The following is a 57,671-nucleotide window of genomic DNA, read 5'->3' as shown; positions in this document are numbered from 1 at the left end:
CGACATATAGGGGACCAAGGCAAAAGATTGAAAAATCAGTCCAATCTGCTTTCGCCTTATCTCATTGCGTTTGGTTTCCGATAAACTGCTGATCTCTATGCCTTCCAAATAAACGGCTCCCTCCGAAGGGTGATCCAAGGCACCTAGAATATTGAGCAGCGTTGTCTTTCCCGACCCGGAACGCCCGCGCAGCGCAACCAATCTACCTCTCGGGATTGATAAATCAGCTCCGCGCAAAGCATGAACCGCTCCCGAGCCTTTCCCAAATACGCGTGTGACCCCAATGGCTTGCACCATCGGCACTTGGATTTCATTCCTCTGAAACGAGAGCATCTCATCTTTCCTCCTAATTATGGAAATGCAACTATATCTAAATGTAAAACTTTATCCCATAAAAAAATAGACCGCCTTTGTTGGAAAAGGTGTCTATTTGTTCGATCTTTTAGAAGCACTACACAAACTCTTTGGGCGAACAGCCAATCATACGTTTAAACGTTTTGGCGAACGTTTTGGCATCGGGGAACCCGACAGCATCGGCCACTTCGTAAACCTTCATATTGCCATCTCGCAATCGTCGCTTGGCTTCTTCCATTCGAATCCGTGTCAGTGTCTCAATCAGGGATTCTCCCATTTCTTTACTGTACAAATCACTTAAATAACTGCGGCTTAGCTTGACATGCGCTGCCATATCGAGCGTACTGATCGGAGAAGCATACTGCTCCATCATATAAGCCAAAACTTTGCGGATGAACACGTTTTGGGAGCGAAGCATATGCTCATTGCCTAGGGAAAATCGATTCTCACAAAGCATGTTCAAGGCTTGCAGAAGCAGCTCCCTCACCTGATCCAAACGACTACAGCCATAGATAGCCCGGCTATGAACGAAGCGTTCTTCGTACTGTTCGATCGCGGGATAGCCGCGTTCGCGAGCATAACCAGCGGCCAGCGCCAGCAATTCCTGCATGAAGGAAAGTACCTTTTCCTTCTCTGGGCGCTGCTCTTTCAATATGCGGCATAGCGCCTCCGCCTGATGCAAGTACCCTTCGCTGTTATCGTGCGCGATACAGCGAAGCAGATCGCTGCGAACTTCGTACGGCAGCGATGGACTTTGCATGCTGGCTGCCTCCGGCGCATGCAGCACAAGGCGATTCCGGCTTTCGCCGTAGAATCGCTCCTGAAGCTGCCGCGCGTGCATCGCCGCGGCAGGTTTCACGTGCGCGAGCCGGCTCAGTACCCTGCCGGCTCCGACGAACCAGTCCGGCGCGTGCGCGAGCCGGACCTCCGCGGCGCGCTGAAGCGCCGCGGCTGCGGCATAGACGCCGCTCGCTTCGGCGGCGTCTTCCGCTGCTGCCGGAACGAGCAGCAGCACGCTGTCGGCGGCGAGCGGCAGCGCCGCCAAGCAGCCGGTCCAGCGCCAGTCACTGGCGCTGCCGGCGTGCAGCAGCAGGCTGATTAAGCTGCTGCCTTCACCCAAGTCGCTGCGCACTTCCGCGTAGCTGCCGAATAAATCTGCCTCCAGCTCTTGCGCGCCAAGCCCCGTCTGCAAATAGGCCTGCAGCCGATTAGAAAGCTGAGTCTGTTTGGTAGAGGCTAGCTCGCGCTGCCAATTCTGCTGAGCCGATTGCTCATGTCGCAGCAGCTCTAATTCCTGTTTCACACCCTGCAGTGTATCAAGCAAAGTTTCGGGCTCCATCGTGGGCTTGAGAATATAATCTTTGGCTCCAAGCTTCATCGCTTCCTTCACATAAGTAAAATCGTCCATACAACTGAGCACGATGATACTCATTGGCTTCACTCGATCTTTTAGCTTACGAATGAGAGATAAACCATCCATGCGCGGCATGATCAGGTCGGTTATGACAATATCAATGTCCAATGTCTCAACAAGCTTGCAAGCCTCTATGCCATCTTCCGCATCCCCCATATAGGTGAAGCCATGCTCTTCCCACTCTACCAACGTACGTAATCCTAAACGAATAATGGGTTCGTCATCCACGACAAGCACATTCATTTGCCCCACTCCTCACCATGATGAATCGGGAGCGACATCCGAATGGTCGTTCCTTCTCCCGGCTTACTTCCAATATGCATTTTGTATTCAGGTCCATAGTACAGCTTGATCTTCTCGCGAATATGAGTTATTCCGATCCCACTCATTCGTTCCCTAAGTATGGGCCCAGATGAGGTCCCCCCACCTATCGATATTGCCGTCCAACCCGAACTGCCTTCCTCTACTTGCATCCCTACACCATTGTCATCCACTTGGCAAAATAAGAGGTCTCTATCCAGCCACGTGCGTATCGTGATGATTCCCTCTCCTTTGCTAGGTTCGATACCATGAATAATGGCATTCTCCACTAATGGCTGCAAAAGCATTCTGGGAACCAAACAACCAAGCGTTAGCTCATCTAGCTCTGTGACAATTTGAATACGATCTCCATAGCGAAACTTTTGAATCTCCATATAATCCCGGGTTAAGCCTATTTCCTCGCGCAGTGTAATAAACTCTCCCTTTTTCCCTAGGCTTGCTTGCAATAAACGAACTAATGCACTTACAACTTCAGAAATTTGAGGGGTTTTATGTATTTTGGCAACCCACTTAATCGTGTTGAGTGTATTATAAAGAAAATGAGGATTCAGTTGATAATGGAGCGCTTCCATCTCTGCTTCTTTCTTCAAGGATTCTTCTCTCTTGACCTGTTTGATCAAATCCTCCACACGATTCAGCATCTGATTGTAGCTATCCCCAAGCTGCATCCACGCCACGGAGCTCTTGGCTGTCCAATATGCCCTGAGATCTCCTCTCTCCGCTCGATTCATAAGCGCTTTCAGCATGTTCAAAGGCTTCGAAACATAATGACTGAAAAGATATGAGCTTCCCAAAGAAAGCACGATAACAAAAATAAACAGAGCAGCCACCCATGTTCGATAACGTGGAAAAATGGAGTCTGACTTTGATATTGAAGCTTCGAAATAAGAAGTCCATGTATGGCCTCCTGGGATATCTATATATTTTAAAGAATGAAACGCCTTGCCTTCCGTATTCATGCGGACATCTGCACGCTCAAAGCCTTGAATTTCTGTACTGTTATAGGCTCCAGATCGAAAAATGACCGTTTTGTTCGAAGCTGTCAACACATAGGACAACGATGGATGCATGATCGATAAGGATTTCCATAGCTTGCTCATGTTCAACCACATGGTTAAAGTCCCTAGTTCTTGATTGTTCGTGATATCTATAATCGGTTCCGTATAAGTGAGCATATAACTGCCGTTAAATGTACGATTCTCAGTTCCCACCGGCTCGAAGCTTCGATAAGGGCCTTTGACGCTCGTTTCCATGGCCGCCATCCCATCTCCGCTTTGGGAACATAGCGTTCGACTCGTCCCGGTCAACATCAAACAAACTTGCTCTACGTAGCGATTTTGAATCGTCTGTTCATACAGCAGTTGATTGGCATACGCTTTCAGTTCTTGATATTCTTTGGATTCCGCTGTTGCTCTCCATTTAGCGTAACTGTTAATGGCACGATCAACCACATTCCGATGTGTCACTTCTGAAGCATGACGGAGCTCTTGATTGATTTCAAAAAGCAGTTGATCATGCCTTTGATCTACGGAGAGCAAGAGTTCCTTTTCCTTATATGCCGTGCTCATCTGATCCCCTACATAAAAGGTAATAAGCAGAGGGATCGATATCACAAGCAGCAAGTAAAGGAAAACACGAAATTGAAAGCGGTTTAAAAAATGAATGAGCAGCGATGGCATAAGTCACCTACGAGTTATATGTCTTAGTTATCTTCATTATAAAGCTAGCATGGAAAAAAGATACAAAAAAGAGAGCATCGGCCTGCGATCCCCTCTACTTTTATGGTTAAAATCTAGTGTGTATTAAAGTACTTTAGATAAAAAGGCTTTTGTCCGCTCTTGTTTGGCCTGCTCAAAAATATGCTCAGGCGTGCCTTGCTCCACAATAACACCTTGCTCCATAAACATCACCCGATCTCCCACCTCGCGTGCAAAGCCCATTTCATGAGTAACGACGACCATCGTCATTCCCTCTTTGGCCAACTGTTTCATCACAGCCAGCACTTCGCCAACCATTTCGGGATCAAGTGCAGAAGTAGGCTCATCGAACAGCATAATCTTAGGCTCCATCGCCAGTGCTCTTGCGATAGCCACCCGTTGGGATTGCCCGCCTGATAGGGAGTCCGGCATCGCTTCCGCTTTATCTGCAAGCCCTACCTTTTCCAGAAGCTCCAGCGCTTTTTTACGCGCTTTATCCACCGGCCATTTCCTCACTTGAATGGGAGCTAAAGTGATGTTATCAATGACCTTCATGTGAGGGAACAAATGGAACCGCTGAAATACCATACCGAGCTCCATGCGGATCTCATTAATTTTATTCGACGGATCCATAATAGACTTCCCTTCAATCAGGATAGTCCCGCTGTCCGGCTGCTCCAACAGGTTCAGACAACGAAGAAAAGTCGATTTCCCTGAGCCTGAAGGTCCGATTACCACCAAAACCTCTTGATTCTGTATATCGGTACTAATATCGCGCAGGACGATGTTGTCTCCAAACGATTTTTTTAAATTTCTAACTTCGATCATAGCGGTCATAGCTCTACACTTTCCTTTCCAGATAAGCAAGCAGCTTGCTTAGAGAGTAAGTGAGAATGAAATAAATAAGGGCTGCTGTCAAATAAGGCTCCCATACTTTAAAATACTGGCTTCTCATTGCATTGGACCAATACATCAGTTCTGGTGCAGCAATGATAGCGAATAAGGAGGAATCCTTAATTAGAACGATGAACTCGTTGCCGAATGAGGGAATCATCCGTTTAATGGCTTGCGGCAGGATAACAAATCTCATCGTTTGAAATTGAGTCATGCCAAGCGAGTGCGATGCCTCTGTTTGTCCATTATCGATGGACTGAATGCCGGCTCTGAAAATTTCAGCCATATAAGCGGCCGAATTCAAGGATAGCGCAATAATAGATGCCAGAATAGCATTTGTTGTTCCTAGTAATAAGGGGACGACACCGAAGTGCACGAGTAAAATTTGTACCAGCAAGGGCGTGCCACGCAAAAAATTGACGTACATACTTGTTGGCCATCTGAAGTAAGCACGATGAGACATTTTCCCCAATCCTACAATCAGACCAAGGATAGAACCAAATAAGATGGAAAGAATCGAAATGCCAATGGTCCATAGCGTGCCTTTTAATAGCAAAGGCAAATACTCAATAATGATATCAAAACGAAAATCCATCCCACACTTCCTTTCTTTTTTTGTTTCCATTTACAGAACAAAAGCATGCGTATGGTTATATTCCCGCATGCTAGCATCCTATTATTTTTGTTCGAGTAATTTTTTCGTATCTGGCTCTTGTCCAAACCATTTTTTGTACACGTTGCTATACGTTCCGTTCTCTATCACTTTCTTAATGGATGCATCTAGCTTCGTTTTCAACTCACTGCCTTTTGGCAATAAAATGCCATAATATTCAGATTCGAAGTTTTGCGGGTCAGCAATCGCGACGATTTTTTTCTTCGGATTATTTTTTACATATTCACGAATGATGGCAATATCTGCAACAACCGCATCTACGCCGTTATTATCTAGTTCCATAAAAGCAAGTGTGTTATTATCTAATCTTTTCAAGGATTTGTTGTCCGCACCCATGATTTTACTCATCAGGATATCTGCTGTCGTCGAAATTTGCACAGCGACTTTTTTGTCTTTCAAATCCGTGGCGTTCTTAATTGTGCTGCCTTCTTTGACCAAAATCATGTTAACGGATTCGAAATAAGGCATCGAGAAATCATAAGATTGTTTACGTTCATCGGTGATCGAGATGCTGGCAATACCGCCTTTATATTCACTGCCTTGTTTTACGCTGGTTAACATCGTTTCCCAACCCGTATGTGCAACTTCAAATGGCAGTCCTGCCTCTTTCATGACTTCACCCAAGAAATCAATATCAAAGCCTGTCAGCTTGTCTTTATCCATGTACTCCATAGGCGCATAAGCTGCATCTGTGGCAAATTTGTACTTCGTACCAGCGCTTTCCTTCGCGCCACAACCCGTTAATGCAATAATTAAAACAAGAGCAAATGCCAATACCATCGTTTTTTTCAATGTATGTTCCCCCTAGCTGTGTGATAACGAATCATATTTTAACACTTGGTCAATTAAATAACAACGCTAGAAAGCTTATATGCATACAGGAAAATAAAGGAATTCGTTAGAAAAAATAAAAACGCTGAGATCCTAAGATCCCAAGCGTTCTGATTCCGTTCGTTAACATGCGGCTACATCATTTTCAGAATAGCTTCCCTACCCGTCATTCCCGCTACAATACCCAAATCTTCCGCCGTATGCGTCACCGACTCAACGGAGCCTCGAGAAGCTCTTCAATGGTTCGCACCCCCGTTGCTCTGGCGGCAACGATATTCCGATCCCTCAGTCGCTCATTCAGCAGCGCCACATCCAAGGCTCCGCACATGATATATCCTTTATCCGTCGTTACAACCAGCAGCGTTGTCTTGGGCAGCTTCACTTCGATGGCAATTGCTGTATGTCCTTCAAGGAGAATGGGTTCTACGCGCATCATGCTCTGCACAGCTCCTCTTCGCAGTCTTAGGGTAGTATATGCGCCCTCTGCTAGTACGGTGTGACAATGTTAAAAAGTTTCACATCTCGCTAAATGTTTGCGTTGTGCAGTGTTCCCCCGTGCATGCGTTAATGTATTGGGGTGTGATGCCTGATTGGGTAGCCAACGTCTTATATTCTCTATCCGTAGGACTTTTTGCTAGCCCCATTCTGGTGTTCTCTTTGCAATTCAAGAACGAAGAAATGTGAATTGGCAATTATCATAGTATCTACTTATATGAAAGTAACACACATTTGTTCCAAAAATTAAAAGGGAGAAAACAATGAAAATTTTATTAAATGAACAAGACCTCATTGATGCTGCTTGTGTGTTTATTGCTAACTGTCGGAACAGGATATTGTAGACGCTACGGCTATTTATTTGGATAAATATCATAATTTTGATACTAGTAAACTTACAATTGAATTAATATTTGAGGAAGATAAAGGATTTTCTGCGGAAATTGAAAGCTTTATCTTTGCTCTTTGAATATAAAAATCTAGTTGACCTTCAACCTGGAGGGTAAATTACGCAAGCGTTAAGATACATCGTATATGTAGGCTTATCTTGCTAAAATCATTCACAGAAAAAAAACCTCCATGTGAGGGAAGGTTTAATAAAATCCTATATTTAATTTCCAATACTATCTTGAGGAGGATATTCGCTTTTCAGTAATTCAACTGATTCATATTTCACTGTTTCAAACACAAGTTTTGCAACTGATTTTTCTGTCTTGTTCTTTACTATATGTCCATAAAACTTGCCATTCTTCTCAAAAACAAACATAGTTTTATCAGGTTCTTTTTGCAACGGGTATTTTTCGATCACTCCAAACACCTCCGATGTATACCTTTATTCTAAACAAAAAAGCCTCTCCAGTACAAGAGAAGTTAGGTTAATATAATGTTAATCAAATATATTCCCATTAGAAACAGAGATAACTCCCCATTAAAACTTACAATTCTTCAAGACTGGTAACTACGAACATCTTTTAATTTCACATCTTCAGAAATTTCGAGTTCCTTCTTCTTTAAATTAAAATCTCCTTCATCCATTGGGCCGATTACTCTAGAATCTGAATCTATTATCCAGTAGCTAACTTTAGATTCATCTGGAATTTCATATCCATTAGTGCTTTTTGGATCAGCTTTTAGACTTAACTGCTTGACAAGGATATATTTTTCGTCCCATGCTACTTGAACAACCTTCGCAGGAATCAACGGAGCTCCCCAGCTTGATTCGCTTGTCTGAGGAGATATCGTAACTTGATGAGCAGAGGTTCTAACTACACTTAGGCTATTCGGTAGTTTTACGTCAAAGTCCCCTAAACCAGCACATCCAGATAAGAAAAAGAACATAACAACTAAGAAAAATGATAAGCGATGCTTGATTTTTAAACACCTCTCAATTTGCTATATTCTGTCTAACTTTCAATGAAACATGCCTTTCAATAGTTGTATTCAAAACATCTGCAACTCTCTTTATGTAAATATTCCCAGCGGCCTCTACACTCACTAACACCAACAAGCACTTCGTCCCCATCCATCTTGGGCATTTTTATATCAAGGAGTACAATATGAGGCAAATATTTAGAATATGATTCAAAGCCTCTTGACCATTTTTTGCTTCATATACAATAAATCCTTCAGCTAAAGAATCAAATGAACAATTTCATATCACATTCCTCATAAAATATTGTTCTAATCACTAATTTCCTTTAAATCACTTATCTCAACCAATGATTGTCTATTTGTATCATGATATACAACACTAACTTTCACTTGATCAGATAGCTTATCAAACTCAAAAGATAGAATAGTACATCTTCTCCCACGATTTTTAGTTTTTCTTAAATTATCTGGCGCAAAAACGTAGGAACCACCAATTGAAAGTTTAACCGATTCATCCATTATCATCTGCAACCCTCTCGTGTTGTATATAATTAAAATCTATTATTGCTTTAGTCAAAATTGTTTAAGTGATTTGTCGCGGCTGCTCATTCTATCTCCACTAAGAGATATGAAACGACTCTCTTAGGTGATTGAGTTAATTCCTTTCCATTTTAACCCTTTTTCTTAATAAGGAGCAAAAATGCGGAGTAAAGTAACATAAACATTAGCGTAAACAGTAGTACAAGAATAGAGAATCCATATTTAAAATAATATAAACCTAAAAAGAAAGGATTTAAAACAATCCCCATTATTAACGTTTCCCTCATCCTGTAACCAAAAAATACTGAACGAATAATAATCCCAAAATTGATTACCAAAAAAGCAAGAAAGATGAGTTTCATTGCTGCTCCTTCCGTGCTTAAGAAAATGAGATTGTGTTAAGTTTAATACTTGAAGATATGGCAAGAAAATTTTCATTTCTTCACTGAACTCTTCTCTTTAAGGTGCTCACGAGCTCTACTAGAAGCCCTTTTTCCCAACGGTTAAAACTAGTTACCAATTCCCAACCTTCAGAACCAAATTCATTGAGCCTGTCCTCATACAGGTAAATATCTACTTCTAACTCAGACATACTTAGCCTCATAGCATGTATTTTATACTCCCATTTGTCCATTAATAAATCTCCTCCTTATGAAAGTCAGTCATTATTGACAATAATTTTTCTAATACCTTTTTAGAAGACTCTCTTAATGTTGTAATAATAAAAACACTTCAAGTTAGGAAATGGTCGAATTATCCTCTATATATCAAGAAGATTTTGTTTTTCGATTCATTTCATCGAGTAACCTTATTATCTCGGAAATCCTACAAATAACATACCAGCAACAAAACCAGAACACCACCAAGTGATAGCCACGACCCACGAGAAATTAGTGGCTTGGTTGCCTAAGATAAATCCGATTAGCAAACCTGCTAAAATCTCAATATATCCAATGTATTTTATTATTTTTGATATTTGATTTTCATTTGTGCCATAATTGCTAGAACTATTAGATCTATGGCTTGTTTTTTGTTGTGAGTAACTAGATGACGATTTATAGAATTCATTTCTTGCTTCTTCTTGTTTTCTCTTTAACTCTTCACTTGATGACAATGAACCCACCTCTTTTTTGAATTTGTTCTTCAAAATGTATTTCGTTTAGGAGTTCTTTTCCTTGCTGATCCTCGCCTAGATCATGATCTAATGTTAGAATATTAACTTCCACATAGAGATTGATTTGATTCATTCCTTAGCCCCCATTTCCTAATGCATGAATTTACCCCTTATTTACCTTGCGGTTTACTCTTTAAGTTAACCCAGCAACTAAACTACCTATGTAGTTCATAAGGAATATTTTACATGTGTCGAACGATGGAAGTAAATACAAACATCCCCAGAATAAATTCAAACGAGCGCCAATTGAGGAAATACAAAAAAATGAAGCCGCGATGTTAATAATTATATTATTGAAGGGACAGTTCCAAGAGTAAACCTGATCACGTTGTTCTGATGAATCGCCACAAAAACTTTTTTGTTCTAATTTGTGAGATCGTATGGATTATGCCTGACTCCGTATGTGCTATGTACAAGCTGTTATAAAGACTCTGCTTGGTTTCCTTATAAGCCAAAATAAAAAGCACCCCGAAAAGAAGGTGCTTGGAAAGATCAATTATTAATAAGCAAAAGTTACTGTAATGATAACTAATAAAATAAAGAGAACTAAAATCGCTGCTGAGTTACCATAGCCTGCTCCGCCTTCATATCCCATATCCCCACACCTACCTTCTTTCAAGCATTGTTATTACCTTGCTATCGTATGTATGCCTCTAAATTATGCTTGGACGGGACGGGTTCTATGTTTGATATGAGCAGAATTTCGGGAAATCATAAAGGTTCATTTTTCATCATACCTACAGTGTCGGTCTTAGAGAAATAATTTTATTGTATCTGAGGTATTACCATCCTAGATTTAATCATCGAAATGCTCTCTTTATGCTCATCTATTGTTTTTCTATAGGCAACTAATTGTTTTAAGAATATGTCATATTCCTCTTCAGCAGCTTTTAATTCTAGTTCTGCTTCGTGTAGCCTTAGTGACAGTTCCTCTTTTGCTTCTGAATTATCCATAGGATTTCTGCTCCTATCCGTCTTTTATTTTTGAAAAAATTCAGATAATCCTGATCTATTTTAATTAATTTTCACTCCGTAAATTCAAAGGTAAGGTACATTTTTTCTAAGTGTATGACTGTCGCAATTTTATTATCATATGTAATCGAACAATCTTGAATCATGAACGACAATACCCTTTGACCGTTATCTATGATGACATCCAATGTCTCAAATGGTGCGATCTCCAGGCTGAATAACTCGCAAGGAAGCTGGGTAACAACGATACCATTCGCATAGCTGGTGATCTTTAATTGTTTGGAACTTTCTTTGTTGTTTTCACAAAATAAATACAAGTTTGCAAGCTTCTTAGACATGTTAAATAATCTCCTTGTCTTTCCCTAGTTGTTTATTTGATCTCATTTATTCTGTATGTATAGCTTCATTATCACGACTGGCTTCTTGTTTAACTTTTGTTATCATTCCTATATTTCTTAGGTTTTTTTCACGGTATGTATGTGATGATTATTCTACGCGCTTCTGATGTAGGTGTCCATTAACCTGACCCTTACTGAATAAATTTATTCCAAACATGAGCATTTCCGAAAATCATGCGAGGTTCGCTATGTTTGAACAGGATATCATGATATAGTTAGTGATGAGGGCAATTTATGGGCTGCAAGGAGGCCGTATGAGTCAGAATAAAACAAACACAAGTGCAGGCGGACATTTATTTACGGTTGAGATTCTGATTGAGGAAGCTACGAATGGCCTTGCCATGGAGAAGCTCCTTCACCTTTTAAATGTGGATATCGTGAAAGATTATCGAATTAATAAAGGGATTGATCTTGGCAAATTGATTGAAGTCAACACGACAAAAGAGAGAGATTCCTCAATAGATTTTAACAAAAAAAACACCACAGCTTTACCCGCTTCTGCAGCTTCTGTGACAAAGCAGAATGATGCAGCTTCGACGAAAATTATTGAGCAGTTGGAAAGCTACAAATTGCATAATACACTCATTCGATTAACTGTCATAAAAGCAAAAGGAATTAAGCTGAGTCTCCCATGCCGTATTCTAAATTATGATAACAGCAGTCAGCATGTGACCGTTTATCATGTGGATGAGAAGAAGGTATACTTATTTAAATTAAATGAGATTGACGATTATGTAGCATTCTAAATAACAATAAGAGGGTATCCCGAGTCAAACGGGATACCCTCTTATTGTCATTCTTTTGAGACAGCCGTACGAATCCCCGTGAGAAGCATGCTTTCTAATTGAACAGCATCCACCGGCGGACTAAACCAAAATCCCTGCACCTCGTAACAACGGTTCTCATGTAGGAAATGAAGCTGATCCTCAGTCTCTACTCCCTCGGCAATCACTTTCAAGTTTAGATGATGAGTCATCGCGATAATCGTAGCAACAATGGCTGCGTCATTCGGGTCCACCATAATATCACGAACGAAGGAACGGTCTATTTTCAGCTTATCAATGGGAAATTTTTTCAAATAATATAAGGAACTATAGCCTGTCCCAAAATCATCAATGCTGACGTGCACGCCTAGCTTCTTAAGCTCCAAAAGAGACTGAATGGCATGGTCTACATCCATCGTCATGCTTTCGGTAATTTCCAATTCCAGATACTGAGGCTCCAGTCCTGTCTGCTCCAGCACACGACTAATTTTCCCTTTGAGGTTATACTGGAAAAACTGTCGCATAGATAAATTCACAGAAATAGGCATCTTAGGGAAGCCTGAATTTTGCCACGCCTTGTTCTGCTTGCAAGCGGCGCGCAACACCCATTCGCCGATCGGTACGATTAATCCGGTTTCTTCAGCGAACGGAATGAAATGATTGGGGGAAATCAGTCCTTTTTCCGGATGATTCCAACGGATCAAAGCCTCAACACCGACGATTTGTCCCGTCTCAATCTCTACTTGCGGTTGATAATACAGTGTAAATTCTTCACTGGCAATTGCTCTTCGAAGTTCGTTCTCCAATTTGAGCCGATTAATCGAAACCAGTTTCATATCTGTATTAAATATTTGAAAATCGTTGCGCCCCTTCTCTTTGGCTCTAGCTAGTGCAATATCCGCATATTTCATTAGCATTTCTGCATCTTCTATACCCTCTTCATCATCTGAGGATATTGCAACCCCGATACTTGCGGTAACATGCAGCTCGTACTGCTCCAATATAAAAGGCTTTTCTAGAACACGGTTAATCGATGCTATGATGGTAATGACATCATTAGAATCTGCTGCATTTGTATAGAAAAAGGCGAATTCGTCTCCTTCGGTACGAGCAAGAAAATCGTTTTCGGTGATGCAGCGTGTAAATCTTTCTGCTAATTGCAGCAAAAGCATATTTCCGTAATCATGACCAAAACTATCATTAACGAGCTTGAATCTATCAATATCCAAATAAAAGACAGCTAATTTTTGACCGATTGCTTTGGATGCTGTTAAGGTTTCATTCAAGTGGTCTTTGAACATACGACGATTTGGAAGACCAGTCATATCATCATAATAAGCCATGTAACGAACCTGCTCATCCCCGCGCTTACGTTCTGTGATGTCTTGGCAAATCAAAATGCTTCCTTTTGAAGTCGGCTGTAAATCAACAGGAACGGCAGTAATATTCAAGTCTACCCGATATCCGGTCTTATGAAGAATGGCCGTTTCAAAAGTAATCGGAGTCCCGCCCCTGACTTGTTCCATGCCACCTAAAGTCGTCTTCACATATTCGGGTGTAACAAAGCTGATAAAAGGTTGATGCATAAGCTCTGATGCCGTATAACCAAGAATGGTTTCCGCCGCTAAGTTGATTCGAATAAATGTGCCTTCTTGATCAAATATGCCGATGGCATTCGGGTTATGCTCAAACAAGGAATCCAGCACACTAAGATGAGCTTGATCCTGCGCCGTTTCCACCGTTAGCGGTTCCTTATGTTCACCCTTCCAGCTCAGGAAAAAAAGCAGCATGAGTGAGGCAAGTATACAAAGCCACACGGCATACGGCTGAAAGTATAGGCTTCCGAATATGACAATCAACAAATATCCGCCTATAGATAGCCGATTTTTCACAAATTAGCCTCCCCTTACTGCTCACTCATAGGCACTAGGAAGCGTCACACTAACAACTGTTCCTTCTCCCACTTTACTTTCAACTACTAAGTGACCACGATGATCTTCTATGATCTTATATGTAATCATGATACCCAGTCCAGTGCCTTTTTCCTTCGTTGTGTAGAAGGGCTCCCCTAACCTAGCAAGTACATCATTTTCGATGCCCTGCCCTCTATCTTTGAATACAATGCGCACGGAGTCAGCTCCTTCAGAGCGCAGATCAATATCAATCTGTCCGCCATCAGGCATCGCTTCTATCGCATTCTTAATCAGATTAATGAAAGCTTGTTTTAGTTGATTTTCTTCACAACTTACATGAGGAAGATTATTCTCCGCGTTGACAACAAACTGAATATTGCTTAACATCGCTTGTGTCTCCAGCAGTGTGAGGATACTCCTAATCATAGCTTCCATGCATTTCAACTGAATGTTTCATTGATCAAGAGAATATCCATCCAGACTTACGAGAGCCACACCTATTGTTGTATGGCCAAAGGAATGATGAATCAGGACATCGCTTGTATGTCTTGCATGCAGCCCTTGTTTCGATACCGTGATTTTCTCTGACTCCGATTGGCTCCCAGTGAACTCAGCCATGCTCCCCATCCTTTCGAGTAAGGAAGAATGATTGCATCAGTCCTTGTATACGTTCTACATAACTCTTCCATTTTCCTGCTCTCAGGGCACAAATTAAAGAAAAGAGTCGGATGATCCCGACTCTTTTCCGCCTTCCTATTTCAGTGCAGCAATAGCAAGAAGTACCCAGCCAACCAGAAAACTAACTCCACCAAGTGGAGTAATCGGGCCAAAAAACTTAAGTCCCGTTAAGCTCAAAGCATATAAACTGCCTGAGAACAAGATAATACCAATGAAGATAGCCCAGCCTGAAGCGTTAACCAAAGAGCTGTTGCCCAGCTTCTCCGCTAGAAGAGCAATCACAATAAGTCCAATCGCATGGATCATGTGGTATTGGACGCCCGTATGGAATACTTCCAACTTGTCCGCTGTTAGCTTTTGTTTCAAATAATGCGCGCCAAATGCTCCCAATGCAACAGAGAGAAAGGCGTTTAAGCTGCCCAGCAGTATAAATAATTTCATCATGCTATCTTTTTTCCCTTCCACCCTTACAGTCTGTTTTATTCCACTTCGCCAATGTCATGCTGACCAACAATAAGCCTAACAGGCTCTAGGAAAACCCGTGTTACCGTAGGCTGAGTAATGAGGTCAATCTCAATATCATTAATCTTGTAACGAACGGTCTTGCCTTCTCTTTTATCATAGACAACATCGAACTGTCTCAAACCAAGCTGATAAATAAGAACAGATGAACCGACTGACAACGCATTCGCCTCAAATTCTCCGTGCTCAAAAAGAACTTCAGATAAAATTTCTTCATTCATGTCGACAATTGTAACATATTGACAAAATTGATAACGCATGAAGGAATTCCCCCTTTATTTTTAATTACTCCCTGTAACATTTCGCTTGGAAATCTTAAAATTCCTGCTAATCAAATCCAATTACATCTTTGTTCACATAAAATCCAACAAAAATATGACAACAGGAATCGTAAACATACTGAAAAGTGTCGATGTGAATACAGCTTGAGAGGAGAATTCCGGCTCGTTCTCATACTCAATGGCAAGCAGCACACTACTTAGTGAGGTTGGAACTGCACAAGAGAGTACTAACGCCTTGGCTGTCAGTCCCTCGATTCCGAGCAGCCAAACAAGCAGAAAGCCAAGCAAAGGTCCAACGGCCAATCTAAGCAGGTTGGATACCAGGACATTGGAGAAATGAAACTCCCATTTCATCCCCCCTAGTTGTACACCTAATGTCAATAACGCAGTTGCCATGAAAGCATTCGAAATATACTGCAGCGGCAAATCAATCGATTGCGGAACTGGCAAATGGAAATAACGAAGCAATAAAGCAGCTGGAATCGCATAGATGACGGGCAAGGATAAAATGGTTCTGAGCGTTGCTTTCCATGATGATTTATGGGCATTTAATGTGTAAATACCGTACGTATTTGGAATCAATGTCTGCATGATCATAATGACAATTTGAATGGACAAGGTATATGCATTTCCTCCGAAAACGGTTTGATTAAGAGGAATGGCATAATTCGCGCTGTTATAGAAAATAACACTGTTGCGCATGGCAATGCGCATGCTGCGCTGCATCTTTTTTATCCGGATGACCAGTTCAATAAAAGCAAAAAGCAAGCTGAAAAATAACACAAAAAATAAGAGAACCTGCATCAGAACGTGCAAGTTCATTTCAGATTCATAAAGTTTAACGAATACCAGTGCAGGTGAAAACACATAAAAGTTAAGTTTAGATAGGGTTTTTATATCTATTTTGAACGCACGATACATCGCCGCGCCAATCGCAAGCATGATACTGATCGGAACAATATTATTAACTAAAATATAAACAAAGTAATTCATCTCAATCCTCACTTATACGAAATCCCATTGCTGTAGTAAGCATCCTTGGCATAGGTAATGAAAGCAACTTCCATCTCGACAATGCCCAAATTAAGCACATGGTTCGTTATGGCAGCAGCCATTTGATTGCGAATGTCCTCGCCTCTCTCGAACCAAGCTACTTCAATAAAGGGAAATGCTTGTACGATTTTCCCGCCAAATACAGCTGTATGCTGCACACATTCCATCGTAAAATCATCGGCTTCACAGCCGCAAATGTCGGATAATTGTTCAATCAGACTTTCACTGATTAGACAGATCTGCTCTACGCTTAAGCCTCTTATCGTTAATCTAGGCACGTTGTCTCCTCTCCTTTGTTTCGCTCCATGTAGGCAAGAAATGCTGCCGCCATACGCGGATCGAATTGTCCGCCGCTTCCCTTTGCAATTTCTTGCAGCGCTTCCTCTGGTGTCAGAGCCTTCTTATACACCTGATCATGGATCATAATATCATAGCTGTCCACAACGGCAAATAAGCGAGATATTTTGGGGATTTGCTTTTCTCGAAGACCATAAGGATAGCCGCCGCCGTCCCATCGTTCGTGCATAGCAAGTATAGCCTCAGCCAGCGCAGGTTCACCTAACGAAATAGCCATCCGATAACCGATCTCGCTATGTGTGCGCATGACTTCCCACTCTTCTTCGGACAACGGGCCGGCTTGGAATAAAATATGAAGAGGAATCACCACTTTACCGACATCGTGCAAATCAATGAGCAGCTTCAGCGTATTCATCTGCGCCGAATACGGTGCAATTCCGATAAAATGAGCCAGCTCGAGTGCCAGTCGTCCAACCCTCTCAATATGCCTACGATCTTCAATTTGTCGTTCATACATAGCTTGATTTATATTCGCCATCAAGCTTCGCCTAACATGCTTGCCTTCAATCAGTTTATGTTTGTACATTTCCTTCTCCGCCAAGTTAAAGAAAAGGTGAAAGGGATCTCCGACGTGTTGTACCGTCGCACTGCCGATCGCCATATTCACTTGAATTGGATACGATTCTTGCTGCAGACACATGGCTTGAAGTTCACTTATTAAAGCAGCACACTCTGTGGCCGTTGTCTTTGGCAATAAGGCAATGAATTCGTCGCCGCCCCAGCGAGCCGCAATCGCCTTCTCACCATAAGATGCTTGAATAAGTGAAGCTGCTTGTGTTAATAGACGGTCACCAAGTTGATGGCCGAAAACATCATTAGCCAATTTAAGTCCATTCATATCCATTAAAACAATACTGACAGGGAGCTGTTCCTCAATAAAAAGCTCTGCCAAAATTGACTCTACATAAGCTCGGTTGTATAAGCCTGTCAAACTATCGTGAAAGCTGAGATAGTCAGCTTTAGCTTTTGAGAGCAGTTGATCCGTCACATCCGTCATGACGAGCATAACGACCTCGCTGTCCGTCTCCGCATCCTCTTGCTTAATCCATTTGTAGGAAAGCTCGAGATGCCTTTCGTGGACCTCGACATGCTGAGGAAGCTCAGCTAGGATAGATCCTTTAAGCGTTTCATCCTCTTCCTTAAAGAGACGCTCCAAGATCTGTCTCACTTGCGTCTCAGTCTTAGCCGAATCTCCCCACAACAGTTCAGCCACATGCATACCATTAGGTTTGCGCTTCAAAAGCATCTGACATGCATGACTGAACTGTTTGTGTATAAGGCCGCTTCTCCCAAAGGTCATAAAGCCCTGGTTTGCATTATTCAATAACGCCTTGATGTCATCTTCGCATCTTTTGAGCGCCATTCCTTGCATATCACTGATATACAGTATCTTTTTAGTTGCTCGCAAAAGCTTCTCGTAACTAGCCATGAGCTTCTGATAATCCGTTAGCAATTCATTGGTTTGATGCTTGTCCAGAAGCGACTGCTGCTTGGCTTGTTGTAAGATACCTATTTCGCTCTCAAAGCCTTTTTCCTGATCACTGCGGTAGCTTAGCATACTATCAGGCTCCTTATTTATGTTCTTCCGTCAGCCTTTACGGGTTGAAAAGCAAGCAGCAGCATATCATCTCGTTGGGATTCATTCCCTTGAAATTCAGCTAACTGCTTTCTAAACAAAACCTCTTGCTCGATTAATGGGGTATTTGCATGAGCAATAATGAAATGCTTCAATCTGCTTTTTCCGAACGACAATCCTTTATCCCCGCCATTCTGATCAAAGATGCCATCGGTTGCCATATAAACGCGTGTATGTTCATCTATTTGTATGTGTTGATTCTTGTACAAATAATCAGTTGGCGTACGACGGTAACCTAAGCTGCGTCGATCCCCATTATAGATTTGCAAATCCTTATTCACATCAGTCACAAAGATTGAACTCCTGCCGCCTGCAAAGACCAACTCGCTGCCTTCCACGTAACACAAAGCGAGATCCAGTCCATCATCAGCCCATTCATCTTGATGCTGTTGGCGCAAGGTTTCCTTAATTTGCCGATTGAGTCTACTCAATATTTCAGCAGGATTTCCCTCCAGGCTGCCGGAATCTACAATCTGATTAAGGTGCGATATACAGAGCATGGTCATGAAAGCGCCAGGCACTCCATGGCCCGTACAATCTCCAACAGCAAGAAAGTAGCCGCGCTCCGCCTTTTTCAGCCAGTAGAAATCACCGCCCACTTCATCACGGGGTCTCCAAATAACGAAATGATTCGGCAAAAGCTGCGCGAGCTCTTCAGAATCAGGCATGACCGATTTCTGAATTCGCTGTGCATAACCGATGCTATCCAATAGCTCGCTATTGATCGTCGCCAGTTCTTTCGTTCTTTCTCCTACTTGGAACTCCAGCTCCTGATTTAAGCGCAGAGCCCTCTGATAAGGGTTAGCAAGCTTACGTGAGACATAAAAGAAGAAAAAGATAATGGAAAGAATCGATATAACAATCGCCACTGCTGTATTCAGCTTAATATTGCGCAAATAATATACCGTATCATTCCGTGGGATTTGGAAAAGTAGTCTCATATTCATCGATTGGATCGGATAACTAATCACATCCACTTTATCGCCCGATGGTGTGTGCGACTCCATAACTTGCAAACCCTGCTTGAAATTATCCATGACTTGATGCTGTAACTCACCAGAGACAATTTCTTTCAGATTGTGCCCGGTATGGGTATAATCATCGGACAAATGGACAATGCCGGCGGAGTCAACCATCCACATCTGACTATTGGAAGAATACTTGTACGCGGCCATATCGTCTGAAAGGCCCTTTAAGCTAAGACCAACACCAGCAACGCCAACAGGATGGTTCAGGTCTCCCATCAGCACATTCACGAAAACGAAGGATTGTTGGCGCGCCCCGTTATAATCAACGACGACAACCACTTTCTCCGAGTTCGCCAACCTTTGGAAAAACCAGTCATTATCCTTCTTGTCCTTAGACATCGTCTCCAGAATCGTCCCTTTTTCCCCCCAGTAGTGATTAGTTAAGGAACTGACAACGAAGGAATTGTCATAGCCGGATGGATTGACAATCATCCTGAGCTTATCTTTGGCATTTTGCGTTAACTTGTCGTTTTGTTCTCTACCCTGTACCCATTCCATCATGCTTGGGTCATCAGCTAACAAGGTGGATGTTTCAATGGCGCGATCGATCTGCTCTTCCACTTTAGAAGAAATCGATTGGGCGATAAAAAGAAGCTCTTTTTCTTTCAGCTTTTTGATGACTTCCTTCTCCGTAAAATAATAAGAAAGGAAACCAATGAGCAGCATCGAGAATACAATCAATGAACTCGCTAATATCATGACTTGGATCACGTTACGGTCATAAAATAAAGGATTGTAGTCTGATGAATTTTTTTTGCTCTGGTCGGCTGTTAATTTTTTCATGGATTAGCTAGTGACCTTAGGCAGGATATGAAAAGGCAGCGTCAAGTCTTCCTGGAACTCTTGCGCACATTCCAATTCCGTTTCATTCTCTTGATCGTAGTACCAATAAATGGAGATGTTTTTACCTTGATCATAGGCCTCATCCAACTTCTCAAGCAAGGTCATAAAGCATTTGGTACTACTCGTATTGATATATGGCAGCATCAGTTCGATTTTCATAATGGTCGCTTCATTTAATTGATCTAAATAATCATCCATCCATTTCAAAATTGGCTCATAGAACTTGAAGGCGTTCTCCGGATAAGATTGACCTTGAATTGACAATACATGGGCTTGCGGGTCAAAGTGAATTGCGGGTGTGCTTTTCGAACTTTCAATAATAATCTTCTGCATCATGGACACCTTTAAACTACCGCCTTTAGTGTGAAGAAAGATAAATGCTCATCAATCCGAGTAACCGAATACTCAAGCGGCAAACTCGCTTTACGCGCCATATCAATGAGTCCTACTCCGGCACTTGTTTGATTTTCAACCAGTTCTTTCCGCAGCATTTCTTTATATTTTCTCTTCAATTCGTCCTTATTCATATGAGCCAGAGATTCAATCCGAGCAACGAGACGCCCTAAATCTCCATTCTCAACCAAATTGCCACAGCAAACAAAATTACCTTTTTCCACTTTACCGATTGTTACAATGGATGATTGATTAATCGTCTCGGAATTGGAGCTGGACTCTTTGGTCGTGCAGTAGTTTTTAATATTTTGCGTTTGTTCAATAAAAATAGAAAAAATGTGCGACACTTCACTTTTGGGACGGTTATCTTGCTCCAAATATCTTTTGACAGCTTCGCCGTACTCCTCAATCATTCCCTGAGAAAGCTTTCCCGAAAAGCTTATTAGTATTCCCCTGCTTTGGAGCATATTATGAACTTCATATAATTGACTATCAATCAACAGATACCCTCCTAGTTGTCAACTAACAATACGAAATGTGACTTTCTTCTAGTTTAACAGAGTCTAAAGGGTCTAAAAAGCTATAATTAAAAAAAGTTCGCAAACAGTTCGTTTGCAAACTTAAAGAGCATGTTCATCCATTATTTAAATGCATTTACAGAGCTTATGATATGTTTCAATTGTTCATTAAACTTCAACATTTCTTCGGGGTCTAAACCACTGGAAGCTAAGAGCATTTGCGGGATGCAGAGCGCTTTTTCATATAGAGCAAGACCCTCTTCAGTGATCTGTATGTTGACAACGCGCTCATCTTCATGCGATCGTTTTCTTCGAACCAACGTCTGCGCTTCCATTCTCTTGAGCATCGGCGTCAAGGTTCCCGAATCTAGGTCCAACTTCTCGCTAAGCTCCTTGACGTGCTTTCTTTCTGATCCCAAAGCACCAAAAGAACCAAGTATTGTGGATAAGTTAGTCCTAAATCTTCAAGAAAAGGTCGATACATCCTTGTGATGGCTCTGGAACTTGCATACAAGCTGAAACAAAGCTGGTTTTCCAGTTTCAAAAATTCGCTACTGCTCATAGGAGGATTCCCTTTCCACATCAGTCATATTGCAAACAATCGTTTTGTTTCAAATGTATATAAAAATTACGCCTCTGTCAATCTCAAGCGACATGTAAAAACAGGAATTTCGAGGGGAAAATATTATTTGTGCCGTGACTAATTTCGTGCTAGTCTAATTTCAAGAATATTCCAAAAGAGGGGGACGTGGCCGATGAACTGGTTTCAAGATCATGAACAAGAACTTGCTGAAGTATTTGCAGAAGCGGAACAGCTAGTTAGCACATTTCCAGCGCCATTAGACCGCCTCGGGCATGCGTATCTGGCTAAATTTGATGGCAGCAAAGAGGCAAGCACCAAAAATTATATTTGTTACTTGCTTCCCTTTTGGATGAAGGATATCGCTCCCTTACAGCTTGATTCGCTGAAAAAGCTATCTTTGGCGAATGTGTTCGTCATGCTGTATTATTTCATCCAAGATGATATCATGGATTCTACAAAAAATGAGCATGCCAATAAGCTTCCGCTAGCTAATTTATTTCATATGCAGTTTCTTTCCATTTATCGTGAAATGTTCCCTTCCGACTCTCCATTCTGGTCTCATTATAATGCCTACCTCATCGAATGGTCAGAAGCCGTAACGAACGAACCATACTCAGACTACTTCAACAACGACATCAGCAAAGTTGCCAAGAAAGCAAGTCCCGTGAAAAATGCGAGTGCTGCCGCACTACTGCTCACCCATCAGTCTCATCTGATTCCTACCGCAACGAGGGCGATCGAACTAGTTCTTATTACCTTACAAATGTTGGATGACTGGGCTGATTGGGAAGTAGATATGGCGGAAGGTTCCTATAATTGCCTGCTAGCCTCACTACGTGCTCATTTGGAGCTTCCTTTACAGCCCCCCCTATCTGTTGAAACGGTGAAACAACACATCTATGTGCATGATTTTCTTGAGACTTACGGGAAAATGGCCACCTCTCATCATTTACAGCTAGTGCGTTTATCCCTACCTATGAGCCAGTTAATCGGCTTTCATGAAGCGCTTGTGCAAAATCTAAGCTTAGGTGTGCGTGAAATCAAACAAGGACGAGAGTCCTTAGCCCTAGGTGGTTTTAACTATTTTTTGTCGAAACTTAGTTGAATTTTAATGGATTATTCTGAATATTCGTGATATAATTTTTTTTGTAGGAAAAATTACCCATTCGAGTAGGAGTGATTAGGCATGTCATCTAATGAAGTTTTAAAAGCGAAAATTATTCAAAAAGCTTGGGAAGATGATTCATTTAAAGAGCAACTTCTTGTCGATCCGAAAGCAGCTCTGAAACAAGCCTTTAACATCACGATTCCTGCTGACATCACAATTAAGACTGTAGAAGAAACGTCAACTGAGTTTGTGCTCGTCATCCCTACGAATCCGGCAAAAGTATTGGTTACTTCATCTTCGGAAGATTATATTTGGTAATAACAACATGATAAAGTCCTACATAAATGAAAGGTACTTCACGGTTAAAGTGAAGTACCTTTTTGATTTCTAGTACTTTGACTGGCTGCAGGGAATTCAATAACAGCCTCGGTCCCCAAATTCATCTGACTTTTGAAGCTAATATGGCCTTTCATAGCTTCAATAATACGAAAGGTGACCATCAAACCGAGCCCCGTTCCTTTTGTTTTCGTCGAAAAGTAAGGTTCCCCAAGTTTGGATAACTTCGACGGTTCTATGCCCTCACCGTTATCTTTAATATGGATGAATATCTTATCGTTCTTCCCGTAAGCCCAAATGTGAATATGACCATCCTCGTGGAATGCCTCGATACTGTTTTTAATCATATTAATAAACGCTTGTTTCAATTTGGACGAATTGCCAATGATATAAAGATCTTGAGGAATGTCCAGATAGACTCTACCCCCGTGAAGCGTAGCTAATGGGACGATAATTCCCTCTATTTGTACTAACTCTTCTGCAATATTTAATTCCGTCAGCTCTTCGAGCTCGGGTTTAGCAAACGTCAAAAAGTCAGTAATAATATGCGAGGCGCGGTCTAGTTCTTCTATCGCAATCATCATATACGCTTTATTCTTGTCATCCGTTTTTCCTGCAACCAGCTGCAAAAAACCACGTGTCACTTGTAAAGGGTTTCTCACTTCATGCGCTACGGATGCAGCAAGCGAGCTGATCATTTCCATTTTCTCAGAGAGCTGAAGCTGCTGATTATAAAACTCCAATTCCTTGGAGTAATTCACTAATTGTTCTTGATTGGCAGCAAATCTTCTTCCCAATGTAACAATTAATGAGATAACAAACCCAACGATTCCCCACTTCCATAAGAAAATTTGGTACGTAAATGAACTCATGTTATAACAAACAAGGTCGATAACGGTCAAAATGGCAAATAAAGCAATGCCTGTTGAACATATAATCGCATCTTTATTGCCTTTCATCGCATAAACAACACAATATCTAATTAAAATTACGAGCTGTAAGAGAATGATATAACCTAATAATGTAATCGATACAAAATAATACATGTCGGAAAATTTATACTGAGAGAGTTGGTTAATAACCATAAATACAATCATAAGGATTGAGTAGATCACTTGGAAATATCTAAATCTTCTTATCAGCCTTAACTTCCCATCATCAAACACTTTCTCGAAAAAGAACGTAAGGGAAGGCAAAAAAACGGCCAAAGAAAAGTCAAATGAATCCAGTAAAATAGATCCATATCTTTCAAAATAAGTAAACATAAAAGGCGAGCAAGTAAGGAATATCATCCCCATGGATAATATCAAGATACTTAACGAGATCCACGTCGGAAGTTGACTCTTCTTGAGAAAAAAGGAACAAATCAACATAATAAACGCGATAAAAAAAAACGAACAGCCCAAAATAATGTTTCCAAGATCCCGAATAACAAATAAGCGCAGAAGCTCAGAATATTCGTCAACACGAATATCCGAATAGATCCCTAGACGCTCCAACGTTGTTTCTATTTTCAAATAAATCGTTTTATTGGAGTACGACATACTTAGAGGAAGCAAGAAACGCTGCACATCATAAGGAAAATGATAACTCATTTCTTCAACGAATTGATCTCCGACATATACCCATGAATGCTGAGCGAACATCTCACTGATATAAACACCCAAATGATTAGAATTCACGGAAGGAAGATCTATTTTGATCCAAGCCGTATTAACGCCTTCAGGTTTGCTGGGGATTGCCTTCAAATCATTGATTTGTATCCATTTATCTGAATGTAAATCATCTGCTATATCTTGAACGGTGGCAGCTTCACCACCCCACATGATGCTCCATACTCGAATTGGGTTTCCTTCTGACGGGACTTCAGCATGCGCTAGGGGAGCCACGAAACTGCAACCAATCATCATAACCAACAGAGAAATCAAGAACATTTCAACTATTTTTTTCATCAAACATACATTCCCCCATGCTGTCTTGCAGAACTGAACAATAAGTAAAAATTCGACGGGGTTCGATGCTTTCCTGCTTAATTCGATGTAAACATTCGAAAAACAAAAATAAACAGCCCTCCTGCCAGCTTAGACTCCCCGATGATTCGACCATCCCTGCATCGAGACAAACAAAAAAGTCAGTTCAATCTCCATCATGCGGAGTTTGAACTGACTTTTATCGTAAATAAGCGTAATTGATTAACCTTTTATCGCACCTGCAGTCATGCCTGCCATGATACGTTTGTTAAAAATAGCGGTTAATAAGATGGTAGGTAAGGTAGCCATAAGAATAGCGGCAAACATCGCTGCATAGTCTGTCGTGTATTGATCGGAGAAATTTTTCAAAATCAATCGCTTTAAGCGCGTAATCAAGCTGATGCTAAGCTGTAATAAACACGACTTTGCAAGACAGCTTCTCCTCGTGCAGCCGCTCTATTACGATATCCCATTCAAACCGGGCATGCGAATGTCAGTCAAAATGAGATCAGGCTGCAGCGCCGCTATCATTTCGTAAGCCTGCAAACCATTCTCGGCGATTCCTATGACTTCAAACCCCATCTCCCGCCATTCCAGGGTTTGCAAGCCTTTTCTCATCATAGGCTCATCATCGGCAATAATCATTCTAACCATCGCTTACCCCTCCGTTTCTATCTATCTCTTTAACCCCTACTATAAATTGATAAGTGCTCACCTGTCATCCATAAAAAAAAGCCTGCTCGCCGTTACCCCAGCAGCTGGTCGTAAACGTCAGGCAGACTATGATGATTATAATTTCAAACGATAGATAGCTTTATTCTCTAAACCTCGAATCATGGGGGTCCATGGTTCTGTTTCCGGAGTCGTCAGCAGCGTATCCTCGACCATCTGCAGCTTCGCATCCATCGAATCTATATAGTGCAGCGCGACAGCTTCAGGAAGCTGCGGAAGCACAGGGCTGCCCCATTCAGGCAAGTTATGGTGAGACAATACGATATGCTGCAGACCAATCACGAGATCCGACTGAAGATCAAGCCCATCGTGCAAAGCCGCTTCCGTAATCCAACTGGAGGCCATCGCAATATGCCCGAGAAGCTTACCTGATACGCTATAATCCGAAACGATGCCTAACTGCGCAATCATTTCTTCCGGTTTGGCTATATCATGAAGAATAATACCGGCCTTAATTAAATCCTCATTTAGAAAAGGGCGCTGCTTGCAAATAAATTCACCAATTTCCAGCATCCGAACAATGTGATAGGCCAGACCCGCAAAATAAGCATGATGATGAGTTTTGGCTGCGGGATAATGATTCAGCTTCTCTTCTACTTTAGATACGCAGAAAGATACGATCGATTTGATCGGGGGATTCACAATGCTTTCCAAAACTTGATTAATTGTATGAATCAGATCATTTGGACTAATGGGAGCGGAACGGATAAAATCCGTAATGTTGACGCCGTCTTCCGGTAATACCTTGCGCAGCCGTCCTACTTTCACTTGGAGCTTTTCCCGATACGTTTGGACAAGACCCTGGACTTTAACCAGCGTCATAGGGAAAAAAGTTTCCTTATCCGTCGAGCTCACATCCCAAAGCTTCGCAGAAATTTGTCCACTAGAATCACAGAGGACGATATCCATGAAATCTTTGGCAGGAGTCGTATTCGTTTGTTTAATCTCCAACTCTTTAATCAGATAGAAACCAACAAACTCTTCAGGCGCTTGCAATTGTTTAATTAAGGTCATTTTAGTTCCTCCATATGTCATTAGGAACATTATACTATGAATTCAATGAAATTTATAAATAGAAAGATTTGAGCTAGAACATTCGAGACGCTAGTAGGAAAATCGTCTGGGAATCCTACGGTCCTATCTGTAAGCACGATTTTCGTGCTTACAGCGTCGCTGTCGGACTATCCGCCTTCTGTAACGCGGAAAATCCGCTTTACAGCTCAACTTCCCTCCCATTCTCTCCTTTTTTCTCACTGTAAGCACGATTTTCGCGCTTATATCGTCGCTGTCGAACAACTCTTTTAGGCGATCAAAATTTTATTAAAAAGCAGACAAATTGGTTCTCAGATCATTTGATCGATTGTAGACTAAACATTCTGGAGTTGTTCGACAGTTTCAAAACAGCGTTATCATTCCAGACATACCCGCTTTGCAGAGCCATCTCCTTACAAGCATGTTTTTGTAAAACATTAACGTTCCCAAAAACATATAAATTCTGGCATACAAAAAAACTAGCAGTGAAAATCACCACTAGTTTTATCCATTCTTCCAACCTTTTCTATCTATGAAATGATTTCTGAAATATACGGAATTGCATTTTGCGCACCCAAGCGAGTGACAGCTATGGATGAGGCCAGTTGAGCAATGTCCACTGCTTCATCCATACTTTTGCCCGATATAATCATCGCCGCAAGTGTGCCCGAGAACGTATCTCCCGCAGCCGTTGTATCGACCGTTTGGACTTTACGTCCTTCTTTATACACATTATCCGTACCGTTATAATAAACAATGCCCTTTTCACCAAGGGTAACTAGAGGGAATTGAATCCCCTTCGCCCTTAATATGTTCAAAGCCGCAAATGCGTCATCAATACTTTGGATATCCACGTCCGTATAGGCACGGCACTCAATTTCGTTCGGCGTAAAATAATCGACACCTTGCAAAATAGCATCCTCAATCGGCACAGCGGGCGCCGGATTAAGAAAAATCGGCACTTTCCCTTTGACCAGTTGAATCGTTTCATACACGGATTCCATCGGTATTTCCAACTGCAGCATAATCGCTGCGGCGGAGAGCAATTCTTCTTTGTAGCCTTGAATATAGGCCGGAGTAAGCTGATTATTGGCCCCGCCATCCAAAATAATCGAATTATTCCCCTCGCATACCGTAATGGCGGCAACACCCGTCGTGACGTTAGGCTCGGCATGAATAAAGTCGGTGTGCACCCCAAAACCTGCAAGACTGTTCATCAAGGATTGACCGAATAGATCATCTCCCACTTTCGCCATGAACCACGTATCTGCACCCATTTTTGCGCAAGCCACGGCTTGGTTGGCTCCTTTACCCCCAGCTGAAAGGAAAAATCCGTTGCCTCTCATCGTTTCGCCAATTTCAGGAATACGGCTTGTTTGCATGACCATATCCATATTTGCACTACCAATAACAATAATTTTCATAGGCTGCCTCGATTCACCAAAAAATCCTAGATCTCTGCTAATTTCATATGGCGGAAATACGTTCTTGCTGCTGAAATCGTACTGACTCCGTACATTCCGTAACTAAATGTTTCATCTTTGTGTTGTAAAATCTCTTCTCCATCAATAATCAGCGTAATGGTATCTCCTTGCACAGTCACCTTGAAATCGTATCCTTGCTGGAATTTCCACGCAAATTGGCGACTTGCCAGCTTTTTATAGCCAAAATTATTGATGTATAGGGAAACTTCATTATCGCCATCAAATCCAACATGGTAACCTCGCATCGCGCCTTGCGCACGTACAGCCACCATATGCGAAGGACCATGCTGCGGATTAATATTTAAAGAAACTTCATAATCCCTGGAGAAATAATTGCCTGTATACGCTTCGCAAGGCTCTGCCGTCATTAGATACATTGCATCTTTGACGAGACTCCATGCTCCATGATTATGAGCAAAAGGCGTTACACAGCCAAAGTTAATTAATTGCTTATTAAAGTCTATGGTGTAATTGGATTTTCCGTGAATTCTGAATTCATCGATAAATATACGTCCCAAACTTTTATACTTGACTAGTGAATAGGACTCCAACACAATGCCAACTTCATCAATGAGTTCACCTTCGGAATCAGGAATTTCAAATTCTACCTGCAGCCATTCATTGTTGACAAGCTTTACATAGCCTTGTAAGATCTCTTTTTTGCTCGTAGCGAGTCGCACATAAGGAGCAAAGCCCATCGTTTCATTGCCATTCCATTGGTCGAGATAAATATTCATAGACACTTTCTGGCCTGAGAAAGCTTTCGGCGCAAGCGTTGGGGAATATCTCTCGTCACTAAAATCGTCCCGTGTATAAAAAGGTTTATAATAGATTTTGGATTGCTCGCCCCGGGTCATTCGATCGAATGTCACTTCAAGCGAACCTGATCCTTGGACCGATTTTTCAGTAGAATGCTTGATTTCACAGAAAAACGGATCGGAAACGCGAATATTGTGTGTCGATCCCGGCAGCTCAAAATCAAAGTAGACTTCATGCTCTCTAAAACTGCTCAAGAGTGACTCCGGACAAGGCTCATTCGCCAATCGATAGCCCAGAATAGCCAGTTCCTTCGCATACGTAGGAATATCCAAAATGTTTAAATAACCGGAAATACCCGACATCACGATAGAATCATTGATGGGTTTTCTATATTTATGTGCGATTCCCTCCACGCCGCAAGCAACGCCTAATACCGTACCGACGTTTCCTGCATTACAATCCGTGTCCCAACCGCACATCGTAGCAATCTCAACGGTTCTGTTAAAGTCGCCTTGACCATAGATCATAGCCAGTATACATATTCCCGCATTGGGAATAATATGGCAGACGCCTGTATATTTATCGTAACCCCAATCTCTTTCAAGCATATCACGGCAAGCTCGGAAGTCGTCAGGTTGACTGGCGTGGAAAGCCAACACCGCTCTCGCTACCTGTGCATAAGTGGAATCCTCCGGAATTTGAGCCAAGCCTGCCTCAATGATAGCATTAATTTCACTCGTTTCAAATGCTTTGGAAATGGCCGCACAGAAAAATCTGGCTCCAAGAATACCTTCTCCGTCATGCGACACGCGGGCAGCCGCTTCGCCATAATCAGCCGCTTTTTGAGGATTGCCTGGATTTACTAAGCCCCATGTATCAATAAAGATTTGCCCGCCAATTTGCTCGGCGATAATTTCTCCGTTTTGCTCAATGGAACCGGCTTGCGGCGCTTGAATGCCCTTTTTCAAATTGATATAAGCCGTATGTTCCGTGCTAATTCCATAACCGCCCCACCAGAACATGCCCACGCCTTCACGCGTATAATTCAGCCACGCTCTTGCAACATCATTCGGAGTCAATTCACGATTAGCCGCATCATCATAGAGCGCTCTTAAAAAATAAAATGGACCATTTGCATCGTCATCCGCTGCAAAGTTTTTGTATTGCTTCACATAGTCCGTGATATCACCATACGTATTTTTTATTCGTTCGTAAGTCCAAATCGTCGGCTCAACCGGTGCGCCCAGCCTAATGCCAATATTCATGCCCAAGTAACCTGAATACACTTTTTCTAAGTAATTCGAAGGAATCAATGTATACACCGCCTTTTAATGGATGGAATGAAGCTGTTGTTCTCTGAGATGATTCTGCTTTAGATCTTGCTGAATAATATAAGCTGCGCTTTCGATAAATTGATTGCAATGCTTCTCTATCTCTTGCTTATTACTGGCCTCAAGGACCGCGATTTCCTCAGCGGGTATGGCCGTAATGCCTTGCATCGCTCCTAAAATAGCCCCAATCATCACCCCAATAGAATCCGTATCGCGGCCGGAGCTCACTCCGTCTTTGACCGCCTCTAAGAAATTACCGTCATGCAAGACCATGTAAGCCAGCGCAAGCGGAAGCTCTTCAATCGCGAATAAACGGCTAGGTGTGTAGTGGTTGGTAGGAATCCCTAATTTATCGATACTGCGGTTCACATCATCGCCCATTGGCGAATATTTGCCGATAACGGCGTGAAATTGTTGCACCACTTCATCTCGGTTTTCTCTTTGATCTCGCAGCTTAGCAGCCGTTTCACAAAGGTCCTGAATGGCTCTCTTCGTACCGTCTTTCGCATACAATAAAGCCGTATTTACGATATCAGCGACTGTTGCTCCAGGCTCAAATGCCTTGGCTACACAACAAGCCATGACCCCTGCGGCTTCCAAGCCGTAGCTAAGCTGATGTCCTGATGCAAATAGGATCGCTTCATCGTAAGCACCCTTGGGATTACAGGCATTTACAATCCCTACGGGAGATATATACATCGCTGCGCCACAATTGACCATATTGCCATAGCCCCCTTCGCGAGGCTCGCAATTCGCCAATACATGACGATTGAAAATATGCTTTTCCGGGTAAAACAGTCGTTCTAAGATCATCGTTTCTTTCCCAAGCTCGGGGATATATCTAGGTCGGAAGGCAATCTCCTTCACAAATTCATTCGCCAAATCATACGCGTCCAAGTGACGTCGTTCTGTTCCATACACATTCATGAGGGCAAGCGTCATTAACGTATCGTCGGTCACGATACCTTGGCCCCTCATTCGGGCCAGTCTTGCTGCTTCCGGAAAATCCGCTTTCCACCACTTCGTTTTCGTCGTTTCGACTCTGCCGTATTTGTCTTTAATTTGGCTATAGGTCATTTTCTCAACAACCGCGCCCATCGCATCGCCAAATGCTGTGCCAAAGATGACACCTTTAACTCTTTCTGCAAAAGTAATCATTCTCTCCACTCCCTCTGCATGGAGCGCAGGGTCCAATGCCCCACGCTCTTCAGTTCTATTTATTTGAATTGAGGTCGTCTACTTAATCGTTTTGTTCGCGTAATCCGTAATCTCTTTACCGCCTGCAGCATTCCAAGCTTGCACGAATTTATCAAAATCAGCGACGGTTTTCTTGCCTGTCACCACATTGGCTGCAAACTCTTTATAAAGCGCCGTACATGCGTCCCATTTAGCTGCCAGATCGGCAGGCATAATGAATGCATTATCTTTGGTTGACATGGCAGCGAACATTTCCAAAGATTTAGTAGCCGGTGCTGATAAGTATGGCGTCGAAGGATCGAATTCTTTACCTGGTTTGAAGTTGAATGTAGATTCAACAAAGTGCGGGTACCATGATGCAAATTTATCAGTCAGCTTTATTTTGTTATCTACAATGGTATATTGCTCGCCCTCTACACCAACCTTATCCAGCAGTTGGCCTTTAGGACTTGCTAAAAATTCCAATACAGCGAAGGCCATATCTTTATTTTTAGACGTGCTGGATATCGCAAAACCACGGCTTTCTTTACTGACGTCAACCGGCGTGTAGCCTTGGCCTTTGCCTTTTGCTGGCGGAAGCGGCACGATTTTGGCCGTTGCGCCATTTTGAGAAGTCTGTTTCGTGTTATAAATATCGACTACTTTACCTTGCGTACCGGAAATGATAGCCGCTTGCCCATCATAGAAAGCCTTCTCTTTAGTATCAAATTTCTTGGTCAGATACTCGGGATCAAGCAAACCATCTTTGTACAGCTTGGCGTAGAATTCTAACTTATCTTTTTCAAATGAAGACGTTTTTCCGAATACATATTTGCCATCGGAGCCCTTAACCCATGTTGAAGTTAACCCGAAAGCTTGCCCGAACATGACATCCAACTCGTCAATATCGCCTGCTGTTGTATACACATATTTAGCTCCGGTTTTTTCTTTTAATTCCTTGAAGAAGGTGTAGTAGTTATCTACTGTTGGATTAGCTACAGCCTCTTTGCCTGATGTCGTTTTGTCCAAAAAGTCTTGGCGAACAACAGGAACCTTTGAATTAATCGGTGCCAACCATACCAGATACGGATAATTTTTCATTCTTTCTTTGTTAAAATCCGTCATCGAAGCTTTAACATTAGTGGATTTTTCAATGTAAGGCGTCAAATCCTCAAGAATTTTTTGCGTGACCCCGAACTGATAGTCGCCACCTTGGAAATACATCAAATCCGGAATATTTCCGCTTTGCAGCAGCAGACCTAATTTTTCGGAGTAGGTGCCGCTTTGTACGGGAACAATTTTCAGTTTCACGTTCTTTCCTTCTGCTTTCATGCCATCCTCAATGCCTTTAATCAACAGCGCTGTACCAGGATCGTCGGAAGGGAAATCTTTGTCAACCAAAGTAATCGTAACGGGTTCTGTGCTTACCGGCGCTGCGGATGTTGTTGCTTTTGTTGCAGCAGGAGTTGGCGTTGCGTTGGTGGACGAATTGCTCGTACAGCCTGTTGTCACAACCGTCATGATCGTAATCAACGTGAATAGTGTTTTTTTCATTGTCTTTTCCCCCTAAGCAGATTTAAATTTATTCTTTAATGCCGCCATCCATGACTCCGCGTGTATAGTGCTTCAGGATTATGGGATACAGCATAAGAATCGGAACCATGGCAATCACAATTGTAGCCGCTTTCAAGGCTGAAAAATCGAGCTGAGCAATATTGTTATTTTTCAGCAGATTGGCAGCGCCGACTAACGTCGTCGCATCTCTTTCCACTACGAATTGTCTAAGCAGCACTTGCAAGACCGTATTGTCTCGGCTTGATAGGAAAATACTCGATTTAAAGAACTCATTCCATCTAGCTATGGCATAAAACATCCCAATGGTTAGCAAGGGAATGCGGGACAACGGCATAACAATTTTGAGAAACATGGTCATATGGCCCGCTCCGTCAATCTTCGCTGCTTCGATCAGCGATTCGGGAATGTCCTCAATAAAACGCATCATAATAATCAGGTAGAAAACATTAATGGTACGGTAAAACACCATGGACCAAAGACTGTCCAGCAAATGCAAATCCTTCATGACCATATATTCTTGCACAATCCCAGGCTCGAAAATCATGATAATAATAAGGAATATCATAATCGGTGTTTTGCCGACTAAGTTTTTTCGGGTCAATACATAAGCCGTTATCGTTGTAAAAAATATGCTCATGCAGGTCCCTACAATCGTAATAAACAATGAATTCATAAGTGCTTTACTAACAATCGGATTGCTCAAGACAACTTGAAAATTAATGAGCGAGAAGCCTTTCGGCAAAATATCGTAGCCATGAAGCAAATGAACTTTAGTTGGATTCGAAAAAGCTTTGGCAAATAAGTTAATGATCGGCACGAAAAACGTGAGCGACATGAGTGTTAGAATAATGCCGATGATCAGTTTGGAAACGGTTAATTTCCTTCCTACCATGTAGAGTCCTCCTTATCGTAATGCGAGAAAATGAGCCACGTAAGCGTTCTCTTACCAAGCGCCTTTTGAGGTCAGTTTTTTGGAAATGAAATGTGTAGAGAGCACAAGTACGACACCTATCACACTTTTAAATAAATTGGCTGCTGTGGCGAACGAATATTGACCATTCAGGAGTCCCATTCGGTAGACATACGTATCAATGATGTCAATTTGACTATTGACCGAATCGTTCGTGAAATTGAGCACTTGATCAAGTCCGGCATTCATAATAAAGCCAACATTGAGAATGAAGATCGTCACCATCGGCACATAAAGAGCAGGTAAGACGATGCGGGTGATAATATGCCAGCGATTGGCTCCATCGACATAAGCCGCTTCGTACAGACTTGGACTGATCCCTAGAATGGCAGCAAGAAAGAGAATAGAATCCCACCCGATTCCGCGCCATGCTTCACTGGCGACAAGTATCCATCGAATAGAGCTTTTATCTGTTAAAAAGTCGTGCGTCGGGAATCCGAAAAATTGGATAATCTCATTAATAACTCCCGTGGACGGAGACAGAAATTCGAACCAGATGCCTGCAATAACAACCCATGACAGAAAGTGGGGCAAATAAGAGATGACTTGCACCGCTTTGCGAAACTTTCCATTCATGAATTCGTTAAGCATCAGGGCAAAAATAATCGGAATCGGAAAAATAAGAAATATTTTCATTGCGCTAATGATTAACGTGTTGGCAAGCACTTGGGAAAATATCGGCGTACTAAATAATTCCTTAAAGTACTTCATACCGACAAAAACATTTGTCCCCAGAATGCGATATTCGTAAAAAGCTAGCTTCATGCCAATTATCGGCCACACATGGAGGACAAAAAAGTAGATCATCGCTGGAAGCAGCATCACATATAGCATCTTGTCGGTCCATATTTTTTTTACTTTGGCGTTGGCGTTAATGATCATCAACCCCTTTCTGTCCCCATATCGATTTCCAAATTCATGAGAGGCGCATGCTGCTGCGCTCCATATACATCACGGTCCAGGAAGGTGCCTGATGATATTTTGCGGGCAAATGTTACCTTGAAACCGAGCGCCTGATCAAAAAAGACAATGTGCATAATATTTTCCGGTGTAATATTGTATAGCTTAGCTATCATTTCTTCATTAATTAAGCCGGAATCCTTTATACGATAGTAGACCGCAGGATCGTTGAATAGCGCATCTACGGTTATTTCAAATGGGCCGCTGTTTTTACTTCGCAAAACAACCGCAGCATCATATAGTTTCATCCTTTACACCTCTATATATTCGCATCGAAACATCTCTAACCCGTCTGCGACTTCCATTAAATGATAAATCGAAAATTCGTACACCGCGCCAAAAGGCACATCACTGGGAGCAAAGGGGAATGCGAGATTACCAGCTGTCGATTTTCGTCCTTCATAACCATAATGCAAGAAGGTCGATCGGACTGAGCTGCAGATCGTATTCGCAAGTTCTTGGGTAATGGCAATGACCTCAAACATGATACCAAGCTCGTGTCCGGGAGTTGGCAGCGGTTCCAGTTCACCCATCACGCCGTTTAGGCCATAATTGATGAAATTAATCTGGTAATCTTCTCGCGGAACCTCACTGTAATAGTCGTAAACTTGTTGTTTTACAAGCGCTTCCACATCTTCAATGCGTGCAATAAGCAAGGGATCTCGAACACCGGCAATAACAAAAGTGCGATACGCCACTTTCATAGCGCCTTCCAGTTTTATTTTATACACAGGGGTTGTTTCTATTTGGCTGCCTCGAACTTCTACGCTGCCATCTCCGATTTCAGTAAAGACGCAATGCTCCAGATTTAATATCAAGCCCGGCCCATGCAAAATGTAAGGATGGTCCTTCTCATAGAACGTATGTGCGGCAACCGAAACCGCGGTGCATCTTCTACTCTCTGTAAGCGGTTTAACAATAAATGAATCTTTCTTCAAAATACCCAGCATGCAATCCTTCGTCGTGCCGGGATCCGCACAAAGCGCTGCACATTCCAATATTTTTCCTAAATGATAAGCTAGTGCGGTGTCAAAACCATGATGCATAGCAACCGCAGCAAATGGCGATGGATCATAAGCTCTTCCGCAAATGATGATATCGGCCTCGGCTTGCAGCGCAGCAATAATCGGCTCATGACCCATTTGGGCAACAATACTTGGTGTAGAACGAAGCCTATCTTGCGTTAGGGGCTTCACAGCCAAGCCTAAAGCTTCACACTTACCTTCATCCAGTCTCGCTTCCACAACCTCATGGGGAATGTCTGCCCATATGGTCGCCACCTTGATATCATGAAGACCCTGCTCTTCCAAGATCTCCATAATGATCGATTGCGTCCATTCTACATGGACTTTAGCTCCACTCCCGCCTGCCGAGCCAATGATGACCGGTATGCGGGCCTTCATCCCTGCTGTAATCATAATTTCTAAATCTTTCTTGCAAGCCTGCTTACTTACAATCGCAGTCCCTGCGCCTAATTTATGAGGTCCGGCATCTGTCGAACCGGCATCAACCACAATCGCATCAGGCGAGCATTCCATGCCTCTTATAAAGGATGCCTTGGGAAATCCATAGCCCAGCATCCCGCAGGGTGCCAAAATTTTAAACTGTTCCTTTGCCATAAACCCTCCACGATTACATGTACATTTTGATAGTTTCTTTGTCGGGTAGGGAAGGCTGCGCGCCTTCTCTGCTAACAGTGATGCCGGCAGCAATGCTTGCGAATTGAATGGCATCAGCCATATTCTTGCCTTCAGCCAACGCGACGCTGAGTCCACTAATAAATGAATCTCCTGCTCCTGTTGTATCCACGGCCTTAAAGGATGCTGCGGAAAAATACTGTTTCGTTTCTTTATTGACCAATAAACAACCTTTTTCACCTAGTGTGACAATAACGTTTTGAAAATTCTTTTCCAATAACTTGTAAGCTTTTTCTTCGATCGTAAAATCTCCCGGAATCATCAAATCTATTTCTGTTTCATTCGGAATAACCAAGAAGCAATCTTCAAAATATTCATAATTGATTTCTCGTGCCGGAGCTGGATTTAAGATCAGCTTCACCTTATTTTTTCGGCAAACGGAAGTCACATATTCGATGGTATCCATCGGAATTTCCATTTGGATCAAACAGTAGTCCACTTTTTCAAAAATCCAATCAAAGGAACTTACTTGTTCCACGCTCAACCGGGAGTTAGCTCCAGGATTAACAACGATGTTGTTATCCCCATTGTCGGAAACATAGATATAGGCGTTACCTGTCGGCAGCATATCATCGAAAACAATGCCTCCCGCATCGACTCCATTTTTGATCAAACTGTTGTACAACTCTCGGCCATATAAATCATTGCCAACACGACCGATCATATACACCTTGCCGCCCAATTTGCCCGCGCCAACCGCTTGATTCGCGCCTTTTCCTCCGGCTGCATTTTTAATATCGTTGGTTAAAATCGTTTCACCGACTCTTGGAATATGGGATACCTTCATGATGATATCCATATTCAAGCTGCCAACAATGACTATTTTTTCTTTCGGTGAATCATCGATGCTTTGGGGAGATGCGACACTATGTCTGATAGCCAGAGAAGGCTCATAAACGAGCTTTTTTTCGACCGCTTCATTTTTTATTTGTTTGATCAATGTCGCGCAAGCCTCAAAGCCCATTTCATAGGAAGGATAGGTGACTGATGTTAAGGACGGTGTGACCAGATCGCAAATATACGAATTGCCAAAGCCAATCACGGACATATCTTTGGGAATCTTCATCAAGGCTTCGTTCGCTGCGATGTAGACGCCACATGCGTAAATGTCATTGCTGGTAATGATTGCCGTTACGCCTTTCGAGAAAAGGATGTTAGCCCCTTCAAAACCCGCCTGCTTGTGATCGCTGTTACCGCTTTCATAAACGATACTTTTATCAAAGCTAATATTGTTGTCGTACAAAGCTTTTTTGTAGCCTTCGAGCCTATCGATAGCATCTTGATCCGTTAATGGACCGCTGATGTAACCAATGAGCTCATGCTTATTTTGAAGAAGGAATTGAGCAGCCTTGTAGGTGCCTTGCCTATAATCAAAATAAACCTGACTCACGTTTCCGTCATAACCTCTCTGATCCACAAGAACAACAGGCAATTGATTCTCATTAAAGTAAGCAATGTCATGTTCACTGAATCCCGCGGATGGAGCGATTAAAACGCCTTCCACATTTCTTTCCTTCAGGATTTCCAAATACTTTTTCTCTTTGGATTCGGAAGCATCCGTATTGCATATAATGACACTCATGTTTTCTTTATAAGCATAATCTTCAACCCCCCGGGCGAACTGCTTATAGAAAGCGTCTGATGCGTCAGCAACCACAAGACCTAACGTTGCTGTTTTGGCGGAAATTCGTCTAATGACTTTTTGGTAAGGGATGTAGTTGTTGTCACTAATAATCTTCAAGATTTTTTGCTTCGTATCCTCGCCGATATCTTGATCTTTATGATTCAACACCTTGGAAACGGTTGCAATTGAGACCCCTGCAAGCCTTGCGATATCCTTAATCGTTAACGATGTGGGATTCGACTTTGGAGCCGTGTCACCACTCTCAGGCTGAACAATATCGTTATTTGTCGTCATTCAATACCTCGCAGATACATCGTTTATGATTTACGAAACTGATTTAGTAAAGTTATTTCTTAAGATCAAATTATCATATCATTTTGCAATGTCAATGGAAAAAATAGCTAATTAACCGATATACAAGCCTTATTATTATCCCCTATTAGAGGATATAATTACTCGTATATACGGTATGATAAGAACTTGATATGCCCTTCACACATCCCGAGTAGATTTCAAGGCTCTCATTGAGCACTCCATGTTGTCGATATCCCCTACACCGACAAGAGCTACGGATTCGGCTGTTCATGCCAAAAGCCCTCTTTCGAAGACTCCCATCAATGACAAATATCCTTTACAAGTGGTTGTAAAGGATACTGTATTATCGTTTATCGATTCACTAAAGCCCAGTATGCAGATCGATGCTAATGACGCTATTGTCGCTTGTATCACGATGGCGTCCGCCATTGAGAAGCTTCAAATCGATGCGTCGTGGACTGTAAAACCAACATTCGCTTTCGATGAGGAGTGAGCAGTTTCTGGACTTGAAGGGCTCATTGTCAGATTAGATTAAGGTTTTATTCGGAAACTAATCCAAAAAAGCTCTGCGCATTACGCGTCGTTGCTTCGGCTACTTCCTCTACCGGCAAGTTTAAACATTTGGCAACAGACATTGCAATATGCGGGAGAAAAGCAGGTTCATTTCTGCCATCCTGCGGTTTAACAGGCAAATCCCGTGGCGTCAGAAAAGGGGCGTCAGTTTCGAGCATTAAGCGGGATAAAGGAATTTGTTTGACTAACTCTCGCAAGTGCTTGCCTCTGCGTTCATCGCAAATCCAACCCGTGATACCGATGTAATAGCCTAGCTGCAGGTAAGCCTGCAGCTCTTGCTGCGTGCCTGTGAAGCAATGTACGACAGCTTTATTTATCTGTCCCACGTAAGGCTTCAGCATGCGAACAAAATCACCATGCGCTTCTCGCTCATGCAAAAAGAGTGGCATTTGCAGCTCACAGGCAAGCTGAATTTGTGCTTCAAACCACTTCCTCTGCATATCACGCGGAGAAAAGTCGCGATTATAGTCAAGCCCACATTCGCCGATGGCAACCACCTGCGGAAGCTTAGCCAATTGACGCAGCTTATCTATCGTGTGGGCTGTGCAATTTCGCGTATCATGGGGATGAACTCCCGCTGTTGCCCATATTTGCTTGGGAAATTTCCCTGCGTACCGCACTGCTTCTTCACTATTTCTTACGTTTGTGCCTGTAATAATAAGGGGCGATACCCCAGCTTCTATCGCTCTCTCCACAGCCGTTTCACGGTCCTGGGCAAAAGAGCGATGCATCAGGTTGACCCCGATGTCGATTAATAGATAAGTCATGGCTGATCGCCTCCTAGTTTAGGTGTATACATGCTGCAGAACACTGCAGGAATGTGAGTGGCTAGCCATACCTCATTGCCCGCATAATAAAAGATGACACCAGCCTCAGCCGCTTGTTCGGCATCGATCGCTATGATAACTAGCTCACCTCGCCGTCTACCAGCAAGCGTTGCAAAATGAAGCCCTTCGGACATGTGTACATACTGACGCTGCATAGCTTGTATCCCTACTTTTAAGATAGTGGGAGCAGCTACGACATTCGTACCATGAAAGAGTTGTGTAGGAGGAACGGCTGCCGGATAGCTAACTTTATCATGACTATGTCCATAGCGAGCCCGAATGCGATCTCCGTTTATTTCAAATCGCTGTTTCTCACAATCGGCAACGACTTCTGAGAGCTCGTTGATTGTAATATCTGACCATTTAGGCTGCTCGCGAACAACCTCCAATAATTCATTCGTTTCGCAGGAGCCATCAGTCGGATCCAGCTTAAGCCCGAATTGCTCAGGTGAATGGCGCAGCATCTTACTCATTAGTTTACTGAAATGGGTTTTCTTTTCCTTATTCATTTCGCACCTTTTATCGTCGCCAGAGGCTTGCATTTAGCCACTACCTGAGCCAAACCCGCTCCGACGACACTCTCTATAATTTGATCTACATCTTTGTATGCTTGCGGCGATTCGTCGATAATCGACTCTAACGACCGTTGATTGACAACGATCTCGTCATCCGTGCCCACCCGCATCGCTGAGGCAAATTCATTCAACGTAATCAGTTTTTTCGAAGCGCTGCGGGAACGAATGCGACCTGCTCCATGACAGATGGAGTGAAAGTTGTTTTTCCCTTCTGGGGCCCAACCATGATGTACGAAGCCGTGCCCATGGAGCCCGGTATGAGCGCGGGGTGTCCCGTCCCTTGATAGGGCTTCGGATTGCCGGGATGACCTGCGGGAAGCGACCTCGTCGCCCCTTTACGATGGACAAAATAAGATTGACCCTCGTGCTCTTCCTCCCAAGCATAGTTATGCATGAGATCGTATAGTGTGGTCATTTCAAACTTCGAGCCAAACACATCCTTGCCAGCCTCCCTTATGGCATAAGCGATAAGATGACGATTGACAACGGCATAATTGAGAGCAGCATACATCAAATCCACGTACTTCTGGGCAAGTGGATGCTCAAGCGGCGCAAATAACAGCTTCGGATCCGCAGTTCCTAATTCTTGCGTGCGCATCACTTTCATCATGTCACTGCTACAATATTGACTGACCGATCCTCCCCATGCACGGGAGCCGGAATGAATCATAACAACTACCTGGCCGTCGAACAATCCCCATGCTTCCGCCACTTCGCGGTTCTCCTCTGCAATCTCGATGGCTTGTATCTCAGCAAAATGATTTCCATTTCCAAGTGTCCCCAACTGGCGATGTGAGCGATGCCAAACGGCGTCTGGAAAAGTGTTCAGGGCATTCTCATCCAAGTTGAACTTGCTATGCTCAACGTGCGTGAGCGAAGTCGCCTTCTTCGGCGTGTAACCATCAGGCATGTATTTCTTCGGAAGTCCGTGCAGCCCCTTCGTCACAACATGTTCCAAACGAATATCGGAGAAATGCCCCCTTGCATGATCCTCCACCGGTAAATATTTCTCAATCGCCTTTACCAGCTTGCGGCGAAGCTTCACTTCCTTCAGCTCATCCTTGTGCAGATTCGTAAGATGTACCCTCATGCCGCACCCGATATCGCTTCCGACAATGGAAGGCGATACATAGCCGTTATGCATGTTCCACACCGCTGTCGTCCCGATGCAGGTGCCAACTCCGACATGAACGTCGGGTGTGTAGCCCATATAAACTTGATTGGGAATTTGCAGATTGTTGTTAGCCATCTGAAACACTTTATAATCTAAACTTTTAAACAGCTCAGGCCCTGCATATACGTGCACAATCCCTGAGGGCAGCTGAACCTGTTGATAATAATTTTCTTTCATCCGGGTTAATCCTCTCTATGATCCCCAAACCTCCCTCAGTGCCTCGCGAAATAAACGATCTAATGCGGCATCCTGCTGTTCCCCCGAGACAGGGATTTGTTTGGCGGTTTCTTCAAAATAAGCGATTTGTCGCTCTAAAAATTCGTTGATTTCTCTGATTTTTGGCTCTAAGTCGAACTCGACGCCTGCCTTTTTCCTTGTTAACAACGTGTATACTTCCTGCTTTAATTTCGATTCAGGCAATATCTTTGCTACTAGCTCTTCAAAGTCCATTGGCGGCATACTGCCGCGCTCTTCTATCCATTGACAGGCAAGTATGGGGCGCAAGACATAAAAGTATTTTTTGATTTTCACGTAATCACCTTGCAAATACTCCCGAAAGTTGCCTTTAGCCATATGCAAGTAATGGTACATACTGGATCTAGGCGAAAAGGTTAAAGGCGATAGCTGGCGGATTTGCTCCGTTATACTGTGCTGCTCCAAATAGGGAATCGGTGACTGCAGCCATTCAAGCAAAGGCGGGTTCGATTTGCGAAATAGATTCAGCGCCTTCTTCAAATCCCAACCATTGATATCCAGCTGCTCGCTGATCGGGTATTCAATGACATCTCTTTTGTCAAAAATCGATAAATACCAATCCGTTGGTCTTATATAAAGAAATCTCACATCGTAATCACTGTCCTTGGACGGAAACCCCCAAGCTCTACTGCCTGATTCACACGCATACAAAATCCGTATGCCTTGTTCTTGTTCGATCCGTTTTAGTTCAATCTCAATTACTTTTTGATCCAATGTCATGGGACTCACCTCTTTCTTCTTATCATTTGGACGCAAAAAACCATGGACCACATCGTCCACGGCTGATCTGTCAAATTTAAACGAGGTACACTCAAAAAGCGCCTACGTATTCGTCATCCATCCGGCTGAGACCGACGGTAAGAAACATTTTTCAATTGTCAGGTTATTCATAGAAATTTGATTGCGAATCATATCGTCGGCCTCCTTTCCATTCATTTACAAACATCATACGTGTCATACGGGTTAACTGTCAATCCAATGGGAGCGGAAAGATTAATTATAATAATCATCCCCATTAACAAAATTTATCACTGATTTTCCATGCTTTTATTCCCAACTAGAGAGTTTAACTGCTGCAATAAGTTGCCTCCATTATGAAAAGAGATCGTTCCGATTTTATCACAAATCTTCTCCAGGAACTCCAACTCCTTCAAGCGGTACAACGTTTGGTTCTCATCCATTAGCTTCGCTGTATTCAGCAAGCTTCGGGTAGAAGCGGTCTCCTCGCGTCGCGTGATTAAGTTGGCTTGCGCTTTCTTCTCTGCCAGCAGGACCGTATTGAGGATGTCCTTGATATCTCCAGGCAGAATGATGTCCTTCACGCCGGCGGACAGGAACTCCACGCCAAATTCATTGCTCTTCTCATTCAATCGCGTCAGCACATATACGGCGATTTCCTGCTTCATTTTCAGCAAATCATCCAGCTTCAAAGTTCCTATATATTCGCGCAAAACAAGCTGCAATTGAATATACATCTGATCATCAATGGACTTGATTTCAAGTGCCCGATTAGGATTCAAAATGCGATACTGACACACAAAATTCAAGCGCAGCGTCACTTTGTCCTCTGTCATCATTTCTTGTCCGGTCAGATCCATTTGTTGTTGGCGAAGGTCAACCGTTTTCACGGCCACACCGATCGGTCCCTTCCAGAAATAATACTTTCCTGGCGCAAGCTCTCTTTGCAGAACATGGTTATAGAACAAAGTGCCGCTCTCATGGTTAGCCACATCAAAAGTTTGATAATAACCAATCAGCTTCGGAATAATCGCCAGATCAATTTCCGCTGGCAATTCAGGATGGCGTATATCAACACGCAAGTACGTATGTTTTTTCAACACATTCCAAAACGCATAACTGCCAGCCGTCAAAAGCCCGACAAAATGACCATCCTCATAATGCAGCACATATTCATGATCTTGAACCTCTACAATATCCAGTTCTTGGGCTAGCTTCTCATCATGTGTAAACAGTTGAAGATCTTTTCCCTTGACTGTAAAAGGGTGTGTCATATTCATCACAGCAACGGTATCCTCCATAAAAGGAAACAACCGATACGTCCCGGGCTGCAGAAATTTATGATAACTGCCTTTGCGAAAGAGCAGGCCGCGTTCGTCCATTTGTATCGTTACTTTTTTAAACATGTTAATCCTCCCTTGATTTTATAGACCTTTACCTAGAGTCCTCCTGCCGAGAAGACGGAATTCTGCTTAAGAATGAGCGCAGTCGAAGCGTCCGTTACCGATGATGAAAAGGATATTGAATCGTGAAGCAACCAACTTACTCTTCAACTTGCGGCAATGGCGCAGCGGTTTACTCCATCGGTATCCGCAGATTGCAAAGCCCATCGGGCAGCGCGCATAAGAAGCCACTGAGAACTCCAGTATGAGGTCCAATAGGATGTTTTGTTCTACGCTCGATTAAAAGTCGAGTGCTCTACCACTGAGCTAATCGTCTACAACGATAGGGGATTCGAACCCTGCAGGGTGAAGGTACGTCGTCAGCGATACAGTATACATGTACATAGCATGCACAGGCACTGCCGGACCTTGGGAAATCCTAGCCTAGGTAACGTTCTCCGTTCGTACTTTCTAAAGCTATCTTCGCTTATTTGCGAAGGAACGAACATGGTGAAAGTATGACGACATGTGAAAAGTTTTCCATATCCGCCAAATCTCTCCCCTGTTACAATGGATAAAGGTTGAAATAAAGAGCGAGGGATTCAGATGGCAAAAGAAAGCTTTGACAAGGAAATTCAATTTCTACGTATGCTTGTCCTTACCAGCGGAGCTTACAGCCGTCAACAATTCGCTGAACGATTAGGCATTTCTGTTCATACCTTCGATAAAACATTGCGTCGATTAAAAGAAATCGTGGCTGCGATGTATCCTCAGGTACCCGATAAGCAAAAAAAAGAATTCGCAGAGACGCTGCGCTACAGCTACTACGATTCAACCGATCCCATGCTGCTGTTCTTATTTCGGGCCAAATCACTCAAAGACTCGGAGAGCCAGCGAATCTCAACACTTCTGGCCGCGATGAATGAACAAGCGCTTACCGCCATGGAGCTTCTGGAGGTCTGTGGCAATCATCTCGCGGCGGCTGCCTCGCTGCCTGACGAGAAAACCATTCGAACCGATCTAAAGTATTTGGAAGAGGTTGGCGTAATTAAAAAGGAAAACGGAGCGCGTCCCTACCGCTATCGCATACATAATGATTTAATTCAGGAGCTTTCCCAGGATGAACTCGTCGATCTCTACGATTTTGTAGATGTCATGTCCAATACGCAAGTTCCTTCGGTACAGGGCTATTTACTTCGTGACGGATTAAAAAAACAGATGACTCGCGCGATGTCCGACATGACTCTCATTGAGCCATTCCTATACAAATATCATTACTACTCACGCATTTTAGATGAGGCTCATCTATTTACTTTAATGACGGCTATTCAGAATCGTTGCATGGTTGAATTTCTATATTTTTCACCTAAAAATTCGCAAAGCTATGCCTCGAAAAATACGAATCCTTTATTTGAACGCGACATGGAAGGAAAATGGCAAACGACTCTGCCGCTAAAAATTGTGTATGACCACCAGTATGGTCGATGGTATTTGCTTTCACATGAATCCAGGCATGGAATCAAAAAATACCGAATGGAAGGCATGACCCAAATCGAACATGGCAAGCCTGTGCCATCGCTATTTTTTGAAGAAAGAAAGCAGGATTTGGAACAGAAAATACAATATAGCTGGGTAATCGACACGGGGCGTTTGCTTCATCTGAAGGTGAGATTTTTTAATCCTGATCGTTCACAGCCTAATTTCATTAAGGAACGCGTTTTGCTTCAAGGACAGTGGGGGCAGATCACGGAGGAGCAAGCGGATTCGTTTATTTTCGAAATGAAGATTAATGGCATCACGGAGATTAAGCCTTGGATCAGAAGCTTCGGATCGAGCTGCGAGGTGCTTGAGCCTTTATTTTTTCGTCAAGAAATGATTGCAGAGTGGAAGGAGATTGGCGCTTATTATGAATCTGTTTGAGAAAATATTTAACTATCAAATTATTGCGCAGCTAGAAGATTCAGGTACTTTCATGATCACCTCACAGGAGCGTTCCTGGCTAAAAGCGATGCTGCAGCATCCTTCCGCTGCCGCTGCCTTTACACCTGTTACTTTCAACAAGCTGCAAGCGATTTTGGATGGCGAGCCTTCTTTCGATTTATCTGGCGTTATTACTGAGAAAGCCCGTAGTATGGAAAAACAAGTTTATCATCCTCATCTTCGTTCCTTACGCCGCATGATCAGCAGCCAATCCGCCATCCAACTCACGTACAGAGTGAAAGATGACCGTACGTTTTCGAATGAAATGTCGTTTCCCTATAAGCTGGAATACTCCTTGGTCAAAAAGGAATGGTACCTCACCTGGTACCATATGAGGCATCGAGCGTTGATGAGCTCTAAGCTTCAAAAGATTGAGTCCATCAGGCATCTTCCCATCTCAGCTGAACGTGTCATTGAAATTAGTCAAGACATACAGAAGCTGCTGCAGAAGCGTCAGCAGCATGCAAGCGTTGAGGTGGTACAAGCCTATAATCGAGAGCTATCACGGATTTTATATGCCTTTTCCTGCTTTGAGAAGCAAGTGGAGTATGATGAGGTACAAGGAAAATATACGGTCAGATTAACCTTTTTGAACAATGAAAGCGAGTATGTATTAAGTAAAATCCGTTTTCTCGGCAAACGGGTTCGTGTCATTGAAGGTGACCACTTGAAGAGTAGAATGCTCGAGACAACTAAAAAAGCCTTGGGACGTTACGAACCGTCCTAAGGCCAAGTTGTACTTTAGAATATTTCAGGCTTAAAATTGGCCAATAGCTCTCCTTTGGCTTCATTCAAAGCTGGCAGCTCATCCACTACACAGATACGAAGCTGTAAAGCTAGACGGATTTGGTTCATAAAGGAAGCAATATCCTTATTTCGGACCCATATTTCTTCAGGCACACATTCATGCTGCTCAATGATGCCTACTAACAGTTCCGTTATAATGTTGGGCGCTTCGGATTGCTCACCTAATTTCACGTGCATAATCTGTCCCGTCTCTTGATGAACAAATAAAAACATAGCAGGGTAATAGGGTCTGCCCCGCTTTTCTTGGGTAGGTAAAGGAATAAAGAAATAGTCGATTTCCCACACACCAGCCAAGCCCTTAATCGCTTTTTTGGCTTTCGCCAAACGCAGTTCATTCATCGGTTCAACGAGAATAGAAGCTGCTGCTTCATGGGGATTTGGCTTTAACCACTCCTCTGACCAAGTCCGATGATCCCCTATACCTACTGAGATCCTCGTTAATATCGTTGAAAAGGTTGGCTCAAGAAGAACATCACTCGAATGTCTATACCTCTCAGCCACTTCTAAGGCTTGCTCAAGTGCAATTGTAAGGAACAAAACCTGGTCTTGCGTGTGAATCGGCCAAGGGTAAAAGCCTGGTTCATACAATCGGAAAGTAGGCCAAGCCTTTGCTCCACGAAATTTTAAGCCGAGTTCTTTAATTTGCTTCAGTTCTGAAGGATGCAATTCGTCTCGATTATCAAAGGAAAGCATCAGGCAATACTGTGTATAGACGCTCCCTTCTTCCATCTCTCCGGTCAGCATATCAATAAGACCCTTCAGACCTTTACTCCCTAAATAGATAGCAAGTCCATACAGCTCACCGCCGTTTCCCATGACACAGCAGTACCCAATCTCCTTGCTATCCGGATTTTCAACCCCAAAAATGTGACTATTGCTCAGCCATTCCCAACACTTTGCTTGTTTAAAAGCTCCCGCAGCTTTATATAGTTCCTGCCATTGTTCGATTGTTGGTTTCATCTCAATGAAAGCTCCTTTAAATCATAAATTCCTTACTCTTTGATCACAAGCATCAATAACAACCGTATTTATAAGTTTATCCATAAATACTCTGAAAATCCAATCTTGCTCACTCATGGTAAGGCTTTCACGCTTATTCTAATAGTTCTTGCGCTATACCGAGCTCATAATCTAGCTTAAAAAAGAACGTTTATGCATCAATTATGCAAAACGCACGAATGCCGCATGGTTATGGGATTTCCCGTAAACAGGATTTAGCGATAATTATAAAATCATTAAGCAGTTATTCTCCTCCACCATTACAATGCTTCATGACAATAGGATCTAATAATTTGTTCTACCTAGAATAAACAACAAGATCTTAGAGGATACTATTTTAGAGACAAATCTCCAGTAAAGGAGCATCAAATATGATCTACCTATACCTAATTGGTTCAGGTATTTTAGTTATTGCCTTGATAATATCTTTCATTATCTTAAGAAGGCAACAAAACCATGAAATGGATACGAGTATGAGTAATGCTACTTATAAACATCGATTCTTAGCAAATCCAGGGATAATTGCATATGTATCATTTATTTTAATCGCTCTAGTGGTTATAGGCTATTTCATGATTAAAAATTACTAAACATCGTGGAGGCTTTTATGGATAAAAAGAGTTATTTTGTTTCTGTTCAATCCGGAACTATAATGGAGAATCAAGGCGATTCATCATATGAGTTGGAAATTAAAGCGACACAAGATGAAGTAGAACAGTTAGGAGAAATTTTTGAAGAAATGGACAATTTCGATCAATCTTCAGCCATCCAAGTATCTGCAGCTGTAGCAATTGCTTATCATCATGATGAATCTAATGATGGATATGACTATTATTTAAAAGAAGCATATCGAATGATTAATGACTTAGGAACCGAGGATACAAAGAGACATATCAGCACAATGAATATTTTATGTTAATTACCAATTTCAGATAGACCAAAACACCGGGCCACATTGTTCAACATCCTATATGCCATGCTTCGATAAATTGGACGGCATTTCAGCAGTACAGCCGTCAAGGATGATCAAATCAGGACTCTATCCCTTTTTCATCTTGCGTTTAGGAATGCTATGATAGGTACAAGAGGTGAAGACGCGGTGAGTATGAGCAGCATACAAACGGTGAGTCTTGGCATGGGTTGTTTCTGGACCCCAGATGCTCTGTTCGGACACATGGCAGGTGTCATTAGAACGCGTGTGGGATTTGCGGGAGGTTACGAGTGCTAATCCTACTTATCGACAGCTGGGCGATCACTCCGAAATGGTCGAAATTGATTTTGATCCGCAGATACTTCCGTTCGAGACCATCTTGCATGTTTTTTGGAACCATCACAATCCGATGAATATCAACGAATACAAAGGCCGGCAGTATAGATCCATCGTGCTCTATCGCGACGATACGCAACATGACGTTATCCAAAAGGTTATGTTTAAACGTGAGGATCAGGGGAAAGGAAAACCAGACACCGAGGTCGCTCCTTATACCACTTTTTATCTTGCCGAGGATAGACACCAGAAATATTATTTAAAACGTTATCCAGATGCCCTTATCAAGCTGTGGCCCCTTTTTCCAACTCCTGAAACGCTAATGAACGCCACTTTGACAGCTCGCTTAAACGGTCTAACAAAAGGATATACAAACTTAACACAAATCATAAAGGAAATTGGAGGTTGGCCCATCAGCGAGGATGACCGCAACAGTATGAGGAATCTTATTCGAACTATAAAATGGTAACAAAAACGGTCAGCCCGCATTAGCGAACCGACCGACCACTGCTGCTTTTATCATTTTCCCTAGCCTTTCACACTGCCTGATGTAACTCCTTGAATGATATGTCTCTGTAAGAGCGCATAAACAATAATAACCGGAATCGCGCTAATCATAACTGAAGCTGTGAGAGCACCGTAGTTCATTTGGAATTTATCCATGAAGGAAACAACGGCAACAGGTAAAGTCCGAAGATTTTGACTGGATAAAAATAAATTCGCCATAATGAATTCGTTCCAGTGTCCCATAAAATTCAGAATAAATACGGTCACAAGCGTAGGCAGCGTCAGCGGCATGATGATGCGCAAAAGCAATCCATATACAGAAAGCCCATCCATAATTCCTGCTTCTTCTAACTCCCTAGGGATGGATTTCAGGAACGCGGCTATGACAAATACGGATAGTGGAATACCAAAAGCTGTATAAGGAACAATTAAGGCAAACGGCGTGTTGTAAATGCCCATGTTTCTAATCATGATATACAACGGTATGAGCAGTGACGCTGGCGATATGAGTAACGATATCAGCAGCGTTCCATACACCAATTTACTCAATCTTGGATATTTCATTCTCGTGATCGCATAAGCGATTGCAGTCGCAAGCAGGATCGCGGCAGTTGTTGCAATCGTACTGATATACAAGCTATTGATAAAATAAGTACCAATCTTGGAACTCGCAAATGCATCTACATAGTTTTGAAAATTAAATTTTTCAGGCAATCCCCACGGTTTTAGAACGACTTCCGAATTGTTTTTGAATGACGAATTCAGAATAAAGAGGAGCGGATATAGGATGATCATAATATATACAAGGAGAATGAGGTGCCGGATTGTGCCATTGGTATGTCTTTTCATCTTAGTATTCGACCTCCTCAGACCTTTTGGTGAGTAAATGGAAGATTAGCGTCAACACAACAGTAAATAAGAAAATAATGATAGATATGGCATTGGCGTAGCCAAATAACGACATCGAATACGCTTGTTTATACATATAAGTAGCCATGACTTCCGAACTTCCGAATGGTCCTCCCTTCGTCATAATAAACACGATGTCCAAAGCTTTCATAGCTCCGGTGATCGAGAGCATCATGACAACAAGAATAACAGGTCGTATTAGCGGTACCGTGATGTGGCGCGCCTTCAGCCAGCCAATGGCACCGTCGATCTCTCCCGCTTCTTGCACTTCTTTGGATATGGAGAAAATCGCGGCTAAGACAAGTACGATATAAAATCCTGTCCACTGCCAGGCGTTGGTGACGAGTATAGCAATCATGGAATAACCCTCTTCGCCAAGCCATCCATGCGTCCACTTCTCAAGCCCAATTGCGCGCAGCAGTTGATTAATCAGACCGGCATCAGGATGATAAATGAACTGCCAGATCACGCCAACAATCGCAGTCGATAGTACACTAGGCAAAAAAACCGTCGTTTTATAAAAGCCGAGGAATCTGCGTGCACCGCTAATCAAAATCGCAAAGAAAATAATAATCGGAATTTGAACAAACACAGAGAATAGAACGAAATATACGTTGTTCTTCAGAGCGACCCAAAACTTCTCATCATGAAAAGCCTTTATAAAATTGTCCAAACCGTTAAACGTCGCTTCATTAATTCCGTTCCAGCTTGTTACCGCATATTTCAACGAGCTGATCATGGGTAAGATGTAAAAAGTCATATAAAGCAGCAAGGCGGGAACGACAAACAGCGCGTAGGCAAGTGGATTGCGTAATACTTTATTCATGTGATCCCCATCTTTCGATAATAATGACTTGAGCTGCAAGCAGTAATGCTTCTATGAGCAACAATCAGGACACCACCGCGTACGTGTGATGCCCTGATTGTTATTTAACCTGTATTATTTGGCGTCTTGTGCGGCTTGCACTTTCTCAGCAACTTTTTGTGGCGTTACTTTACCGCCCATCAGCTCTTCCATTGCGCCTTCCAGCGTTTTCTTAACTGCTGGAGTAACCAAGGCGTCAAAAGCCGGGAAGGCACCTTTCTTGGCGGAAAGCTGAGCTTGAACGACATCCGCGATTAAACCTTTAGCATCACCGATATCCGTCAACTTCATGGCCGGGATATTGCCGGATTCTTTTAAAGCTCTTTTTTGATTAGCTTCTGTATAGAAGTTTTTGATAAAGGCTTTAACAACTTTCAGCTCGTTGTCATTTAATTTTGAAGAGAAACCGTACCCGTTTGACCAGCCTCCGTTAATCATGTCGTCACCAGGACCGCCCATGCTCGGGAAATTGAAGAAGCTTGCGTCATCAGCTACTTTGGAGTTCTTGCCCATGATACCCGAAGATGCCCAGCTTCCATCAAACAGCATACCCGCCTGACCTGTATAGAATTTAGCCTGACCGTCTGCATATTTCGTTGCGATCACATTTTTGTCGATATACCCTTTTTGCTTCAGTTCATCCATCTTTTTAAAAGCCTCAACAACCGGAGCATCTGTCCACTTCGTTTTCCCCGCCGCGAAGCCCTCTTGAATTTGTGGCCCACCCAAACGTACAAACAACGTATTGGTAAGCATGTTAAGTACCCATCCATCGCCGGCACCGCCAGCCATGGCAATCGGTGTAATCCCTTTTGCTTTAAGCGCTTCACATACTTTCAGGAACTCATCCCAAGTCTTAGGTACTTGAACGCCTGCATCCGCAAATATTTTTTTGTTATAGAAAACGCCTTCAACAAACCCTGCTCTAGGAAGACCGTATACTTTGCCGTCAACCGTGAATTCATTCAAATTCATGAATTTGTCTTTCAATCCAAGCTCAGCAATAATAGGTGTCAGGTCAAGCAATTTGCCAGCCTTCGAATAATTCTGAGTATCAGCGCCACCGAACAAGTCAAAGATTGGAGGCGGACTGCCTGCTTGCATTTCAGCTTTTAGCTTCGTGTCGCGATTGACAACATCCTCAACGCCATCCAACTCAATTTTCAAGCCCGGCACTGCCGTTTCGGTTGCTTTTACAACATCCTGTAAAATAGCAAGATTCGCTTTCGCCGTGTCTCTGATTTCTGTATGGCGTAGAGTCATCTTGAACTCTTTAGGCTTTTCGCTTTCAACCGGCTTGGTCGTTGCTGCCGGAGCAGGTGTAACCGTCGATGTAGCGGCTGTCTTCGAGTCACCGCCGTTACCACAAGCTGCCGAAGTTGCTGCCATTGCCACAACCATTGCCAAAGATAATGCACTTTTCGTCTTTTTCATTCTTGACCTCCTAAAATTGTTTACTTGTTTGTTCCTACACTCTAATTATAGAAACGCGAACTGGTAATTTATAGGCTGACATTTCGAGCATATAGGGATAAAATTCTCCATTTAATTGGGAATGAAATAAAAATAATGTCATTTTGGATCGTATATTTATAAACTTACAAAAAAAAAGAACCTAACCTCATTTGCTTTTGGGTAGGTTCCTTTATGCATTTATTTTTCAATTACGCATTTTTCATCTCGGGAATGGCAATCGGCTCGCGCGCTGCAGGCAGCTCATATTTACTCCAATTAATCCCAGTCTCAAGCACTAATGATAGTATTACACCCATCACCAGTCCATTGCTAAACAGCGGACGAATGTATAAGGGTAGTATAGCGAAAGCCTGTGGGGGAATATTCATAATGCTGATACCTAGCAATACAGGAAGCGCAATGCGATACACAGTCTTCGAGTTGAACTGAATCCCTTGAATGGTACGAAGCGAAGTTCCGAACATTTGCAGGTAAGCAACGAACAGCACCGCATTGCCTACACTTGCAGGCAGCGACGAAAACAAGCCGCTTAAGGCCGGTATGATTCCTAATAAAGCGAACATCGCACCACCGATAATAAGTGCTTTGCGTTCCAAAATTTTGGTACTTTCCAATAGCCCTACTGAAGAGGTAAACAAGCCAAAAGGCAGAAGCCCGAAGCAAGCTGAGAAGGCTGTGAATATGCCTGTCAGCAAGTAAGAACGTTTATATTGCGAGTCCGATGTTTTGGTCTTATACAACTTCTCCACTGTCACTAGGCACGTAATGGAATTTGTCATATTAATTAAGCCAACGATAAATGCGGTTAGAATGATCCCCACCTGCATATTCGGCGCACCCCACGGGAAAAGCGAGAAAAAGGATCCGGCTTGCTCCTGCACGGAATGGACCGAAGGAAATATAAGCTCATACGCAATCCAACCGACAATAATGCCTATGAGAATCGAGTAACTGCTAATCACCCGTGATCCCTTCAAATGAAGGATGCCGACAAAAATTGCAATGACGATAGACAGAATGGCGACTTTAAGGTCCACCTCCCCCGCACTATTCAGCCCCAGCATTCCTTTGAAAAAGGTCATGACCAATTGAATCGTCAACAAGAATAAAGAGACTCCCATGACGATTGGGGTGAAAATTTTCTTCAAAAAAGAGGCAAAACCTAAGCTCCCAAGTACGATCATCGTCAAGCTCGCTAATAGAAATCCACTGGCGAGTCCGCCGCCTACCTCAGTTAAGCTCAACCCCACAGAAGGGGCCGATGCGCACAGATTGAGCACAAGCCCCCACCACAGTCCGGCAGGTCCATCCATGACGGCATACCGATGCCCCCATAGCGCTTGTAGAATACAAAGTACACCTGTCAAAATAAAAGAACGCTGTAAAGAAGCCGCGATTTCATCAGGTGCCAACTGAAAAGCATGGCCTAGAGAAAGCGGTACGACAATCGTATTCGTAAACATGAAAAATAGCCATTGTACACCGGCTAGCCAAATTTTGGGTGATATTGTTTTAAGCATTCCTATCACTGAGTTTCTCTTGACGCATGTTCCATCTTCCTTCCTTTGCACATCCTTTAGCCCTGATCTTTTGTGCAATTTGCCAAATGTATTGTGCAGAAATATGATAACATGGGATTCAACATAGGAATAATATATATTTAATTGCTAAACCATACGATTTACATATACGAATAAGGAGAAACAAGATGGATATTAGACAATTGCGTTATTTCATAGCCATTGCAGAGGAAAAGCAAATCACGGCTGCAGCGAAAAAACTACACATGGCTCAGCCTCCGCTTAGCCAGCAATTAAAGCAATTGGAGCAGGACTTAGGGGTTAAATTGTTTGACAAACGAGGAAGGTATCTACAATTGACAGAAGCAGGTACAACGCTGTACCGCTACGCAGTGAGAATTACGAAAGATATGGAGGAAGCACAAACCGAAGTCACACAAATCGGAAGTGGTGTACGAGGCAAATTAACCATTGGTGTCAATACGATATCCTATTACCAATTACCTAAAATACTGCAAACGTTTCGTGAATCCTACCCGCATATCACCTATAAAATCCAACAAAATGAGTCCTCACAACTTGCTAAGCTAGTCAAAGAAAAAGTCATTGAGCTGGCGATCATACGATTACCGCTGCTGCTTGATGATTTTTCCGTCCTGCAGCTTCAGAAGGAGTCGTTTTATTTTGTAACCTCTGAGCCACAAACGAAGGACACCCATACAATTACCCTTGAACAGATAGCAAAGCATCCTCTCATACTTCCTAGCACAGATGGACTCGGTATCTTTCAATTGATTCTAGAGGAGTTTCGCGTGAAAAATGTAAGTCCGAACATCATTGGTGAATGTTCGGACATTTCCATTCTTATGGAACTGGTATCGTCAGGCTTCGGAAGCACAATTGTCCCTGAAACGGTGCTTAAGAAGCACCGCGGCTATCGCGTGCAAGCGTTCCATATCGAAGACTCAAAAGGTTCAGCTTCTTCCGCTCTAATCTGGCTTAAGCAGCACTACTTATCGAAGGCAGCCCAACGTTTCGTTGAGCTGCTGGCTGCCGTGACGTCCTAACAGTAAATTCAACCATGGCACGATTTCAATCTTCTTTAACGCCTTACATTCTCTCTCATTCTGTTCCTCCTGATCGTTAAATTTTCCATTCTAGCACACCTCAATGACAGTAAAGTGAACAAACTTCGACAACCATACACCATAATGAGAAATGTTAAAAAAGAAACAAATGAAAAGAAGCTGCTCAAAGGGTGGAAACCTGGCGAGCAGCCTCTTTTGGGGGTCAGGAGATATGGGATTTTCTCGGACTCGTTGAGAAAGTGCTGGTAAGCTTCTATTTACACGTGATTCGGCTATTTGGAGCTTTGTAAACATCTTGGGCAGGCAGGAGGAGAGCAGCGAGAAGATTGCCATAGGTATGTCCTTGACTGTAGCCAGTCTAAGCTAACGAACCGTATGGTGCTTATCGAGGAGAAATTAGCTTGTCCATTCATCTAACGAACTGTAGCGCCCTTATGGGGTCAATGATGAGTGAAGAGATGCGCTTTTACTTGAAATAACGATTCTGGAGTTCGTTAAAACGATAACTCTTTGTATTTTGATCAAATAAGGTTTACTGAGTTCGTTAGAAAAAAGAGGCTCTCAACATGTTGAAAGCCTCACCCGGCGTTAAAGCAATTTCGGAGTTGGATAAAACGCTCAGAAGCTAACCATCTCCCCGCATCATAAAAAGGAAAATCTCAAGCAACCGAGACTTTCTCGACACCCAGAGATTCTCCATGAAATAGCTGCCAAATTATGCTTAATTTACAATCACAAAACGTTAAGCGGGCGGCGGGAATCGAACCCGCGCGATCAGCTTGGAAGGCTGAAGTTCTACCATTAAACTACGCCCGCAAAAAAAAGATGGTCGGGACAACACAATTTAGATATGCGGCTCCCTGCTCCCCATGCAGGTGCTTTACCAAGCTGAGCTAGTCGGATACTTCAAAAAAGGGATGGTGACCCGTAGGGGACTCGAACCCCTGTTACCTCCGTGAAAGGGAGGTGTCTTAACCACTTGACCAACGGGCCTAATATCTTAGAAAAACACTGACGGAGAGAGAGGGATTCGAACCCTCGCACCACTTACGCAGTCTAACCCCTTAGCAGAGGGTCCCCTTATAGCCACTTGGGTATCTCTCCAATTCAATAAGTAGCGGCAGAGGGGCTCGAACCCCCGACCTTACGGGTATGAACCGTACGCTCTAGCCAGCTGAGCTACGCCGCCATAGGAACAATATATCTTAAGAAAACGGAGAAGTAGGGATTGGAATCCTCGAGATGCCTCTCTTGCTTGCACGATTTCCAATCGTGCTTCTTCGATGAGCGGACCCTTCTCCATGATAAGCTTGGTACTTAAAAGAAATTGGCTCCCCGAACAGGACTCGAACCTGTGACAACTCGATTAACAGTCGAGTGCTCTACCAACTGAGCTATCAGGGAATATGGTGGAGCCAAGCGGGATCGAACCGCTGACCTCCTGCTTGCAAGGCAGGCGCTCTCCCAGCTGAGCTATGGCCCCTCGTTATTACCCACTTGATTATGGGCTGTATGGTGGACTTTAATGGATTCGAACCACCGACTTTAGCCTTATCAGAGGTGCGCTCTGACCAGCTGAACTAAAGGTCCCTATATTTCACAGGGTGGCAAAAAAAATACCCCAAAGGGGTATCTGCTTGGCAACGATCTACTCTCCCAGAACCCTGCGGTTCAAGTACCATCGACGCTGGAGGGCTTAACGGTCGTGTTCGAGATGGGAACGCGTGGGTCCCCTCCGCCATCATCACCAAACTAAGAGTTTTGCGAAAGCAAAACTTACTTCGAAAGCTTAAGCCTTCGTCAAAGCGTTTGTTTGCGCCTTGAAAACTAGATACGAAACGTTGCGTAAAGTTTGAATTGCTTAGGTTTTCTGGGCCCCAATCAAGTATTCGGAATTCGCTACAAAGCTTATCTTCACTTGGTTGGGATTAGGTTAAGCCCTCGACCGATTAGTATT

At 42.9% G+C, this 57,671-nt stretch carries 60 protein-coding genes, 6 tRNA genes, 1 rRNA gene and 4 pseudogenes (1 of these 71 running past the window's edge); 13 read left to right on the top strand and 58 right to left on the bottom strand.

Translation table 11 applies throughout. From position 1 onward, the window contains the following. The 7 genes and pseudogenes from FU659_RS19055 to FU659_RS19025 all read right to left on the bottom strand — a co-directional run. A protein-coding gene (locus FU659_RS19055) for an ABC transporter ATP-binding protein (protein WP_147949015.1) crosses the window boundary here: on the bottom strand, positions 1–333 show its 5' portion. The gene continues 372 nt to the left of window position 1, outside the view; 333 of the gene's 705 nt are visible here — the first part of the coding sequence; the start codon lies at positions 331–333; the stop codon falls past the left edge of the window. Positions 334–451: 118 nt separating this feature from the next. Further along, on the bottom strand, positions 452–2,011 hold the full coding sequence (locus FU659_RS19050; RefSeq protein ID WP_147949014.1) for a response regulator: 1,560 nt from the start codon (positions 2,009–2,011) through the stop codon (positions 452–454). Next, positions 2,008–3,657, bottom strand: coding sequence for a sensor histidine kinase (locus FU659_RS19045; RefSeq protein WP_187274250.1), 1,650 nt, complete (start codon positions 3,655–3,657; stop codon positions 2,008–2,010). The genes FU659_RS19050 and FU659_RS19045 overlap by 4 nt, the downstream gene beginning before the upstream one ends. Before the next feature lie 234 nt (positions 3,658–3,891). After that, positions 3,892–4,614, bottom strand: a complete 723-nt coding sequence (locus tag FU659_RS19040; protein ID WP_147949032.1) for an amino acid ABC transporter ATP-binding protein — start codon at positions 4,612–4,614, stop codon at positions 3,892–3,894. A gap of 13 nt (positions 4,615–4,627) precedes the next feature. Then, on the bottom strand, positions 4,628–5,275 hold the full coding sequence (locus tag FU659_RS19035) for an amino acid ABC transporter permease (protein ID WP_147949012.1): 648 nt from the start codon (positions 5,273–5,275) through the stop codon (positions 4,628–4,630). 81 nt (positions 5,276–5,356) lie between these two features. Next, complete coding sequence (locus tag FU659_RS19030) at positions 5,357–6,145, bottom strand: basic amino acid ABC transporter substrate-binding protein (protein ID WP_261807913.1); 789 nt, start codon at positions 6,143–6,145, stop codon at positions 5,357–5,359. 173 nt (positions 6,146–6,318) lie between these two features. Next, positions 6,319–6,620 (bottom strand): annotated as a pseudogene (locus FU659_RS19025) (YunC family protein). A gap of 381 nt (positions 6,621–7,001) precedes the next feature. Between FU659_RS19025 and FU659_RS38900 the strand changes: the two are divergent. Next, positions 7,002–7,148, top strand: coding sequence for a DUF2653 family protein (locus FU659_RS38900; RefSeq protein WP_147949030.1), 147 nt, complete (start codon positions 7,002–7,004; stop codon positions 7,146–7,148). Positions 7,149–7,289: 141 nt separating this feature from the next. On the opposite strand, the gene FU659_RS19015 is transcribed toward FU659_RS38900, so the two are convergent. From FU659_RS19015 to FU659_RS35655, 6 genes are all read right to left on the bottom strand, one after another. Then, positions 7,290–7,487 carry a hypothetical protein gene (locus FU659_RS19015; protein ID WP_147949011.1) on the bottom strand — a complete coding sequence of 66 codons (198 nt, stop codon included), beginning with the start codon at positions 7,485–7,487 and terminating at the stop codon, positions 7,290–7,292. 137 nt (positions 7,488–7,624) lie between these two features. Continuing rightward, positions 7,625–8,017, bottom strand: coding sequence for a DUF3997 domain-containing protein (locus FU659_RS19010; protein ID WP_147949010.1), 393 nt, complete (start codon positions 8,015–8,017; stop codon positions 7,625–7,627). A 342-nt stretch (positions 8,018–8,359) separates the two neighbouring features. Beyond that, positions 8,360–8,575, bottom strand: a complete 216-nt coding sequence (locus FU659_RS19005) for a hypothetical protein (RefSeq protein WP_147949009.1) — start codon at positions 8,573–8,575, stop codon at positions 8,360–8,362. Positions 8,576–9,032: 457 nt separating this feature from the next. Then, complete coding sequence (locus FU659_RS19000; protein WP_147949008.1) at positions 9,033–9,224, bottom strand: DUF4177 domain-containing protein; 192 nt, start codon at positions 9,222–9,224, stop codon at positions 9,033–9,035. Between the two features lie 177 nt (positions 9,225–9,401). Then, positions 9,402–9,704: a hypothetical protein gene (locus FU659_RS18995; RefSeq protein ID WP_147949007.1), complete on the bottom strand. Its 303-nt coding sequence runs from the start codon at positions 9,702–9,704 to the stop codon at positions 9,402–9,404. After that, complete coding sequence (locus FU659_RS35655; protein ID WP_187274248.1) at positions 9,691–9,837, bottom strand: hypothetical protein; 147 nt, start codon at positions 9,835–9,837, stop codon at positions 9,691–9,693. The genes FU659_RS18995 and FU659_RS35655 overlap by 14 nt, the downstream gene beginning before the upstream one ends. Before the next feature lie 254 nt (positions 9,838–10,091). Here FU659_RS35655 and FU659_RS18990 point away from each other — a divergent pair. Then, positions 10,092–10,190 (top strand): annotated as a pseudogene (locus FU659_RS18990) (hypothetical protein); the annotation flags it as partial. Between the two features lie 73 nt (positions 10,191–10,263). On the opposite strand, the gene FU659_RS18985 reads toward FU659_RS18990, so the two are convergent. The 3 genes from FU659_RS18985 to FU659_RS18975 form a co-directional block, all read right to left on the bottom strand. Further along, positions 10,264–10,359 carry a YjcZ family sporulation protein gene (locus FU659_RS18985; RefSeq protein WP_147949005.1) on the bottom strand — a complete coding sequence of 32 codons (96 nt, stop codon included), beginning with the start codon at positions 10,357–10,359 and terminating at the stop codon, positions 10,264–10,266. A gap of 170 nt (positions 10,360–10,529) precedes the next feature. Next, complete coding sequence (locus FU659_RS18980) at positions 10,530–10,718, bottom strand: hypothetical protein (RefSeq protein ID WP_147949004.1); 189 nt, start codon at positions 10,716–10,718, stop codon at positions 10,530–10,532. 71 nt (positions 10,719–10,789) lie between these two features. Beyond that, on the bottom strand, positions 10,790–11,074 hold the full coding sequence (locus FU659_RS18975) for a hypothetical protein (protein WP_147949003.1): 285 nt from the start codon (positions 11,072–11,074) through the stop codon (positions 10,790–10,792). A gap of 314 nt (positions 11,075–11,388) precedes the next feature. Between FU659_RS18975 and FU659_RS18970 the strand changes: the two genes are divergently transcribed. Continuing rightward, entirely contained in the window at positions 11,389–11,880 is a 492-nt protein-coding gene (locus FU659_RS18970; RefSeq protein ID WP_147949002.1) for a hypothetical protein, read from the top strand. 47 nt (positions 11,881–11,927) lie between these two features. Here FU659_RS18970 and FU659_RS18965 read toward each other — a convergent pair whose 3' ends face one another. From FU659_RS18965 to FU659_RS18915, 12 genes and pseudogenes are all read right to left on the bottom strand, one after another. Then, complete coding sequence (locus tag FU659_RS18965; protein WP_261807912.1) at positions 11,928–13,790, bottom strand: putative bifunctional diguanylate cyclase/phosphodiesterase; 1,863 nt, start codon at positions 13,788–13,790, stop codon at positions 11,928–11,930. A 21-nt stretch (positions 13,791–13,811) separates the two neighbouring features. Then, positions 13,812–14,237: an ATP-binding protein gene (locus FU659_RS18960; protein ID WP_187274247.1), complete on the bottom strand. Its 426-nt coding sequence runs from the start codon at positions 14,235–14,237 to the stop codon at positions 13,812–13,814. Between the two features lie 27 nt (positions 14,238–14,264). Further along, positions 14,265–14,429, bottom strand: a complete 165-nt coding sequence (locus FU659_RS35650; protein ID WP_187274246.1) for a hypothetical protein — start codon at positions 14,427–14,429, stop codon at positions 14,265–14,267. 135 nt (positions 14,430–14,564) lie between these two features. Continuing rightward, a complete protein-coding gene (locus FU659_RS18955) occupies positions 14,565–14,930 on the bottom strand; it encodes a DUF423 domain-containing protein (RefSeq protein WP_187274251.1) in 366 nt (121 codons plus the stop codon). Positions 14,931–14,968: 38 nt separating this feature from the next. Next, positions 14,969–15,271: a hypothetical protein gene (locus FU659_RS18950; RefSeq protein WP_147948999.1), complete on the bottom strand. Its 303-nt coding sequence runs from the start codon at positions 15,269–15,271 to the stop codon at positions 14,969–14,971. Positions 15,272–15,364: 93 nt separating this feature from the next. Then, the gene (locus FU659_RS18945) at positions 15,365–16,285 is read right to left on the bottom strand and encodes an AEC family transporter (RefSeq protein ID WP_147948998.1); all 921 of its coding nucleotides are present in this window, start codon (positions 16,283–16,285) and stop codon (positions 15,365–15,367) included. Positions 16,286–16,293: 8 nt separating this feature from the next. After that, on the bottom strand, positions 16,294–16,623 hold the full coding sequence (locus FU659_RS18940; RefSeq protein ID WP_147948997.1) for a DUF1904 family protein: 330 nt from the start codon (positions 16,621–16,623) through the stop codon (positions 16,294–16,296). Next, positions 16,611–18,260: a bifunctional diguanylate cyclase/phosphohydrolase gene (locus FU659_RS18935; RefSeq protein WP_147948996.1), complete on the bottom strand. Its 1,650-nt coding sequence runs from the start codon at positions 18,258–18,260 to the stop codon at positions 16,611–16,613. The genes FU659_RS18940 and FU659_RS18935 overlap by 13 nt, the downstream gene beginning before the upstream one ends. A gap of 17 nt (positions 18,261–18,277) precedes the next feature. Then, positions 18,278–20,149: a SpoIIE family protein phosphatase gene (locus tag FU659_RS18930; RefSeq protein ID WP_147948995.1), complete on the bottom strand. Its 1,872-nt coding sequence runs from the start codon at positions 20,147–20,149 to the stop codon at positions 18,278–18,280. A gap of 3 nt (positions 20,150–20,152) precedes the next feature. Further along, positions 20,153–20,545, bottom strand: a complete 393-nt coding sequence (locus FU659_RS18925; RefSeq protein ID WP_222708582.1) for a DUF1987 domain-containing protein — start codon at positions 20,543–20,545, stop codon at positions 20,153–20,155. Positions 20,546–20,553: 8 nt separating this feature from the next. Then, a complete protein-coding gene (locus tag FU659_RS18920; RefSeq protein ID WP_222708581.1) occupies positions 20,554–21,102 on the bottom strand; it encodes a SiaB family protein kinase in 549 nt (182 codons plus the stop codon). A 140-nt stretch (positions 21,103–21,242) separates the two neighbouring features. Further along, positions 21,243–21,682: pseudogene (locus tag FU659_RS18915) on the bottom strand (MarR family winged helix-turn-helix transcriptional regulator). A 193-nt stretch (positions 21,683–21,875) separates the two neighbouring features. On the opposite strand from FU659_RS18915, the gene FU659_RS18910 reads away from it, so the two are divergent. Both FU659_RS18910 and FU659_RS18905 read left to right on the top strand, forming a co-directional pair. Further along, complete coding sequence (locus tag FU659_RS18910) at positions 21,876–22,808, top strand: hypothetical protein (RefSeq protein ID WP_147948994.1); 933 nt, start codon at positions 21,876–21,878, stop codon at positions 22,806–22,808. A gap of 81 nt (positions 22,809–22,889) precedes the next feature. Beyond that, a complete protein-coding gene (locus tag FU659_RS18905) occupies positions 22,890–23,129 on the top strand; it encodes an NHLP leader peptide family RiPP precursor (protein ID WP_147948993.1) in 240 nt (79 codons plus the stop codon). A 44-nt stretch (positions 23,130–23,173) separates the two neighbouring features. On the opposite strand, the gene FU659_RS18900 is transcribed toward FU659_RS18905, so the two are convergent. The 13 genes from FU659_RS18900 to rbsK (FU659_RS18845) form a co-directional block, all read right to left on the bottom strand. Continuing rightward, positions 23,174–25,099 (bottom strand): ATP-binding protein, encoded by a 1,926-nt coding sequence (locus FU659_RS18900; protein ID WP_261807914.1) that lies wholly within the window; start codon positions 25,097–25,099, stop codon positions 23,174–23,176. A gap of 240 nt (positions 25,100–25,339) precedes the next feature. Next, a complete protein-coding gene (locus FU659_RS35645) occupies positions 25,340–25,513 on the bottom strand; it encodes a hypothetical protein (RefSeq protein ID WP_187274245.1) in 174 nt (57 codons plus the stop codon). 63 nt (positions 25,514–25,576) lie between these two features. Next, positions 25,577–25,771, bottom strand: coding sequence for a response regulator (locus FU659_RS18895; RefSeq protein WP_147948991.1), 195 nt, complete (start codon positions 25,769–25,771; stop codon positions 25,577–25,579). Positions 25,772–25,906: 135 nt separating this feature from the next. After that, entirely contained in the window at positions 25,907–26,863 is a 957-nt protein-coding gene (locus tag FU659_RS18890; RefSeq protein ID WP_147948990.1) for a 3'-5' exoribonuclease YhaM family protein, read from the bottom strand. Between the two features lie 548 nt (positions 26,864–27,411). Continuing rightward, on the bottom strand, positions 27,412–28,305 hold the full coding sequence (rbsK, locus tag FU659_RS18885) for a ribokinase (protein ID WP_147948989.1): 894 nt from the start codon (positions 28,303–28,305) through the stop codon (positions 27,412–27,414). 26 nt (positions 28,306–28,331) lie between these two features. Further along, entirely contained in the window at positions 28,332–30,446 is a 2,115-nt protein-coding gene (locus tag FU659_RS18880) for an ADP-ribosylglycohydrolase family protein (RefSeq protein ID WP_261807911.1), read from the bottom strand. Between the two features lie 6 nt (positions 30,447–30,452). Beyond that, complete coding sequence (locus FU659_RS18875) at positions 30,453–31,613, bottom strand: ADP-ribosylglycohydrolase family protein (RefSeq protein ID WP_147948988.1); 1,161 nt, start codon at positions 31,611–31,613, stop codon at positions 30,453–30,455. Positions 31,614–31,691: 78 nt separating this feature from the next. Further along, on the bottom strand, positions 31,692–33,185 hold the full coding sequence (locus FU659_RS18870; protein WP_261807910.1) for an extracellular solute-binding protein: 1,494 nt from the start codon (positions 33,183–33,185) through the stop codon (positions 31,692–31,694). A gap of 28 nt (positions 33,186–33,213) precedes the next feature. Beyond that, a complete protein-coding gene (locus tag FU659_RS18865) occupies positions 33,214–34,098 on the bottom strand; it encodes a carbohydrate ABC transporter permease (RefSeq protein WP_147948987.1) in 885 nt (294 codons plus the stop codon). 51 nt (positions 34,099–34,149) lie between these two features. Then, complete coding sequence (locus tag FU659_RS18860) at positions 34,150–35,058, bottom strand: ABC transporter permease (protein WP_147949024.1); 909 nt, start codon at positions 35,056–35,058, stop codon at positions 34,150–34,152. Continuing rightward, positions 35,058–35,384: a DUF4387 domain-containing protein gene (locus tag FU659_RS18855; RefSeq protein WP_147948986.1), complete on the bottom strand. Its 327-nt coding sequence runs from the start codon at positions 35,382–35,384 to the stop codon at positions 35,058–35,060. The genes FU659_RS18860 and FU659_RS18855 overlap by 1 nt, the downstream gene beginning before the upstream one ends. 3 nt (positions 35,385–35,387) lie before the next feature. Continuing rightward, a complete protein-coding gene (locus FU659_RS18850; protein ID WP_147948985.1) occupies positions 35,388–36,755 on the bottom strand; it encodes an acyclic terpene utilization AtuA family protein in 1,368 nt (455 codons plus the stop codon). 13 nt (positions 36,756–36,768) lie between these two features. Next, positions 36,769–38,751, bottom strand: a complete 1,983-nt coding sequence (gene rbsK, locus FU659_RS18845) for a ribokinase (protein ID WP_147948984.1) — start codon at positions 38,749–38,751, stop codon at positions 36,769–36,771. 241 nt (positions 38,752–38,992) lie between these two features. On the opposite strand from rbsK (FU659_RS18845), the gene FU659_RS18840 reads away from it, so the two are divergent. Next, entirely contained in the window at positions 38,993–39,265 is a 273-nt protein-coding gene (locus FU659_RS18840; RefSeq protein ID WP_147948983.1) for a hypothetical protein, read from the top strand. 46 nt (positions 39,266–39,311) lie between these two features. Here FU659_RS18840 and FU659_RS18835 read toward each other — a convergent pair whose 3' ends face one another. The 5 genes and pseudogenes from FU659_RS18835 to FU659_RS18815 all read right to left on the bottom strand — a co-directional run bounded on the left by FU659_RS18835 (position 39,312) and on the right by FU659_RS18815 (position 44,320). Next, positions 39,312–40,112 (bottom strand): TatD family hydrolase, encoded by an 801-nt coding sequence (locus FU659_RS18835; RefSeq protein WP_147948982.1) that lies wholly within the window; start codon positions 40,110–40,112, stop codon positions 39,312–39,314. Further along, on the bottom strand, positions 40,109–40,681 hold the full coding sequence (locus tag FU659_RS18830) for an RNA 2'-phosphotransferase (RefSeq protein WP_147948981.1): 573 nt from the start codon (positions 40,679–40,681) through the stop codon (positions 40,109–40,111). The genes FU659_RS18835 and FU659_RS18830 overlap by 4 nt, the downstream gene beginning before the upstream one ends. Next, a pseudogene (locus FU659_RS18825) lies at positions 40,678–41,957 on the bottom strand (RtcB family protein). The gene FU659_RS18830 and the pseudogene FU659_RS18825 overlap by 4 nt, the downstream one beginning before the upstream one ends. A 156-nt stretch (positions 41,958–42,113) precedes the next feature. Continuing rightward, positions 42,114–42,896 carry a nucleotidyltransferase domain-containing protein gene (locus FU659_RS18820; protein ID WP_147948980.1) on the bottom strand — a complete coding sequence of 261 codons (783 nt, stop codon included), beginning with the start codon at positions 42,894–42,896 and terminating at the stop codon, positions 42,114–42,116. 308 nt (positions 42,897–43,204) lie between these two features. Next, a complete protein-coding gene (locus FU659_RS18815; RefSeq protein ID WP_147948979.1) occupies positions 43,205–44,320 on the bottom strand; it encodes a slipin family protein in 1,116 nt (371 codons plus the stop codon). Between the two features lie 122 nt (positions 44,321–44,442). Between FU659_RS18815 and FU659_RS37340 the strand changes: the two genes are divergently transcribed. The 3 genes from FU659_RS37340 (at position 44,443) to FU659_RS18805 (ending at position 47,003) form a co-directional block, all read left to right on the top strand. After that, positions 44,443–44,565 carry a hypothetical protein gene (locus tag FU659_RS37340; RefSeq protein ID WP_261807909.1) on the top strand — a complete coding sequence of 41 codons (123 nt, stop codon included), beginning with the start codon at positions 44,443–44,445 and terminating at the stop codon, positions 44,563–44,565. A 337-nt stretch (positions 44,566–44,902) separates the two neighbouring features. Then, entirely contained in the window at positions 44,903–46,216 is a 1,314-nt protein-coding gene (locus FU659_RS18810) for a helix-turn-helix transcriptional regulator (RefSeq protein WP_147948978.1), read from the top strand. After that, on the top strand, positions 46,203–47,003 hold the full coding sequence (locus FU659_RS18805; RefSeq protein WP_147948977.1) for a WYL domain-containing protein: 801 nt from the start codon (positions 46,203–46,205) through the stop codon (positions 47,001–47,003). Before FU659_RS18810 ends, FU659_RS18805 begins: the two co-directional genes overlap by 14 nt. 14 nt (positions 47,004–47,017) lie before the next feature. On the opposite strand, the gene FU659_RS18800 is transcribed toward FU659_RS18805, so the two are convergent. Further along, positions 47,018–48,043 (bottom strand): DUF7309 domain-containing protein, encoded by a 1,026-nt coding sequence (locus FU659_RS18800; protein ID WP_147948976.1) that lies wholly within the window; start codon positions 48,041–48,043, stop codon positions 47,018–47,020. Between the two features lie 646 nt (positions 48,044–48,689). Here FU659_RS18800 and FU659_RS18795 point away from each other — a divergent pair. The 3 genes from FU659_RS18795 to FU659_RS18790 all read left to right on the top strand — a co-directional run bounded on the left by FU659_RS18795 (position 48,690) and on the right by FU659_RS18790 (position 49,818). Continuing rightward, positions 48,690–49,001, top strand: coding sequence for a hypothetical protein (locus FU659_RS18795; RefSeq protein ID WP_147948975.1), 312 nt, complete (start codon positions 48,690–48,692; stop codon positions 48,999–49,001). Positions 49,002–49,154: 153 nt separating this feature from the next. Further along, positions 49,155–49,310: a peptide-methionine (S)-S-oxide reductase gene (locus FU659_RS37335; protein ID WP_261807908.1), complete on the top strand. Its 156-nt coding sequence runs from the start codon at positions 49,155–49,157 to the stop codon at positions 49,308–49,310. Positions 49,311–49,344: 34 nt separating this feature from the next. Further along, complete coding sequence (locus FU659_RS18790; RefSeq protein WP_261807907.1) at positions 49,345–49,818, top strand: peptide-methionine (S)-S-oxide reductase; 474 nt, start codon at positions 49,345–49,347, stop codon at positions 49,816–49,818. 59 nt (positions 49,819–49,877) lie between these two features. Here the strand turns inward: FU659_RS18790 and FU659_RS18785 are convergent, their stop codons facing one another. The 4 genes from FU659_RS18785 to FU659_RS18770 form a co-directional block, all read right to left on the bottom strand. Continuing rightward, positions 49,878–50,705 (bottom strand): carbohydrate ABC transporter permease, encoded by an 828-nt coding sequence (locus FU659_RS18785; RefSeq protein WP_147948974.1) that lies wholly within the window; start codon positions 50,703–50,705, stop codon positions 49,878–49,880. A gap of 1 nt (position 50,706) precedes the next feature. After that, positions 50,707–51,591, bottom strand: coding sequence for a carbohydrate ABC transporter permease (locus tag FU659_RS18780; RefSeq protein ID WP_147948973.1), 885 nt, complete (start codon positions 51,589–51,591; stop codon positions 50,707–50,709). A gap of 114 nt (positions 51,592–51,705) precedes the next feature. Continuing rightward, positions 51,706–53,064, bottom strand: a complete 1,359-nt coding sequence (locus FU659_RS18775) for an extracellular solute-binding protein (RefSeq protein ID WP_147948972.1) — start codon at positions 53,062–53,064, stop codon at positions 51,706–51,708. Between the two features lie 230 nt (positions 53,065–53,294). After that, entirely contained in the window at positions 53,295–54,626 is a 1,332-nt protein-coding gene (locus tag FU659_RS18770; protein WP_147949023.1) for a uracil/xanthine transporter, read from the bottom strand. A gap of 188 nt (positions 54,627–54,814) precedes the next feature. Here FU659_RS18770 and FU659_RS18765 point away from each other — a divergent pair, with 188 nt between their 5' ends. Then, positions 54,815–55,693 carry a LysR family transcriptional regulator gene (locus FU659_RS18765; protein ID WP_147948971.1) on the top strand — a complete coding sequence of 293 codons (879 nt, stop codon included), beginning with the start codon at positions 54,815–54,817 and terminating at the stop codon, positions 55,691–55,693. Positions 55,694–56,459: 766 nt separating this feature from the next. Here the strand turns inward: FU659_RS18765 and FU659_RS18760 are convergent. From FU659_RS18760 to rrf, 7 genes are all read right to left on the bottom strand, one after another. Then, positions 56,460–56,530, bottom strand: a tRNA-Gly gene (locus tag FU659_RS18760). Positions 56,531–56,632: 102 nt separating this feature from the next. Then, positions 56,633–56,707, bottom strand: a tRNA-Glu gene (locus FU659_RS18755). A gap of 22 nt (positions 56,708–56,729) precedes the next feature. Then, positions 56,730–56,818 (bottom strand) — tRNA-Ser (locus FU659_RS18750). 11 nt (positions 56,819–56,829) lie between these two features. Next, positions 56,830–56,903, bottom strand: a tRNA-Met gene (locus FU659_RS18745). 139 nt (positions 56,904–57,042) lie between these two features. Then, positions 57,043–57,118: transfer RNA gene (locus FU659_RS18740), tRNA-Asn, on the bottom strand. 3 nt (positions 57,119–57,121) lie between these two features. Beyond that, positions 57,122–57,197: transfer RNA gene (locus FU659_RS18735), tRNA-Ala, on the bottom strand. Between the two features lie 152 nt (positions 57,198–57,349). After that, a 5S ribosomal RNA gene (gene rrf, locus FU659_RS18730) occupies positions 57,350–57,466 on the bottom strand. Positions 57,467–57,671: the final 205 nt, after the last annotated feature.

Source organism: Paenibacillus sp. N3.4 (assembly GCF_008017805.1).
Classification (GTDB): Bacteria; Bacillota; Bacilli; order Paenibacillales; family NBRC-103111; genus Paenibacillus_E.
The sequence above is the reverse complement of the archived record's forward strand: the minus strand, read 5'-3'. Positions and strand labels throughout refer to the sequence as shown.

Coding starts and splice junctions, on each gene's coding strand:
- FU659_RS19050 (WP_147949014.1), bottom strand. CDS start 2,011: ATGAATGTGCTTGTCGTGGATGACGAACCCATTATTCGTTTAGGATTA.
- FU659_RS19045 (WP_187274250.1), bottom strand. CDS start 3,657: ATGAGCACGGCATATAAGGAAAAGGAACTCTTGCTCTCCGTAGATCAA.
- FU659_RS19040 (WP_147949032.1), bottom strand. CDS start 4,614: ATGATCGAAGTTAGAAATTTAAAAAAATCGTTTGGAGACAACATCGTC.
- FU659_RS19035 (WP_147949012.1), bottom strand. CDS start 5,275: ATGGATTTTCGTTTTGATATCATTATTGAGTATTTGCCTTTGCTATTA.
- FU659_RS19010 (WP_147949010.1), bottom strand. CDS start 8,017: ATGTTCTTTTTCTTATCTGGATGTGCTGGTTTAGGGGACTTTGACGTA.
- FU659_RS19005 (WP_147949009.1), bottom strand. CDS start 8,575: ATGATAATGGATGAATCGGTTAAACTTTCAATTGGTGGTTCCTACGTT.
- FU659_RS19000 (WP_147949008.1), bottom strand. CDS start 9,224: ATGGACAAATGGGAGTATAAAATACATGCTATGAGGCTAAGTATGTCT.
- FU659_RS35655 (WP_187274248.1), bottom strand. CDS start 9,837: ATGAATCAAATCAATCTCTATGTGGAAGTTAATATTCTAACATTAGAT.
- FU659_RS18985 (WP_147949005.1), bottom strand. CDS start 10,359: ATGGGATATGAAGGCGGAGCAGGCTATGGTAACTCAGCAGCGATTTTA.
- FU659_RS18980 (WP_147949004.1), bottom strand. CDS start 10,718: ATGGATAATTCAGAAGCAAAAGAGGAACTGTCACTAAGGCTACACGAA.
- FU659_RS18975 (WP_147949003.1), bottom strand. CDS start 11,074: ATGTCTAAGAAGCTTGCAAACTTGTATTTATTTTGTGAAAACAACAAA.
- FU659_RS18970 (WP_147949002.1), top strand. CDS start 11,389: ATGAGTCAGAATAAAACAAACACAAGTGCAGGCGGACATTTATTTACG.
- FU659_RS18960 (WP_187274247.1), bottom strand. CDS start 14,237: ATGATTAGGAGTATCCTCACACTGCTGGAGACACAAGCGATGTTAAGC.
- FU659_RS35650 (WP_187274246.1), bottom strand. CDS start 14,429: ATGGCTGAGTTCACTGGGAGCCAATCGGAGTCAGAGAAAATCACGGTA.
- FU659_RS18955 (WP_187274251.1), bottom strand. CDS start 14,930: ATGAAATTATTTATACTGCTGGGCAGCTTAAACGCCTTTCTCTCTGTT.
- FU659_RS18950 (WP_147948999.1), bottom strand. CDS start 15,271: ATGCGTTATCAATTTTGTCAATATGTTACAATTGTCGACATGAATGAA.
- FU659_RS18945 (WP_147948998.1), bottom strand. CDS start 16,285: ATGAATTACTTTGTTTATATTTTAGTTAATAATATTGTTCCGATCAGT.
- FU659_RS18935 (WP_147948996.1), bottom strand. CDS start 18,260: ATGCTAAGCTACCGCAGTGATCAGGAAAAAGGCTTTGAGAGCGAAATA.
- FU659_RS18930 (WP_147948995.1), bottom strand. CDS start 20,149: ATGAAAAAATTAACAGCCGACCAGAGCAAAAAAAATTCATCAGACTAC.
- FU659_RS18925 (WP_222708582.1), bottom strand. CDS start 20,545: ATGATGCAGAAGATTATTATTGAAAGTTCGAAAAGCACACCCGCAATT.
- FU659_RS18910 (WP_147948994.1), top strand. CDS start 21,876: ATGAACTGGTTTCAAGATCATGAACAAGAACTTGCTGAAGTATTTGCA.
- FU659_RS18905 (WP_147948993.1), top strand. CDS start 22,890: ATGTCATCTAATGAAGTTTTAAAAGCGAAAATTATTCAAAAAGCTTGG.
- FU659_RS18900 (WP_261807914.1), bottom strand. CDS start 25,099: ATGAAAAAAATAGTTGAAATGTTCTTGATTTCTCTGTTGGTTATGATG.
- FU659_RS18895 (WP_147948991.1), bottom strand. CDS start 25,771: ATGGTTAGAATGATTATTGCCGATGATGAGCCTATGATGAGAAAAGGC.
- FU659_RS18890 (WP_147948990.1), bottom strand. CDS start 26,863: ATGACCTTAATTAAACAATTGCAAGCGCCTGAAGAGTTTGTTGGTTTC.
- rbsK (WP_147948989.1), bottom strand. CDS start 28,305: ATGAAAATTATTGTTATTGGTAGTGCAAATATGGATATGGTCATGCAA.
- FU659_RS18875 (WP_147948988.1), bottom strand. CDS start 31,613: ATGATTACTTTTGCAGAAAGAGTTAAAGGTGTCATCTTTGGCACAGCA.
- FU659_RS18870 (WP_261807910.1), bottom strand. CDS start 33,185: ATGAAAAAAACACTATTCACGTTGATTACGATCATGACGGTTGTGACA.
- FU659_RS18865 (WP_147948987.1), bottom strand. CDS start 34,098: ATGGTAGGAAGGAAATTAACCGTTTCCAAACTGATCATCGGCATTATT.
- FU659_RS18860 (WP_147949024.1), bottom strand. CDS start 35,058: ATGATCATTAACGCCAACGCCAAAGTAAAAAAAATATGGACCGACAAG.
- FU659_RS18855 (WP_147948986.1), bottom strand. CDS start 35,384: ATGAAACTATATGATGCTGCGGTTGTTTTGCGAAGTAAAAACAGCGGC.
- FU659_RS18850 (WP_147948985.1), bottom strand. CDS start 36,755: ATGGCAAAGGAACAGTTTAAAATTTTGGCACCCTGCGGGATGCTGGGC.
- rbsK (WP_147948984.1), bottom strand. CDS start 38,751: ATGACGACAAATAACGATATTGTTCAGCCTGAGAGTGGTGACACGGCT.
- FU659_RS18840 (WP_147948983.1), top strand. CDS start 38,993: ATGTTGTCGATATCCCCTACACCGACAAGAGCTACGGATTCGGCTGTT.
- FU659_RS18835 (WP_147948982.1), bottom strand. CDS start 40,112: ATGACTTATCTATTAATCGACATCGGGGTCAACCTGATGCATCGCTCT.
- FU659_RS18830 (WP_147948981.1), bottom strand. CDS start 40,681: ATGAATAAGGAAAAGAAAACCCATTTCAGTAAACTAATGAGTAAGATG.
- FU659_RS18820 (WP_147948980.1), bottom strand. CDS start 42,896: ATGACATTGGATCAAAAAGTAATTGAGATTGAACTAAAACGGATCGAA.
- FU659_RS18815 (WP_147948979.1), bottom strand. CDS start 44,320: ATGTTTAAAAAAGTAACGATACAAATGGACGAACGCGGCCTGCTCTTT.
- FU659_RS18810 (WP_147948978.1), top strand. CDS start 44,903: ATGGCAAAAGAAAGCTTTGACAAGGAAATTCAATTTCTACGTATGCTT.
- FU659_RS18805 (WP_147948977.1), top strand. CDS start 46,203: ATGAATCTGTTTGAGAAAATATTTAACTATCAAATTATTGCGCAGCTA.
- FU659_RS18800 (WP_147948976.1), bottom strand. CDS start 48,043: ATGAAACCAACAATCGAACAATGGCAGGAACTATATAAAGCTGCGGGA.
- FU659_RS18795 (WP_147948975.1), top strand. CDS start 48,690: ATGGATAAAAAGAGTTATTTTGTTTCTGTTCAATCCGGAACTATAATG.
- FU659_RS37335 (WP_261807908.1), top strand. CDS start 49,155: ATGATAGGTACAAGAGGTGAAGACGCGGTGAGTATGAGCAGCATACAA.
- FU659_RS18790 (WP_261807907.1), top strand. CDS start 49,345: ATGGTCGAAATTGATTTTGATCCGCAGATACTTCCGTTCGAGACCATC.
- FU659_RS18785 (WP_147948974.1), bottom strand. CDS start 50,705: ATGAAAAGACATACCAATGGCACAATCCGGCACCTCATTCTCCTTGTA.
- FU659_RS18780 (WP_147948973.1), bottom strand. CDS start 51,591: ATGAATAAAGTATTACGCAATCCACTTGCCTACGCGCTGTTTGTCGTT.
- FU659_RS18775 (WP_147948972.1), bottom strand. CDS start 53,064: ATGAAAAAGACGAAAAGTGCATTATCTTTGGCAATGGTTGTGGCAATG.
- FU659_RS18770 (WP_147949023.1), bottom strand. CDS start 54,626: ATGCTTAAAACAATATCACCCAAAATTTGGCTAGCCGGTGTACAATGG.
- FU659_RS18765 (WP_147948971.1), top strand. CDS start 54,815: ATGGATATTAGACAATTGCGTTATTTCATAGCCATTGCAGAGGAAAAG.